The sequence below is a fragment of the Clostridium sp. CTA-5 genome, assembly GCF_054768135.1.
Window position 1 is genome coordinate 1 of record NZ_BAAAAT010000013.1, and the last position, 57,671, is coordinate 57,671.

A 57,671-nucleotide genomic window follows, 5' to 3' on the forward strand; every position below is an offset into this window, starting at 1 on the left:
CAGGGGAATTTGCTTTAAGAACTCTAAAATAAAGCTTAGTCCAATTAATGCATGCTCCCAATCAAAGATTGCTGACAAGCAATTAATTGTACAAATCTTCATTAAGAGTTCTAAAAAGTAAATTCCAATGCCAGTTCGCCCTTATACTATAATATCAACACTGTTTTAAAACATAGCGTAGTTTTAAAATAGAATATATAAATAAAATTGCTATTATATAATCAATTGTAATATTATTGAAATCTTTAATTATATTATAAACTTATCATTTAAAAGCACAAAGGAGATAACTAAAGATGAAAATACAAAATAAATTTCCTAAATTTAATGAAGATAAACATAATGAATTATTAAATCAAGGTTGGATCTTAATAAAAGAACCAAAAAATATCCTAACATCAATTATATTTTCAATTCCACTTATGATTATTTTAGGTTTAATATCATGGTCTATAATAAATATATTTTCCCCAATCAATTTGAATATTTTACAAATTAATGAGGGTAGATTTTCTATAACAATTAATCCTATATACATATTGATTATTCTTATATTTATATATATACATGAATTTATACACTTAATTTGTATCCCTAACTTTCTAACATCTGATAAAACTTTTTTGGGACTTACGTGGTTTGGTGGTTATGCTTATACTGAAGAAATTATAAGCAAAAACTTATATATAATGATATGTTTTATGCCATTTTTATCAATTTCAATATTTTGTGTATTAGCTTTAGGTTCAATTGGATGTTTGACTCCTATAATAAAGTTTCTATGCATAATGAATGCAATTGCAAGCTCTGTTGATTTCTTAAATATTATATTAATTTCTACACAAGTTCCTAACAAAAGTAAAATTATTATGAATGGTAATTCATCATATTATAAAAAAATTATGTAACTAAAGTCTTATTTCGATATTATATCGTCATCAGGCTTTTTTACTTTTCTTTAATTATTCTAATCGTCATTTTAAAATTTTACTATATTTTAAATGAATGTTGATATTATAATATAAAGCTCATATACAGAGGGTTTTACTCTAACATCAATACTATTTTAAAACATAGCATAAAATTTAAAAATGTATGATTTACAAATTATGTTATAATTGATTATAATACAAAAAAATTATAGAGGTATAAATAATGAAAAGTGTAGTAATATACAAATCAAAAACAGGCTTTACAAAAAAATATGCTGAGTGGATTTCAGAACAATTATCAGCAGATATTTTTAATATTTCAAAAGTTAGAATAGATATTATAAAAAACTATGATATTGTAATTTATGGTGGAAGTTTATATGCTTCAGGTATTACTGGACTAAAATTTATTAAACAAAATATTGATAAACTTAAAGATAAAAATATTATTGTTTTTGCAACCGGTGCATCTCCATCAAAAAAAGAATCAATAAATCAAGTCAAAGATAAGAATTTTACTAATGATGAACAAAAATTTATAAGATTCTTTTATTTAAGAGGCGGGTTTGATTATAGTAAATTAAACTCATTTGATAAAATTTTAATGACATTACTTAAATGGAAATTAAAAAAGAAAAAAGATTTAACACCAGATGAAAAAGGTATGCTTGCTGCTTATAATAATCCTGTAGATTTTACAAGAAGGAAAAACCTAGACGAATTAATAACCTATGTGAAATCATTAGAATCTACCTCAAAATAAATACTAAAAGGACTTTTAAACATGAAAACTTATTACATAAAACAAAGATTAAATCTAGGAAATGATAAATATTTTATATATGATCAAAAACAACAACCCATACTAAAAGTTGTTAAAAAAGGTTTAACTGGATTGTTAGATAATTTTTTAGGAAACATTATATCTTTAGGAACTAAAATATATATTTATAATTTAGATGAAGCTGAAACTATTATGATTAAAAAAAAGAAAAAATTTATTTGGAATCAATATGATATATTTATTGATAGCTCAAAATATGCATCTCTGTGTGAAGAAAAAACTTGGTTTAAACCCAATCTTTCTATTAATACTATTGATGGAGCTTATAAAATTAAAGGAAATATTTTTGCAAGAGATTTTTTTATTGTTAAAGATAAAGAAGTTATGGCAACAATAAAAAAACGTAGATTAACTATTAGTGATTGTTATGAAATTTCTGTATTTCAAGAGGAATGTTATAAATTATTCATTGCAATTACTATAGCTATTGATAACTTATACCATAATTAAATATGATATAATAGTATATAATTATGTTTTTAAATATTATTAAATTATATACTTAAAACATAATTTAATATAAATATATTATTTATATGCCCTTTAAAAATTAATCTTATTGGGCAAAAATTAAATATACAAAGATAAAAACACAGTTCGGTTGGTAGTCCGGACGTAGCATTTGCTATCAGTAACCTGCCTCCTTGGTTGTCCGTTCTTTGTTTTTGTTATTTAAGGAGGATTTAACATGAACAAAATAACGTCAAAACTAACTGTATTTTTTGAGGATCCATTTTGGATTGGAATTTTTGAATATATTTCAGATGATACACTAAAAGTTTCTAAAGTAACTTTTGGTCAAGAACCTAAAGATTATGAAATATATGATTTTATTCTTAAAAATTTATATAAGTTACGTTATAGTTCACCTATTATCAATGAACCAAATCATGCTGAAAAAAAGCTAAATCCTAAGCGTATGCAAAGATTAATTAATAAACAATTGAAAGATACTGATGTAGGAACAAAAGCGCAACAAGCATTAAAGTTACAGCATGAACAAAACAAATTACAAAGAAAATCTTTTAATAAACAAAAAAAAGAAGATGAAAAAAACAGACAATTTGAGTTAAGACAACAAAAAAAGAAAGCAAAACATAGAGGAAAATAAGAATCAAGACAGTAGCTAATTTTGTGTAAAAAACAAAATTAGCTACTGTTTTTTTACAGAAGTACTATAAAAATACCCTATTCTTTAAACATACAAATAAATTTACGGTATTTTATTAATTAAAGTGACTGTTTCAAAAAATATTTATATATGTTCATTTACTGTACTTAATATAAATATCTTTACTCCAATGTCATATTAATGCCATTATTCTTTAAATAATTATGATAAATTTTATAATTAGGCATAACTTGTTCTACTCTTGTCCAAAAGTCTTTCGAATGATTTCTAAAATCCATATGACACATTTCATGTACAACGATATAATCAATCACTTCTATAGGCACCATACTTATTCTCCAATTAAAAAATGTCTCATTCTTAATATTAATGCTTGCATATCTTCTTTTTTGTTCTTTAACAGTCACCTTAGTTATTTTATCTTTAAAATTAAATGCATAATAAGTTATTCTTTCTTTAACAATATTTAAAGTTTTTTCTCTATACCATTTTTCTAAAGCTTTTCTTAACTTTTCATCATCTTGTGTATTAGTTACTATAACAAATCCCTCGTAATTTTTGGGATTAATATCTGTATTTTTATCAATAAAATTAATAAGTATATTTTTAGCTTCTTTATCAAAAATCAAATGAAGAGGATATTCTTTTCCTAAATACATAAATGTACTTCCATCTTTAAACTCTCTTTTGATTTTTTTATTAGAAATTAATTCCATTTCTTTCTTTTTTGCAATAATCCACTCTGCTTTTTGATAAATAAAATTTAATATATATTGATTAGATAATTTCATAGGAGCTAACACTTGTACATCACCATTTAAATCAATCTTTATACAAAGATATTTTCTTTTTCTTCTTATAAGTTTAAAATCAATACTTTCACCTTTGTATTCAAAATTCATTTTAAAATCCTCCAAAGCATTATAATAAAACAATTCTTTTGTTCAACATTAACAATTATTTAGAAAACAAGATTACTTAAAACTTTCAAATAATAATTTACCATAATTCTCTTACCCTTATCAATATTAATATATATCATCTACTATAACACCAAAAGAACTTGCTTTAATAATTGGATTTCCTATAAGCTTTCTAAGTTCATCTTTAGTTCCATAAACAACTGCACCTAAAATTTTAGCATCATCTACCTTTGTTTTTCCTCTTGCCATTATCTCTTTATATAAATCTTTATGTTTTATATAACAGCTTTTATTTAATGTATCTATTAAGTTATCATAACTATAGTTGTATTCATTATTATCAAAGCCTGAAAGTTCATCACATTCTATCCCTATAATATCACTCTCTTCTATTCCAGCACTTGTAGAGTCATATTCATCTATTTTTTGTTTAAATTCTTCCATATTTTGATTTGTAAATTCATCAAGCCATAACCAGGTTGTTGCAGCTGACTTTATAGCATTTTGCACTAAATACATCTCGTATATCTTATATCCTCTATCAAACGATATTCCCATTTCTATAATTTTACCATCTGGAATGTTATCTAGCTTTTCTAAATCATTTTGATACTTTTTATATTGAAGATCTGGATGAAAAAATCTCATTTTTTTATATCCATTTTCCCAAAGTGATATAGACCACTCTTTTCCTCTAGAAGAGGAATGACCATGTATTCTAGAACAGTTTAGAGGTGGTATAACACCAAATAATGATATTCTATCCTCTAAAATAACAGCTCTATTTCCAAGATTTTTGGATATCTTATAAGTTCCACTTCCACCTAAAAAACCAATAATATCATTTGACTTACTTATATAACCATTTGGTACTGATAATTCTATATATGCTTCATTCTTTTCATAAGCCTTTTGACTATACTTTATGCCTATAATAAAATTTAAAATGATTACAATTATAAAAACAAACATTGCTATTACTATTATTTTTAAAGTTGATTTTAGCTTTGCTTTTTTAAAAGATTTTTGTAACTTTTTATCATCAAATATATTATCTATCTCTTCATCTTTCATTTTTATTCATCCACCTCTCTTTAAATTTATTTCTTGCTCTATATAAATAAGTTTTCACCTTGTTTTCATTCATTCCTAATAAAAAACCTATTTCTTTATAACTTAGTTCCATCTCATATTTAAATATAAGTAATGATCTATATTCTTCACTCAAACTCTTAAGTACTTTTGTTACCTCTTCTCTTTTTTCCATACTTAATATTTTATCTTCAATAGTTACATCACCAGTTAATTGTTCATAAAATTTATCCTCATCAACTGAAATAAAATTTATTATCTTTCCTCTTTTAACACTGTTTTTATATTTATTAATAGCAACCCTAAATAACCAAGAAGATAAATTTTTAATATCAATTCCATCCATATATTCTATCACTTTAATGAAACTATCATGAACAATATCTTCTGCTTCGCTTATTGAACATCCGGATTTCACTAAATATAAACATATAATTTTAAATTGTTGTTTATACAAATTTACTATCAAATTTTTGTCCATGATTACTCCTTTTTAAGATTTTAGCTTCCTATATATAAGACAATTTATTAATTAAAATGTATACAATATTTTTCCAATATTCATCAATTATATCTTACCATGTATTTAAAATTACTTATTTCACTTGCTTACTACTTAATATCAATGATATTAAGTAGTAGCTATTGATAAAATTTATTTAACCAAATTATATATTTAACAGATATTATTAATATCTTTGGTTTTATCAGTACTATAATAGTAAGTTAATTCTTCAATAGTACTACTATAAATAATTATAAAATTAAATAGTATAATAATAGATAATCAAACTTATTAGGAGACTACTTATGATAAATTTAAAAGCTAAAGAATTAACAGAAGAACATGCAAAACAAATAGCTAAATGGAAATATTACAATGAATATGCAATTTATAATTTACCTAATTGGAAAAATATGATTAAAGAGAAATATTTATTATGTGATAAATTAAAAAGAAAACAATTTACTAGTTATACTAATAATCAAAATGAAATAATAGGATTTATAAATTTACATCCTGAAGAAAATTTTGTTTTTTTCGGAATAGGTATAAATCCCAAATATTGCAATAAAGGCTTTGGAAAAGAACTTACTAAATTGGCTTTAAATAAATGTAAAATTAAATTTCCTAATAAACCAGTTATCCTAAAAGTTAGAACTTGGAATAAAAGAGCTATTAATTGTTATAAATCACAAGGTTTTGAGTTCATTAAAAGTAAAAATCAAGAAATTTATATAGGAAATGGAGATTTTTATATTATGAAACATTTAAATAAAATAACCTAGAATCTTAAACCTCTAAATTTAATGAATAAAATGTTAAAACAATTAATTTATAATAAAAAATACAGATGAGACTTTTTTTATCTCATCTGTATTTTTTAATTAATTACTGTTTTTATATTTTATTTAATAATTAGCATATAAAACTATAATTTTATACTTAATCTTATTTTAAAGAATCTACATATTCTTTAGCTTCAAGTAATCCTAATCCAGTAATCTCCCTACACTTTTTAATTGCTTCAACTTTTTTGTCTTCTAAAATAAGACTTTTTAACTCTTCTATTATATAATTCGTTATAAAACTAGTTTTTATCAGTATCTAAAATTCTTCCAACATATTTCATATTAGATGTACTTAATTTGCTTATTTTAACAAAATCTCCTGTATGTGGTGCATGAATAAACATATCATTTCCTATATACATTCCTACGTGTGTTGAATTGGAAGCTTTGTTAAACACTAAATCCCCTGGTTTAATTTCTGCCATACTTATAGGTTTTGCAAAACTTTGTTGTTCCTCAGATACTCTTGGTATATCTATATTTTGTGATTTAAAAACATATTGCATAAGACCAGAACAATCAAATCCGTCAGGAGTTGTTCCACCCCATAAATAAGGAATTCCTAGGTATTTTTGTGTTTCTTCTATTAATGTTCTAGCTTGACCTGTAATATCAGACGGAAGTGTTATTGGAACTATAGTACTTGTACCATCTATTAATAAAGCACTATTTTCTTCAACATATTTTAATAATTGACTTTTTTGATCTTCTAAATCTTTAATTTCTTTTTCTATTGATTCTTTATCTTTTTTTAACTGCTCATTTTCTTTTTCTATTTTATTTTTTATATCATTAAGTTCTTTTTCTGACTCCTTTGCATCTGAAACAAGTTTCCTATCACTTTTACATACCTGAGAAATCACCTGAACTTTCTCTACTGCTTCCACAAGATTCCCTGAAGAAAGTAACGCATCTAAATATTGCATAGGTGTTAGTTCAAAACCACCATCCATGTGTACTTTCTTTAATCTTTCTTCTAATAAACTATCTTTTTCTTCTAAATTTTTTTGAGCTTTTTCTAATTCATCTTCATTTTCTTTTATATCATTTTCTTTTTGAAGAATTTGCTCTTTATATTCGTTTAGCTTGTCCATATTTTTTTCAATTTTATTATCATATTCTTGTACGTTTTGTATAACCTCATTAAGCGATAAATCATTAGGTGCTGCAAACACTGTTAACGTATTGCTTGTAAGTATAAAAAATAACAAAGCTGTTAACTTGGCAGTTATAAATTTCTTTTTCATTAAATATTCTCCTTTTATTATCTACTATCTCAATACTATTTTAAAATATATCCCATTTTGAAAGATACTTTTTATCTATATCTACTTTTCATATTAATTATAAATTTCTATCTTCATTAATATAATTATAATATAAATCTATACATTATTTTTTACGATTTTATTAATAATTTATTACTTAGTTAAATATAATTAAGTTTTGTTTAAATATAGATACATTTAAATCTAATATTTACTATATATGTAAGATAATTATTATAAAATTAAGGCTACATTATTAAATTCTTAATTAATAATGTAGCCTTTACAAAAATAATATGTAGTTATTATATTAAACCTTCTACTGAAAAACTATCTAAAGTTATGTTCTTTATATTATCAGTATCATTGCCTTTATGTTTTTTTATTATTATTTCACCATTTTTACAGTCCTTACAATACATAAGAGTTGCTTTAAAATAAACATTATTGTGTATCTTTTTATTATTATTAGATAACTCTTTTAACTCTAATAAGCAACCATTTACGTCATTAAGCTTGTTCATAATAATCTCATAATCACTTGGTAAAAATTCAAATAATTTCTTTGCAGTGTAATATCTCTTACAGTTATCACAATATTTAAAATCTGATAAATTAATTACAAAATAAAATGTTGTAAAAATAATCATAGCTATAAGTTGTAAAAAGTATACTATATAATTTATTTTACCACTTGTTTTAACGTCTACTGTATCTCCACTTTTAAATCTGATTGTCGAATCTGAATTATCTAATAAATACTTTTGATAATTTATAAAAGTCATTTGTTTTTCTATACCATCATCATCAGTATAAACAAATTCACTAATAGGTGCTCCTTCAAATGTTCTACTAATTGTATAATCATCTAATAAGTATGTTGTACGATATTCCATATAGTTTATTCCTATAAATGTTAGAATAGATACTAATGCTGCCATTAAACAATGCCATTTACTAAATTTTTTATTACTTTTTCTAAATGCATTTGAAAATGTCCATCCTAAAAACATACCTATTAATGCTCCACCAGCTGGAATCACAACCCAAAAACTAAGATTCAAAATTGAAAATCCTATAAAAGCAGTTGCTATATATTCTGCTACTATAACAGATACTATAGACAAAATTATTAAAAATATATACATTTACTATCTTCCCCCTTTTTAGCAAGTAATATTATACCATATATGTATCATTACTCACTGAAAAGAGAATATTATGAAATTTACGACTATTCTTGTAAATTATAACTATCTTATAATTGCTATTGCTCTAACAGGAGCACCATCAGAGTTTTCATACTTTAATGGTAATGCAAAGAATTCAAATAATTCATTTTCAAGCTTATCTAAGTTTGTGAGGTTTTCTATAATAATTATATTATTTTTTAATATTTCATTGTGAATTGGTAAGTCTTCAGATGATATTGTATCAATTGACATCAAATCAATCCCTATACCTTTTTTATTGTGATTAATTATATATTTAATCACATCATCATGTAACACAGGGTAGTCTTTAAAGTAATCTTTATTTCCCCACTTATGAAAATATCCTGTATTAAAAATTAAAAATTCTGCTTTCTCTATATTTGTTTTATTTTTTTCTATATAACTAATATCTATTACTTTTTCTTTGGCATTAACTAAATCTGCACAATCTATAACAATTCCTAAACCTGTAAAATTAGATACATCCATCTTATCTAAAGTTAAAGAATTTTCTATAACATGTAAAGGCGCATCCATATGTGTACCATTATGAGAATAAACATTTATTAAAGTTTGACTAAATCCATCCTCTTGTACATTGTTAACCTGTTTTAAATTGGGCATTTCATCTTTTGAAAATACTGGCATATCATTAGAAATATTATGAGTTAAATCTATTATTTTCATTAATTTACTCTCCATTAAAAATCTTCAAGATGACTTTTCAGCCATCTATTTTTCAGTAATTCAGATTTTTAAACATACAAATATTTTTTATTATCTATTAAAATAATCCCTTAAAATTTGTTCATCAAATTCTTCAAACTCAAACGTATCTAAATTATTTTTGCTTATCCATTTTGCTTCATCATAAGTTTTATCTAATACATATCTTTCCTTTAGTGTTCCTGTGTATACCTTGATAGCTTCATCAGAATTTATAGTATACTCTTTAAACTCTTCAAGCCCAAAAAGAACTGTTTTTAAAACTTTATTTACACCTTTATTTAGAGATTTTTCACAGTTACCTTTTGCAGTCAAAGTTTGAGTAAACAATGACCATTTTCCTGTTTGTCCCCTTTTAGCTTTCTTCTTTAAAGCTAAAATATTGTTAAAATCATCTTTTAGTATTAATGTACATGCAATAATTTTCATATTATAATTCTCCTACGTTAATAATATATTTATAATTTAGTTAATAATAGCTATAACTAAATTATAACCTGACTACATAATTTTTCAAATACATTTAACATAATATAGCATATAAAATTGTACTTTTATTTAAAATTAAGTTAAAATTTAATTTATACATTTAATTTAGGGGGAAAATATTATGTCTTTTAAAATACTCAAATTCATTAAATACGGAACATATATGTTGTGGTTACAAATTAAAGGATTAAAATATACATATCTAAAAAAAGTAAAAGGTGATGACGCTGCTCAAGATTATGTGGTTAAAACAGGATATCTTTGGAGTAAATTTACTATAAATACTATTGGTATAGAAATAGATTTAAAAGGAGAAGAAAATATACCCAGTGAGCCTTGTGTTTTTATCGGAAATCATTCAAGCATATTAGATATACCATTAATAGTATACACTTCAAAAAAGAAACTTGGATTTATTGCAAAAAAAGAGATGCTTGATGTTCCTATTATTGGTGCTTGGATAAAAAGAACAGGTAGTATAGCACTTGATAGAGAAAATACTAGAAGTGCTCTTAAATCAATAAGTGATGGAGTTGAAAATATAAAAAAAGGATACTCATTAGGAATATTTCCTGAAGGTACTAGAAATAAAGAGGGGCAAGTTGGTGAATTTAAAAAGGGAAGTTTAAAACTTGCTACAAAATCAAAGGCTCCTATTGTTCCTGTTAGTATAGATAGAGCCTCTAGAGCTTTTGAAGACCATAGAGATTTTTTGCCTACAAAAATAAAAGTAGTTTATGGAAAACCAATTAGAACTGACAATTTATCAAGAGAAGACGAAAAAAATTTAACTGAATATGTAAGAAATATAATAATATCTAATTTAAAATAAATATTAGATTTTAAATTAATATATATGTTGCAAGTTTAAATCTTAAACAAAATAATTTACAGTTATTTGATTTATTGCAACATATATATTATCCAATCAGAATTATATATTTAATAAATTTTCTATATAACTTCCTTACTATACTAGTAATCTCTATTTTCATTTAAACATCTCTATTATACTTTTATATTAAATAATATGAAAAAATAAGATTTATCTCCACTCTTGAAATTAAATCCTTGTTTACACTTTGTCATCCTAATTACTATATTTCCTTTGATTCTATAAACATTTCTTAAGTATAAATTTTAAAATTCTAATAAATATGTTCCTTTATATTCCTAAAAAAATTTAACCTTTTCTATTATTTTTATTAATTATAAAGTTTTTTTAATAGTTTAATATTATAAGGATAATATTAGAAAAAATTATATATATTTATATAAAATTACCTGCTAATTTTTATCAATCTGTAAATTTATGTGATGTGTAAATTCTAGAAAAAGAGATTATATTATTAGTATAGTAATGATTTAAAAAAAATTAATCATTTCAACACATATATCGTTTACAAAACGGAGGGATTGTTATGAATTATAGAACTACTAAAAAATCTAAATTTCACTTATTAGTTTCTAATATTATTAAAGACAGTACTCATGATAAAGTCTCAGAAAATTCATTAAATTTCTCAAAGTATTTTAATAAAATATGGCGATTTATTTCTAAAGCACTATGCAATAATTCAGAATATATATATGATAAAAATACTTTTTACTCTAAATCTTGTAATACTTGTTATACTGTTGAAAATCCTATCGATATACAATTAATGTCGTCAATAAGAACATTTTTATAATCTTAAATTACGTAACTAATGTATTAGAATAAATCAAAAGTTCATTCAAATTTTTTTGGATGGACTTTTTTATTCATTATTTAATCTATTTTGTTTTTCTCTATTAACATTTTAGCTAATCCTAAACCATATAACATTATACCTATAAATACATAAACATTTATGTATCCTTCTAATAAAATATCAAATACTCCTGTCAAATCTTTCTTATAATAGATTATTTGAAATGTTGAATAACCTAGAGGTACGCTAAAAAATATTAATGCAAATGATGAAATAAAATATTTTCTTTGATTATGCCTAATTATCACCTTCTATTATATTATTTGTAAATAATATATGACTACTATACAAATCATATCACAGCTTATAGTGTAATCGTATAATATATGCTATAATTTAACTATCTTATTTAAAAATGGAAGGATGAATACAATGAATGAACCTAAAATTGGACAAATAGCTAGACGTGAACTTACAGTTACTAAAGATATGTTAGCTGTTAATGTTGGAAGTGGAAGTGTAGAAGTTTTTGCTACTCCAATGGTTGCAGCAATTATGGAAGGTGCTGCAGCTGATCTAGCTCAAAATTTCTTAGAAGATATTTATACTACTGTAGGAACAAAGATTACTGTAGAACATTTATGTGCAACTGCTGAAGGTGTTAATGTATATGCTGAAGCTGAACTTACTAAAGTAGAAGGACGTAAATATAGCTTTTCATTAAAAGCATTTGATAATAAAGGACTAATAGCTGCTGGAGAACATGAACGTGTGTGCGTAAAAAAAGAAAGTTTTTTAAATAAAGCTAATGAACGTAAAAATTCATAATTTGCAATTATAATTAAAAAGTATGTTTTAAAACATAAGGCATATAAATTAAAATAGAGATTAACCTACTAAACAGCTGGTTAATCTCTATTTTAATTTATATTTTAAAAATAATATCTATATTATTTATTTAATAAGCTATGTATTATTCTTGTTGCATCCATGTATTTAGCAATAGATTTTCCGTGATTTAATCTATTAATAATTCTAGCTACAAACTCTGACATATCAACACCATTGAACCACTTAGAATTGTTTAAATCTTTTGGTATATATGTTAAATTAGTAGAATAAATTTTTGTTATAATTCCGTCTTCATAATATTTATTAAACTTTTCTAGACCTTCTGTAAAGAAAGCGAAAGTTGCAGCAACATATACGTTTCTTGCATTTCTAGATTTTAATTCTTTTGCTATATCAAGAACAGATTCTCCTGATGCTATCATATCATCAACTATTAAAACATCTTTACCGTCTACATCTCTTCCCATATATTCATGTTGAACAATAGGGTTTTTTCCATTAACTATTGTAGAATGATCTCTTCTTTTATAGAATAAACCGACGTCAACGCCTAGAACACTTGAATAGTAAATCGCTCTATCCATAGCTCCTGTATCAGGGCTAATTACTAATAGTTTTTCTTTATCACGTTCCAATGTTTTTTCATTAGAAATAAGACATTTTACTATATCATAAGTTGGATAAATATTCTCAAAAGATAATAAAGGAATAGCATTTTGAACGTTAGGATCATGTACATCAAATGTAAGAATTTCATCAACACCTAATCTTTCAAGCTCTTGAAGTGCTAATGCACAGTCTAAAGACTCTCTTCCCTTACGTCTGTGTTGTCTTGATTCATATAAAAGCGGCATAATTACTGTTATTCTTGCTGCTTTACCTCTTATAGCTGAAACTGTTCTTTTAATATCTTGGAAATGTTCATCTGGACCTTTATGGTTTTTAATTCCAAACATTTTATATGTACAACTATAATTTCCAACATCACATAAAATATAAATATCTTTTCCTCTAACAGTTTCAGAAATCTTAACTTTTCCTTCACCATTAGAAAATCTCACTTCATTATGTGGTATTAAGAATGATTCAGTACAGTTTCTACTACTTTGGATGTACTTATCTATAGCATTTCCCAATTCCTTACAGCTTTCTAACGCTATTATTCCGAGTTCATGATTTAATTGATTCATCAGTTTCTCTCCCTTTTTTAATTATTTTAATAAAATACACTTTATTTTAGTATATACTCAATCATTAACAGTATATACTAAAAATGCATATCGATAAATATGTTATTGCAATTTTTATAAAATATCACAATAATATTACTGTTATGTACATTAAAATTTAAATTAGTTAAAAATATGATTGATTTCTTACTAATGTAACATTTATTTACCAATTAATATACATTCATTTTTATTAAGTAAGTTTCTATCCATAAATATATTATCATAAATTTAATACTTTGTTAATAAAAGTGTCTTTTAATAGTTTTTTCATAATTTTCTGATTATTTACTTGGCTTTTTAATAACATTTTCTCTTTTTATTGCTATTACATCATTTTCCATATTTGACTTTGATATGTATATTTATTATGCTGAAGCTACTAAATAAAAGGAGGCTTGATGCATATGTGGAGCTTAAAATTAAGCTCTTGGTGTAATTAGTTATGCGTTCAAATTCATTTTTGTATGGATTTATTCACCTTAACTTATACTTCATAAGCTTAATAAAACCATATTTAAAATTTAAAAAATTAGAAAAGAGGTATTTATTATGTCAAATGTAGCATTTAAGGTATACGAAAGAAGTACAAAAGAAAATAAAAATAAACTTAGAAAATCCGGATTAATTCCTGCAGTAATTTTTGGTGAATTCTTAGAAGAATCAATTCCTGTTAAAATATGTAATGCAGAACTCCATAGACTACTAAGAAAAAATAATAGTGGCTCTATTATTCCTATTGATTTAGATAATAAAAGATTTAATTGTGTAGTTAAAGAAGTACAAAAAATTAGTGCTGATGAAATTTTACATGTTAATTTTCAATCTGTACAACCAAATGAAATAATTAAGATGAGAATTCCAATTAAATATGTTGGGCAAGAAAATTTAGAAAGCAAACGATTAATTCTTGAAACCTTTGATCCGTTTATAGATTTCCAAGGAGATGTTGAAAAAATCCCTGAAACACTTGAAATAGATGTATCAAATATGAAATGTGAAGATAAATTATTTGTTGAAGACGTTAAAATTCCAAAAGGTATTACTGTCTTAACTGATCCTAAATCATTATTAGCTGTTGTAAATCCAACTCTTTAATTTCAAAATTAAATAATATAATAAATATTTAATGGTCAATACATATTTCACTAGAGGTATGTATATATTTGTTTTATATTATAAAATAATAATATTGTACTATAAGCATTAATTAGTATTATTTTTACAATATTTAATTTTAAGTATTTAATAATAATTTTCAATCATCAGGTGGAGAGAAACTCCACTTGATGATAAAAGCTTAATGTATACTACAATATTAACTTTATTTAAAATATGTTTTAAATTCTTATTAATATCTCATTTATTGCTTCACTTATCTTTATTCTTTCTTCATAAACCCAATTCATATCAAATTTTAAACCAAATATTTTAGAGAATGAATAATACATATTAACTCTTTGATAATAGATTTCTAAATCATCTAAATTTCCCTTAAAACATTGAGGTATAAATAATTCATCCTGTTTATTTATAAATAACTGATCTACATATTCTAAAAATGTATCCATAAGCTCATCTCTTGAAACATCAAATGGAACTTTTAATAAATCCCACTGAATTTCTTCACTAAGCTTATACATTTTTATTCTATCTAAGATTAACATATATTCACTTACATCCATTTTAGTATAATAATCTAATTTTTCTTCTCTGGTACTCCAAAGAGCAAGTTTTTCATTTAATGGTAGACTCTTAATTTGTAATATGGCTTCTGATGGTCCTATTACTGCCTCCATTATTGTTTTATCTTCTACTTCTAGTTTAGATTTAAGAAAATCTGCTGTGCCTCCAATTCCTGCAATATATCCAACATCATATATACCAATTCTGCCTGCACGACCTCCAACTTGTTTTACCTCTTGAGAAGTTAATTCCCTAACTTCTTCTCCATCAAATTTTTTTGTACTCATAAATATAATTCTTCTAATAGGTAAATTAACACCCATACCTATAGCATCTGTAGTTACCAGTATTTTTGTTTCCTTATTTAAAAACTGTTGATATTGCATTTTCCTAACTTCTGGTGGTAAATCTCCATATATAATGCTTGCTTTTATACCTTTTTTAGAGTAATCTTGTGCTATTTCCAATACCCTCTTTTTAGAAAATACTACAATAGCATCCCCTTCTTTAGCATCATTATAACTAAAGTTTTTATATTCTACTTCAAGAGGTATAGCTCTTTTATATTTTTTCACTTCATATTCATCATTACAATCTTTTATAATTGTTTCTAATATATATCTAGCATTAGCTGCTCCACATATATGTATTTCATCACATTGCAATCCAAGTACAGCCTTACTCCATGCCATTCCTCTGTGAGTATCACTTATCATTTGAATCTCATCAATTACAGCTACATCATACTGCTCTTTTAAATTAACCTTTTCTATTGTAGATGAAACATGCGTTGAACCTACATTTATTATTTCTTCTTCTCCAGTTAATAAATCACAAATGATTCCTTCTTTATTTAATTTTTCAAAATTCTCCAAAGCAAGAATTCTAAGTGGTGCTAAGTAAGCTCCTTTTTTTGCTGTTTTTAAACGTTCTATTGCATTATATGTCTTACCAGTATTCGTATCACCTAAATGTATGTAAAATTTTCTCTTCATACTTCTAGCTCTAATATATTCATCTTTAGGATTAGTTGGAAACTTTTCCTCAAATTCCTTTGCAACTAGCTTAGGTATATGCATTTTTGTAAGTACTGTCATTAATCCCTGATTTAAAAAATTATTATAATTTCCACGTACAACTTGATAAAAATCGAAATCTGTATGATTCTTTTCATTATAATAATCAAGCATTTTTTTTGAAGTGTATTCAAGTAATTCTTCATATCTTTCACACACCTGATTGTACTCTTTAAGCCCTTGATTATCTAATTCCTTAAGATGTCTTAATTTTTTTCTTATGGCAGTTTCATGTTCTATAAGAGCTCCTGGTTTTGAATGTTCTACTATTTCTTCTATTTGATTTATTTGACTTTTATACTTCTTAAACTCTCTTTGTGCTGCATTCTTTTTCATTTATACCCTCCAAATCAACAATACTTATCGTAATATTTCCTATTCTATACGTGAAAATAAACGACTACATACTTATAGATAATAGATTCTTAATTTAAGATAAGACACATAAAAACGATTATTTGAATTTTTAGTCATACTACCTTATTAATTTTTTAATGTGTTCAAAAACACCATTCTTTTTAAACTAAGAATGGTGTTTGTATATTTCAACAACATTAAATCCATTATCTCTTATTTCTTGTTCTGATATATGTTTATCAAGATGCATACAATAAATATTATCTCTAAATTCTTGTGAAATTATATCACAAAGTTTTTTTAATGATAAATGGTTGTTATTTTCATAATCTAATCCACATGTATCTTGGTATATCCTATAAAGGTCTCCCTTTTTCATTTTTTCAATTACTTTATCACTTATAATATTAGCATCTCCACTATAATAAAACGCTTTTCCGTTTATTTTCATTATAAATCCATATGATGGCATTGTAGAAGAATGAGAAACTGGTATAAATTCTATAGTAAACTCTCCAAGCTTTCTATCTCTAATATAAAGGATATTAAAACTATTAAGATTATACATTTCAGGTTTTACACCTATAATAGTCAAAAAAGTCGACATTAATTCTTTTTTAGGAAAAATTATATTTACTTTACGCTTTAAAACATAATGTGAATAAAATATCACTTCACCTAAACTACCTATATGGTCTGGATGCATATGAGTAATTATAATATATATACTTTCCAATCCATCTAATATATTAAGTTCTTGTAATCTATTAAAAACAGTTCCTCCACAATCAATAAGAAGTAAACTATTATCATTTTTTATAAAAGCACTTGTATTTCCTAGTTCAGTATTAAAAGCACTTCCTTTTCCAATAAAATTAAGCATTTTTTCCTCCTCTATTAAAGTCTCTTATTTATTTTTAGACTTCATTTTAAAAATATGTTTATATTTTAATAAAATCTAAAGTCAATTTAAAACTTATTTTATTATAACATACTACAAATTTTCACCTACTTTTAACAATTATTTTTTAATTAACTTATTTTAAAACTATTTGAAATTATTTTGTAAACTATTCGTAACAAAGTTTACCTTATTTGGCATTAATATAATATTAAGAACTAACAAAAAGGAGATAATTAACTATGAAAAGAACTTATATAAGTAAAATAATAGCTTTAACTTTAGGAATTATATTAACTGCTGGTTTGTTTTTAGGAGAAATTCAAAACGCTAGTGCTGATTCCATTTTGAGCGATAATTCAAAGATACAATTAGTGGAAAATACTTCAGTTAAAAATTCCGCATATTTAAAAGAAGATATAAACTTAATAAACTTAAAAAATGATACTAATGACCAAAAAATAAACATTTTAAATGAACAAATAAATTCTAATATCAATTCCAATATATCTAAAATAGAAAATCAAAGTAAAGAAACTTTTGATATCTATGGTCATGAGAATATAGGGTTCCCATATGAAATAAACGTAAAATATACAGTAACTAATGAATCTGATTCTTTAATAAGCTTATACAATGATTTTTATAGTTATTCAGGTGGAGCTCATGGAAATACATTAAGAAATTCGTATACAATTGATAAAGATAAAAAAGAAATGCTTTCCCTGAATAATTTATTTACTAATGGCTATGATTATAAAAAAATAATAAATGATGAGATAATAAAACAAATTAATTCCCATCCCGAAAACTATTATGAATCTGGCAAACAATTTCAAGGGATTAATGATGAACAAAATTTCTATATTGATCAAAATAATCTTGTAATCTATTATCAGCAATATGAAATAGCACCATATTGTTATGGAATACCTGAATTTAAAATCCCATTAAGTTTATTTGGTGAAAATTATTTATATAAAACTTCTATAAAATAGTTGAAATTCATAAAAGGGCCCTCTCAAAATATAATTATTTATTTGAGAGGGTCCTTTTGTAAATTGCTAAATTTTATCTGAGCCCTTAATAACATAAATTTAATAAACAAAAATATATATAACTAATATATAAGTATTTGTAATTTTAAAATTTATTAAAACATAACGAAACAATTAAAGATTTCTTTATTTTTCATATATCTACTTTTTAAAATGCATTTCAAAGAACTTTATAAATGAATATATATAAGGTGGTAATTCTATTGAAGAAAATATTAGCAATTACAGGAATACGATCAGATTATGATTTGATGAGTAATTTATTTAAAAAAATAAATTCAGATGATTACTTTGAATTAAAATTATTAGTATGTGGGGCACATTTATCAAAAACTTATGGTAATACTGTAAAACTTATAGAACAAGATAGATTTGAAATACTACTAAAGATAGAAAGCTTAATTGATTCTGACAGTAAAAGTTCTAGATTAAAAACAACTTCAATAATATTGCAGAATTCAATAGATATAGTAAAACAATATAATCCTGATTTAATAATCTATGCAGGTGACAGAGAAGAAGTGTTAATAGGTTCAATGCTTGGAGCATTTTTGGAAATTCCAACAGCACATTTCTTTGGAGGCGACTATACATCAAGTGGATTAGTTGATAATCAACTTAGAAACGCAGCTTCAAAAATGTCTTCAATTCATTTTGTGTCAACATATGAACATAAAAGAAGATTAATTAATATAGGTGAAGCTGAATTTAGAATCTTTCAAATAGGAAGTCCTGCATTAGATAAGTTCAAAACTGAACCTAATATAAATATGGATACAATCTATAAAAAGCTAAATATAAAACCATTTAATCACTATGCTTTGCTCATTTACCATCCATTAGGTAAAAATGATGGGATTATTTTTAATAATATATTAAAATCACTTAAAGAAAATAGTTTAAATGCCTTTGTTAGTTATCCAAATATAGACGCAGGTAATAAAGAAATTATTAATATTATAAATAAATATGAAAATGATACAAATTTCTACTTTTATAAAAATTTAGATAGAAATACTTTTATAAATATCTATAGAAACGCATCTTTTCAGATTGGTAATTCAAGTGCTGGAATAGTAGAAGCTGCTTCAGTTGGAATACCTGTAATTAATATAGGGACAAGGCAACAAGGCAGAAGTTCCAATGAAAATGTAATCTTTGTAAATGATAGCTACATTGACATAAAAAATGGTATAGTTAAAGCTTTAGATAAGAATTTCATAAATAAGTGTAAAAGCATAAAAAATATTTATGGAGATGCAAATAGCTCAGAAAATGCATATAAAATTCTAAAAAAACTAAAATATAAAGATTTTTTATTAAAACTGGAGGATCCAAATGAACTGTAAAAATATATTGATTATATCAGTACATCCAGATGATGAGACAATAGGTTGCGGTGGAACAATTCTTAAGCATAAAGATTATGGAGATACAATCAATTGGTTAATCTTAACTAGTGCTGAGACTAAATTTGGTTATTCAGATAAGCAAGTTAAAGAAGAGAAAGAACAAATAGAAAATGTAGCAAAAGCATATAGTATTGATAATGTATTTAACTTAAAGTTTGAACCTGCAAAAATAAATTATGATATATTCATACAATTAATAAGTAAAATAAGTAATATTATATATAAGGTTAAACCTGAAATTATTTATATGATTAATAGAAGTGATATTCATACAGATCACCAAATATCAGCTAAAGCCATTTTAAGTTGCACTAAAAGTTTTAGATATCCGTTTATAAAAAGAATATTAATGTATGAGTGCCTTTCAGAAACAGAAATTGCCCCACAGTTTCAAGAAAATATATTTATACCTAATGTATTTTGTGATATTACAAGATACATTGATAAAAAACTGAAAATACTAGAGTTTTATAAATCTGAGCTACAAGGTATACCACTACCACGAAATAGTGAAAGTGTTAAATCACTTGCAAGGTATAGAGGGTGTTCTGCTTGTGTCGATTATGCTGAAGCCTTTATGCTTGTTAGAGATATTTTTTAAGGAGGTATAAATTATTGTTACAGATAAAAGACTATCAAAAAAATGATGAAAAAATGATACTAAATCTATTTAAAAAATCATTTAATCAAGATCTGAATTATGAAGAATGGAAATGGAATTATAATGATAATATATATTCTGATAAATATATAAAACTTATGTGGGATTTAGATACTTTAGCAGGTCATTATTCAATATTACCAACTCAAATGAAAATTTATAATAAATTTTATAAAACTGGTTTATCTCTAGCGACTATGACATCTCCAGAATATAAAAATCAAGGTATATTTGTTAAATTAGCTAAAGCACTTTATGAAGAAAATTATAACAAACTTACCATTATTTATGGCTTTCCTAATAATAATTCTTTACATGGATTTATAAAATATTTAGGATGGCATCACATTTCAGATATACCTATCTATTCATGCTATACTTATCAATTAAATTCATCATATATTGATAAAAATATAAAACAAGTCTCTAATTTAGATGAACGAGTTGATATTTTATTCAAAGATTTTTCACAAAACTATCCCGTTATTATTCATAGAAATAAACAATATATTGATTGGAGATATAAATCAAATCCAAAAAATAAATATTATTATATTGTTTATGAGGATGGAAATAATTATTTAGGATATTGTATCTATAAACTTTTTAAATCTGAAAATAATTATTTTTGTGATTTAGTAGATATAATGGCCAAAACTAATCATATATATACGAAATTATTATTATACTTGATTAATTTAATGAATAGTAAATCTATTAAATATATAAACTCATGGTTTACAAATAAAGATCAATTAGATATTGCTAAAAATTTAGGATTTAAGTCTACAAATATAATTACACATTTTGGTTTTAAAATAAATTGTGATTTTATAAATTTAAAAGATATAAATTTTGAAAAATGGTATCTAACTATGGGAGATTCAGATGTGTTTTAATATTTTTTAACTGGAGGTGATTTAATGTCAGTTTTTATAATAGCAGAAGCTGGTGTAAATCATAATGGAGATATTAATTTAGCAAAAAAGTTAGTAGACATGGCAAAAGATTGTGGTGCAGATGCAATAAAATTTCAAACTTTTAAAGCAGAAGAAAGTACAGGAATTTTTGCAGAAAAAGCGCAATATCAAAAAAATAATGACAAAACTCAAGAATCTCAACTAGAAATGATTAAAAAACTTGAATTGCCTTTCGAAAACTTTAAAGCCTTAAAAAATTATTGTGAAGATAAAGGAATAATATTTATATCTACACCAGATGGATTAGATAGCTTAAACTATTTATTAAAGCTAAATGTTCCTTTTATTAAAGTTGGTTCAAGTGAGATAACAAATATTGATTTTTTAATAGAGATAGGTAATACAAAAAAACCTATAATTTTATCTACAGGTATGAGCACATTAGGAGAAATTGAACAAGCCTTACAAACTATATATTCAACTGGTAATACAAATGTAAGATTAATGCATTGTACATCTGATTATCCCACACTAATAGATGATGTTAATTTAAAAGCTATGATTACTATAAGAGAAGCTTTTAAGATTCCTGTTGGCCTATCAGATCATACATTAGGATTTGAAGCAGCAATAGCTGCTACTACATTACAGGCAGAATTTATTGAAAAACATATTACATTAGACAGAAATATGAAAGGACCAGACCATAAAGCCTCTATGCCTCCACTAGAGTTTAAAGAATATGTTAATCATATTAGAAATACCGAAAAGTTATTAGGAGATGGAATTAAACGTCCTACAAATAATGAAAAAATTATTATGAATGATGCTAGAAGAAGTGTCTTGGCTTCAAGAAACTTAAAAAAAGGAACAATAATAGAAAAAAATATGCTTACTTATAAAAGACCAGGATATGGAATAAAGCCTGAACTTGCTTATATCTTAATAGGAAGAAAGCTTAAAAGAGATTTATTAAAAGATGAAATTATATGTTGGAATGATGTATAAAATTTATATGGGGAGAAATTAAATTTCTCCCTAATATATATATATTAATAATTAAGAGGAAAATATAATATTTTATATAAAAATATTTATTTTATCTATTAGCACTACTTACTTGCTCAATCCAAGATTGACCTGATGTTGCTGGATTAGCTATATCAGGCAAATGTTCTCTCGCTACTCTTAATATTGTTAAGAAATCATATCTATATGATATTGTATTATCTCCCCAATGTTGTGACAATACATCAAATGCTCTATGAACATCATCAATCATATCATTCCATTGTTTATCTGTAGGAACTCCATTTTTATAAAATTTTCTTAATTGATTTAAGTAATTGTCTATTTCACTCTTAGTAATCTTTTCATCATAAATATTATCTTTTTCTTTATCCATCTCAGTTAATATAGCTTTAATAGTATCTATATGACTTGCATATCCACCTAACTCATAATCTTTACTTAAATTAGTTGAATTTATAGCATTTTCCCTATTTGTTGTAAATATATTTTTTTGCAACAGTCCAAAGACTCCTCTATTATAAGCATTATCTACCAAAACAAATTCAGCCCAAGGGTCTTTACATTGTTCTAAAAATCCCTCAAAGTCATTTTTAGGAATTGCATATAAGAATTCTCTAGTCATTGTTATTGAAATTCCAGAACTTATAGCTGCTGATACATAGCTTGGATCATCCCTCTCACCAGTTTTTAATGTTACATAATCTTGATGTTCTGCCTTAGGTGATAGATAATCTCTATATTGTTTTTTTACTTCATTAAAATTTCCTTTTTCTTGTTGAAATGGTCCGTCTGGATGCTTCTTTTCTATTGGCCAACTCCACTCTTTACCATCGACTGTTACAATATTCCTAGTATCTCCAGCCTCTAATGGTATTAATCCACAAGTAAAGTTTTCTTTTATTGATAATCCTACCATAAAGTTAGGATTTAATTTAAATATTTCTTGATCTGTAGCTATTCCCATAGCAAGATATTTAGAAGGCATCCATACTTTTAATCCATTAACACCATTTATAGCTCCTGGCATTTTATTAGGTAATCCAAGTGTTATTTGAGTATCACTATTTGGATTATATGCTATTAATTTATTTCCTGTATTAGTATTTACCTTATTATTATAATAATCTTTTTCATTATTAATTAAATCTGAAGACTTTAAATCTTTTTTTCCTTTTGTCCAAGATGAAGGTAATTTTGAATAGTTAGGATACGGTACATTTCCTCTAATTTGATTAGCAATTAAATTATTTAGTTCTGTACCAGTTTCTTGTTTTTCAGCCTTAACAATAAATACTTTTGTTGTATTAGGTGATAATAATCTTTCATCTTGTTTTAAATTTATTGTAACTTTATTTCCATCTTGTTTAAAATTTGCGGCATTATCTACTGAGATAATTTTAGCTGAAGTATTAAAACTCACTCCCCATGCTGAAAAATCATTTCCTGCCCAAACATAATCTTTATTTGGATTTGATATAGCTACTGCCCATTGTATATTTTTTTCATCTTCTGATAATATCTTATATCCTACAGCTGGAGTACCTTCTGCTTTATCTGGTAATTCTATCTCTATAGGTGTATCATTTTTAGTTACGTTATGTGTCACTGAACTTGAAAGCACTGTAGTTCCAAATGAATTTACTAACTCTGCTGTATAAACATATTCTCCATTAGGTTTATTAGTAAAATCCTTTTTAGCTACTTGAGGATTTGGAGAATTATTTACTAATTTTTCTTCATAAATTAATTTTCCATTTTCAAATAACTTCCAAGAATCCGCATTATTTCCATACCATAAATTCATAGTTATAGTATAATCACATTCCCCACCCCATTTATCCTTTGTTAAAACTCCTTGTGATGGTGCTCCTGTAGTATTAGAATCAATTTCCGAAGTTAAATTATTTTCATTAAGTTTATTATCAACAGAAACATTATTAGGTTCAGCATCTAATGTTTTTGTTAACTCCTGTTCTGATATTTCTATATTATCTGAAGCAATTTCTTTATCAGTTCTATCCTCATTAAGGTTATTAATTTCATCAATATAAACATTATTATTAAGTTGAACATTTGGATCTTTTGATGTTTCTTTTTGTGATTTTTCTACAGTATCACCTACATTTTGATCAACATGTCCATTCTTATTGTTTACTGTGCTATCTTTAATAATATCACTAGATTTGGTATCTAAATTTATTGACATTGTTTCTTTATTGTCAACCATATTTTCTATATTTGAATCATTACTTTGAATAGAATCAGCTCTAACTTGAATAGGACTACTAATACACTGAACCCCTAAAATTGTAACAATAGTAAAGACAACCATCATTTTAGCTTTTTTACTCATTTTTATACCCCCTAAATGTAATTTATAGTTTAATGCTAACACTCTTAATATTTTCTTTCAATATTTACCAATTATTTTTATGAGTTTCTTAAAAAGCTAAATTATTTGATAATATTTTTGTAAATAAATGTTATATATAATGATAAAAAACTGAATTCAAATTTTATTATTTAATATAAAATGGCCAATATTCCATTATTTCAGAAATATCAGCCATTCTTTTAATGTTATTTTATTAATTAAAATTATTATTTAATTACATTTTTCTACATTATTTAGATTATAAAACAATCTATTTGTTATTATGTAATAATTGAAGGATAGAATATAAATCTTCAACTTTTATTTGTCCTGGTGCGGATACCTTTTTAGTTGCTCCAAAAGTTAAACAAGAACCAAAAATTTCTCCAGCTAATCTGCTTATAACTCCAATTCCATTCATAGACATAGTTATTATTGGATTATTAGGATACTTCTCTTTCATCTCATTTGTAGCACAAAGTAAGGTTAAAACATCACCTGTATTTTGTGGCATAACTGCTATTTTAGGTAAATCAGCATTTAGTTCAATCATTTTAGTTAACCTAAAAATTATTTCTTCTTTAGATGGAGTTTTAGAAAAATCATGATTTGAAATAATAACTTTAACTCCACATTGATGAGAAAATTCTACTATTTTATTTATATATTCATCTCCTATAAATAACTCAACATCAATTAAATCTACTAATTTTGTTTTTGCTATTTCACAATTCAATTTAGTATAGTATTCTGATAAGATTTCTCTTTCTCCCCCCTCCTTTTTACTTCTAAATGTGAAAATAAGAGGAATGTCTCTAAGAATTTCTCTTATCTTTGTAAGCATATCTTTTACTTTTTCTATATCATTAACACATTCATAAAAATCTACACGCCATTCTACTATATCTAATTTAACTTTCTTTAATTTTCTAACTTCTTCTAATATTTTTTCGTCTGTTATGCCTATTATAGATACACATATTTTAGGTATTCCTTCTCCAATTTTTACATCTTTCACTTGTACTACTTTAGTCATTTTATATTGCCCCCAATAAATATATTATTTTTGCTTATTATACCATAAGAGACTACCTCAAAAACATCTTTGATGTATTTAAGATAGTCTCTATCAAGCTAATATTTTTTTAATAAATTTTGATGTTAGGCACAATCAAAAAAATAACAAAAGTTCATTTGACAGCCTATTTCCATGTGCCTTATAAAATATAATTTACTTAATTTGCATATCTTTTTAAGATTTCAATAATTATATCTGTACATATATCCATTCCTTCAACTGTAATATGTTCATATTCTCCATGGAATGCGTGTCCTCCAGTTCCAAGATTAGGACAAGGTAAGCCCATATAACTTAATCTTGCACCATCTGTACCTCCTCTAATAGGTTCAATAACTGGTGTAACACCTAAACTTTTCATAGCTTCTGTCGCATTATCTATTAAGTGCATACAAGGCTTTACAAGTTCTACCATGTTTCTATATTGTTCTTTTATTGTTGCCTTTATTGTACCTTCACCATATTTTTCATTTATAAGTTTTTCTGCAAGTTTTATTACTGACTTTTTAGATTCAAACTTTTCTGCATCATGATCACGTAATATATATTCCATGTTTGCATGGTCTGTATTTCCACTAAGTTTTTCTAAATAATAAAATCCTTCATATCCTTCAGTATATTCGGGTTTTTCACAAGCTGGTAACATTGAATTAAATTCAATTGCTACATTTAAAGCATTTATCATAGTATTTTTTGCTGAGCCTGGATGAACTGACATACCACTAATTTCTACTTTAACACCTGCTGCATTAAAGTTTTCATATGAAATTTCACCTTCTACTCCACCATCAATTGTATATGCAAAATCTGCTCCAAAATTTTTAACATCAAATAAATCTGCTCCTTGACCTACTTCCTCATCTGGAGTAAATGCTACACATATTTTACCATGAGGAATATTATTATTTATAATATTTTCACATGCTGTTAATATTTCAGCAATACCTGCCTTATCATCTGCTCCAAGTAATGTAGTTCCATCAGTTGTAATAAGTGTTCTTCCTTTTAACTCTTTTAAATGTGGAAATTTCTTTGGTGATAAAATAGTATTGGTTGCTTTTAATAAAACATCTCCACCATCATAATTTTCAATAATTTGAGGATTTACATTTTCCCCTGTTGCTGATGGAGCAGTATCCATGTGAGCTATAAGACCGATACTTAGTTTATCTTCATAGCCTTCTGTTGCTGGAATATATCCATATACATAACAATTTTTATCACATCTAACATCCTTAAGTCCAAGTTCCTTTATCTCTTCCACAAGTAAATGTGCTAAGTCAAATTGTCTCTCAGTTGTTGGATTTGTTTTTGAATTTTCCTCTGATGTAGTATATACCTTTACATATTTTAATAAACGTTCATAAGCCTTCATTTTGCTTCTCTCCTTCTGCTACATTTCTATATTAATTATTATTTAAGCTATGTTTTTAACATAACTATTATTTATTGTTCATTAATATTTTAAATTTAAAAAACCTTTCCTGAAATTCTACTAATGCTTTAATCTGGTCTTCACTATATTTATTTATATCTTTACACACAACTAATTTATCTTCAACATCATTTTCTCTTTTTATTATAGCTACAACATATCCTTCATATCTTTTAAGTGGTTCAAATTCACCAATAATGTATGCATCAATTTCTTCACCATCTCCAGAAACTGTATTTGGAATATATCCATAATTTAATAAATATATAAATTTATATTTTGGATGTTTAGAGCTTAGTTGTCTATCTATAATAACATTAACTCTTTTTCCTAAATAATTTTTCATTTATACTCTCCTGATAATAAATCAAAAATACTTTATAGTTCTTTAAAAATATTACTCTTTTATTATAAACATATATTATAATTTTGTATGATATATATTATTTTTACTCAAATATTGTAGATTTGCAATAATGATTTATTATATTTTAGAGATATTTAATATCCTTTGGATATTCATTTTGTAAGTCTAATTTTGTATTTTTAATAATTTCATCTAAAAAAGTTTGCTTGTAGCATAACATTATTTTACATTAAAATTATACCATATTATCCTAAAATAAGCTGTTATATATAAATTTAAACCTAAGTATAAACTTTAAACATTTATACTTTGCTCAATAAATCTTTTTAGTTAATTATTTTTCATTAAAAAAGAACCCTACTTCTAGGATTCTAGTTTATTTCTCTATTGTTTAACTTCATTAAATATAGACACTACAGAATCTATTTCTGTTTGTGGTGCTGGCGATAAAGCGTAAAACCCTTTATTGACCATCCATTGCCAAACTTCATATGCATGATTACAACTCATTGTAAATGTATCTTTTAAGAAATCTATTAATTCTGGATTACTTGCTTCCATAGAACTCCATGCATATTCTCTTCCTGACCTTATTTATGTTTGAGCTACCATTTCCATATGGCAAATTCATTCTTAATAATACAATTTTTATTAATTATATAATTTCAAACAATAATTTTTAAAGACTTTATAAATGCACTAAGAATTAACTTAGTGCATCTATAATCATTTATTTTTTAAATTCCTTTTTCGTAACTTTCTACCATACGTTTTACCATTTCTCCACCAACACTACCATTTTGTTTTGAAGAAAGATCACCTTTATATCCATTTTCATAATTTTGTAATCCAAATTCTGAAGCAACTTCAGTTTTTAATCTATTTAAACCTGCTTTTGCTTCTGGTACTAAATTTCTATTACTTCTATTATTTGAAGACATATTTACCTACCTCCTTAAAATTCATATTATGTATTTGCCGGCATTAATATATTAACCAAGCTATCAAATATTAATCTATAAAAATAGTAGTATAAATAGTATTAAGAACCTTTATATACAAATTTATACTTCCATCATTTATAACTATATCTTTTATTTTATAAAATTAATAAAAATTATTATTCTTAAAATACATTAATTAAAACATTAAATTTGAAACAATCCCAGCAATTACTGATCCTATTATATCTGAAATCAAATCAAAGTTTGTGTCTTTGAGACCATGTTGATTTTTTAAATTACTAGTAGAAATAGAATCTGAAATAAATTCATATATTTCAAAGATACACCCTAATGAAATACCTATCATTGCTATAAGAATAGAATTATAAAATTTAGGTGAAATCGTATGTATTGTAATCTTTTCTAAAATTAAATAAAAGAAAATTGAAAAAGAAAATGAACCAAAAGCATGTAAAAATCTATCATAATATTTTGAACTATTATAAACATTTAAATATTGACCAACAAGATTATTTCCAACAAATGTTATCAAAACTATCATTATAATAAAAGGATTGATTTGAAATCTTAATTTATATTGTAATATTAAAAATATTATATAAAATGTATAACTCACTATATTTTCAATAAAAAATCTATACTTTTTTTTAATTAACAATCCAATGCTTGTAAACAGAGTTACAAAAGAAAATATAACAGTCATAATTACTAATAATTGATGATATTCCATAAATACACCTCGTAATAAATTATTTACTTTTATCATTTACTTATTAAATATTATTTATTCTAATGTTTAATAAGTAAACTAATTTAAAATTAAGTAAAGTATCACTATACTATAATATACACTCAACGAGTACTTAATACATGCTTACTCATTGAATGTATATTAATAATTAGTCATTATTAATAAGCTTATTAAATTCATTTTGCCCTTTGTAAAGAAGTATTGGAATAAATAAATAACTAAAAAATCCTGCTATATTAAATATAAGTAACATCAATAAAATAGACGAAACTATAGATACAATAATTGATATTTTATTTGATTTCTTTACTAAAAAAATCATGCCTCCCATCATAAGCGCAAATAGAGTTATCATAAGTGAGAATACTATAAAAATTCCAATTGAAATATACTCTTGAGGAATAATTGGCAAATTTCCATATAAAAGTACAAATATGAGTGTCATAACTCCAAAAACAATAGATGTCTTTCCCGTTTTCTTTTTATTTAGCATAAGAATAAATGTGAAAGCTAAATATGCAATACTTAAAATTTTCATTAATCCCATATTACTTCTCCTCTTATAATTACTAAAACGTTTAGATATGTTCTTAAATAAATATTAGTTTCTAGTATAAATAAAATGCTTATTCTTAGCTGAAACTTTTCTTTAACTGTATATATTCTTGTATATTAATAAAGTGATACTCAAAAAGTTCGAAAAGCCAAATCTATTATTTAGTTTCTCGGTCTTTTTCTATGAGCATCACTTTATTTTTTAGATTATACCTTAAACTAATATTAAATTCCTTCTTAATTAATAAAATATAGTCTATTTATATATAAGTTCCTCACTATAGTAGTCAGTAATATTATTTATAAATATTTTTAAATTTATATTAATGAACAAACTTTATTGAAACTTATATATTTACATTAATACTACTTTAATATTTTATAGTATTAATATTGCAATAGATAAAATTACTGAACATACTATAAAAATTCCAAGTAATATCTTCCAAACATATTTTAACCAAGTTGAATATTCTAATTTTGCTATACTTAATCCACCCATAACAACAGCGGAAGTAGGAGTCACTAAATTTACTACTCCACATCCTGCTGAAAATGCTGCTATCATAAGTTCTGGAGCTAATCCTAAATTTGAAGCAAGCGGTGCAAATATAGGCATTGATACTGTAGCAAGTCCACTTGTAGATGGTATCAAGAATGATAGTCCAATATAGATTACATAAGCAAGATTAACAAATATAATACCTGATACTCCATTTAGTAAATTACATGCACCATTTAATATATAAAGGTCTAATCCACTATTAGTCATTATACATGATATACCTCTTGAAATTCCTATTACAAGTGCTACTCCAACCATATCAGAAGCTCCTGCTACAAATGAGCTTACAATTTCTCTTTCGCTCATTTTAGCAATTATGCCAATTACAACTGCCATTAATAAAAACCAAGCTGCGAATTCATAGAACCACCAAGTACCAAAAGGTGCACCCATTAAAATTCCAGTATGCTCACTAAACCATGTTACTCCAAAATCTTCCCAAGGGATTATTCCTAATATCATCACTACAAATGTTATTCCAAATGCAATTAAAGCAAATTTTCTTCTCTTAGTTAATTCAACTATTTCTTCATTATCATTAGAATAAGCTTGTAATGCATTATCTAGTTCAAATTTTGAAACTAATGATTTAGTTGGATCTTCTTTTATTTTTTTAGCATATTTCATTGTAAAATATATAGAAATTGCTAAACTGCCTACCCATAAAAGTCCACCTAATGCTAAAACTATTCCTTGATTAACAGGTACTCCTGCTGATGCTGATGCTATACCTGTTGCAAATGGGTTTATTGTAGATCCAAGTACTCCACAACCAGCACCAAGTAGAACTGTGCTAACTGCTACTAAAGGATCAAATCCTGCACAAATCATTGTTGTTGTTAAAAGCGCATAAAATGCTAAACTTTCTTCTGCCATACCATATGTGCTTCCGCCAATTGAAAATATTATCATTAATATTGGTATTAATAAAAGTTCTCTACCTTTTAATTTCTTAACTATTGAAGCAATACCTGCATTTAAAGCTCCACTCTTAGTTACTACTCCTAAAAATCCTCCAATTATTAATACAAAGAATGCTACATCAATTGCACCAAATACTTTACCTTGATTCCATACACTTATATACTGCCCTTCTGTTTGGGTAAGTGTTTTAAGTGCTTCTGCTATTCCACCATTTGTCATTGCATCATTCATTGTATTTGTTATAGTTGCATCTTTAACTCCAATCATACCAGTTACTGGTGCCATTATAACATCATTAATTTTTGCTGGAATCATGCCAGGAGCAAAGTTTGTTATTATAGCAATAATTATAGTTAATCCTATTAATATAGTATATGCTGATGGGAAATTAAATTTCTTCTTTGAAGCTTTATTGTTTTCCATATTTTTATCCTCCCTTAAATTTAATTTCTCCCATCTTTTAACACCTTTATCCATTAATTTTAAGTTGCTTTGATTAGATCTATCTAAAATAAATTTAGCTTAATTTTTTAACATACATATAATAAGATTTTTAAAATATTTATTTATTGAACTAATATAATTTTAATTTACTATTTAATCGTGTATCTAACTTAAAATTAATACTTAATTAGTTATTATAGTTCCTGTTAAACCTTTTAAAGCATCTTTAGCTTTATTAAGTGATGTTATTAAAGCTAAAGAGTCTTTGTTTAAATTAACAAACTCTAAACAGGCTTCAACTTTTGGTAGCATTGATCCAGGTGCAAATTGTCCTTCTTCTATATACTTTTTAGCTTCCAAACAATTCATTTTAGAAATTTCTTTTTGATTTGGTTTATTAAAATTAATACAAACTCTATCAACTGCAGTTAAAATTACAAGCATCTCAGCCTTTAAGTCATTTGCAAGTTTAGCTGCTGACTTATCTTTATCTATAACTGCTGCTATACCTTCATAGCCATTCTCTTTTTCTATAACTGGTATCCCACCACCACCTACTGCAATTACTACATTATCATTTTCTAATAGTTCTTTAATTACATCAATTTCAACTATTTTTTTAGGATTTGGTGAAGGTACTACTCTTCTATATCCTCTACCAGCATCTTCTTTAAAAGTAAATCCACTTTCTTTTGCTAATTTATCTGCCTCTTCTTTCTTATAAAAGCTTCCAATAGGCTTTGTTGGATTTTTAAACGCATTATCATTTTCATCTACAACAACTTGGGTTATTAAACTAACAACATTTTTATTTAAATTTCTATTTTTTAATTCTTGTTTTATCGCTTGTTGAAGATGGTATCCTATATACCCTTGGCTCATAGCTCCACATTCAGGAAATGGCATATTAAATTCCTCCATAGCTAAATTAATCATTCCAACTTGAGGACCATTACCATGAGTCACTATAACCTTGTATCCTTCTAAAATTAAATCAACTATTGTTTTTGCTGTATCTTTAACTAAAGTTAACTGTTCTTTATGAGAATTTCCAAGTGCATTTCCACCAAGTGCTATGACTAATCTTTTTTCCATAGCTTATTCCCCCTTAAACTCCAAGTGTTGCAAGCATTACTGCCTTTATTGTGTGCATACGATTTTCTGCTTCATCAAATACCACTGATTGCTTACTTTCAAAAACTTCATCTGTAACTTCCATTTCTGTTATTCCAAACTTTTCTCCAACGGCTTTCCCAATCTTAGTATTTAAATCATGGAAAGATGGTAAGCAATGCATAAATATTGCATCGTGATTAGCATTATTCATAAGTTCTTTATTAACTTGATATGGTCTTAATAATTTTAATCTGCTTTCCCATACTTCATCAGGTTCACCCATAGATACCCAAACATCTGTGTAAACTACATCTGCATTTTTAGTACCTTTTTCAGCATCCTCAGTTAAGGTTATTGTACATTCATTTTCTTTAGCAATTTCTCTACACTTATCTACTAATTCTTTTGCTGGAAACAAATCTTTAGGAGCACATGCTGTAAAATTAATTCCCATCTTAGCACATCCAACCATCAATGAATTTCCCATATTGTTTCTTGCATCACCTAAATAAACAAAATTTAATCCTTTTAAAATTCCAATCTTCTCTTCTATTGTCAAAAGATCTGCTAAAACTTGTGTAGGATGAAATTCATTAGTTAATCCATTCCATACAGGAACTTTTGAATATTTTGCTAAATCCTCGACTATTTCTTGACTAAAGCCTCTATATTCTATACCATCATACATTCTTCCAAGTACTCTTGCAGTATCTTTAATACTTTCTTTTTTACCCATTTGAGACCCTGATGGTCCTAAATAAGTTGTTCCCATTCCTAAATCCATAGCACCAACTTCAAAAGCACATCTGGTTCTTGTAGAATCCTTTTCAAATAACAAAACTACATTTTTCCCTTTTAATACATCGTGTGCTTGTCCTATTCTTTTAGCCTTCTTTAAATCTTTAGCTAAATCTAATAAATACCTAATTTCCTCAGGTGTATAATCTAATAATTTCAAAAAACTTCTTCCTCTTAAATTTATAGCCATTTAAAATTCCCTCCATTAATTTAAATATACTTATTCGCATTTTCTAATCTTCTGTAAATATAGATATTAATCTTCACTTAACTTTTTATTCTTAATTGATCTTTGCAAAATAGTATTCTAAATTTACTCCTCTCTTATTAGAGGCATTGACATACAACGAGGGCCACCTCTGCCTCTACTTAATTCACTTGATGGTACAACATAAATTTTAATTCCATTTTCCTCAAGTATTCTGTTTGTAACATAATTTCTTGAATAAACAACAACTTCTCCAGGTCTAATACAAAGTGTATTAGAACCATCATTCCATTGTTCTCTTTGAGAAGTTATATAATCTCCACCGCCGCATGGAATTAAAACTATAGCATCTCTATGAAGATGTTTTGCAAGTACTTTTTCTAATTCCATATTTACTTCATTAATTACTAACTTCTCATTTTCTCCTTTTGTAATTTCAAAAACTTTTAAAGGCCCTTGAATTTGAGGATGAATTGTAAATTTATTATAATCAACTTGAGTAAATACTGTATCTAAGTGCATATAAGCTCTTGATTTAGGAATATCAAATCCTAAAATAGTCTTTATTTTATTTCCTTTTGTGTTAAAGAAAATTTCTTTGGCAAGCCTTTGTAAGCCTTGAGGTGAAGTTCTTTGAGAAATACCAATAGCTAATACTTCATCTGAAATATTTAAAACGTCTCCCCCTTCAAGTGAATAAGGGAAATATCTATCATAAACTTTCTTTGTATCTTTAAATCTTGGATGATAATTAAAGATATATTCAGCATAAATAGTTTCTCTTCCTCTGGTTACTGAATACATTTTATGAAGGCTAATCTTATCTCCAATAGATGCAAAAGGATCTCTTGTAAAATATAGATTAGGCATTGGATCTGTTATAAAAGGATACTCATCATCTACTAAGTCAGCTAATTCTACTTCTTTAAAATTAACCTTAGGTAATTCATCTTTTTTAATGCCTGACATAGTTTTTCTAACTAATTCTTTTGTATCTTTTATATTATTAAGAAATGTTGTTACTTTTTCTATCATGTGTGGATTTAAAACATCTGCTTCTTTTATAAATTGGGCTATAAACTTATCCCGGATTTCCTTCTTATCTATTACTTCTGCCATTAATTCATGAAGATATAATACTTCAACACCATTATCACGCAATACATTAGCAAAAGCATCATGTTCTGCTTGTGCTTTTTCAAGCCAAGGAATATCATCAAATAATAATCTATCTAGATATTCTGGAGTCAAATTTTCTATTTCTTCACCAGGCCTATGCAATAATACTGTCTTTAATTCTTTAATTTCACTTCTTACTAAAATACTCATACTATGATTACCTCCATTTAATACTTTACCCAACAGCTAGTATCAATATAAAAACATTTTGATAACGTATACATTGCTTTAAGGTAATAATTTCTTAGTTTTAGATGTAAAATTTCATATAAAACTAAGAAATTTTTATAGTACATATATATGAGATAATCTTCTTTATACGTGCATATATTGTCGAAATATATAATTATGATATATATTTCCTTCTTTTAATCTTTAATTGTGAATATAATATCTTATTTTTTGATAAAAACATTAAATTTTTCCAATTCTTTATATATTCAATAAAACTTCTTGTAAATTTATGTATTTAAACTGATTTATCTTAAGTTTAATTTTTATCTACATAACTTTAAAATTGTTGTAATGTTTATAAAATTCGAATCATATATTTAAATATATCAGTAAGAAGTTATACTTTTTATTACCTTTTGGTAATAATATTAAGGTGGTTATATTATGGAATTTATGTATATAAAATATCAAAATGGAATAAGAGAATCTATTATAAAAAAAGGAGAAAATATTTTAATGCAAGATAAGAAAATAATATCTTTTGAAAATAGAAAAAAAAGTAAAATGGTTAAATCCACTTCTAAATCAGAAATGCATACATCTACTAAGAATATATGCTTACAAAATAAACTTGATCAGGAAATAACAGATTTTTTCTTTAATGCAGTACACAAAAATTACTTGTCTAATAGAAAATAATAAATTTACTTAACTTTACTAAAAAACACTTATGATAAATTTTATCATAAGTGTTTCTATTATGTATATTATGTAAAATACACTTTAATACTTTTTCGGATAAGTAAGTTTATTTTAACTATAAATATTACTCTTTCTAATTAATTTAAAAAGATAATAACTAATTAAATACTTTAAACAAAATTTATAACACATTAATGCACTAAGTTTATAAATAAAATTATAATTGCTGAATTTATAAAATCTATAAAAAGACATCCTACAATTGGTACCACAAAATATGGAGTTGGTGCAAAACCATATTTACTTGCTAATGCATCCATGTTCGCAACAGCATTTGGTGTAGCACCCATTCCAAAGCCACAAATGGCAGAGGCAAATACAGCTGAATCATAATTTTTTCCCATAATACGAAAAGTTAAGAAATAAGCAAATAACCCCATAAGGATCGTTTGTGCAATAAGCATAACAACCATAGGAAACGCTAAATCAAAAAGTTCCCATAGTTTTAATCCCATTAAAGCCATAGCTAAAAAGAATGAAAGACTAATTCCTCCTATTGTTTCTATTTCTTTTTCTTGAAGCTCTACTTTTCTTATATCGCATATATTTCTAATAATAGCTGCTGCAATCATGGCTCCAATATACGAAGGGAATGTAAGTCCTAAATCTTGAATAAAACCAGATATTATAGATCCAACTCCCATTGCTATGAAAAGCCAAGATGTCGCATTCATAAGCCTTTTATGACATAAAATAGCTTCATCATCCTCATGAAAATCACTTAAAGGTATTTTCTTATCATGAACTTGTTTAGGAGTTTTTAATTCATGTCTTTCAATTAAGGTTTTAGCCACAAACCCTCCTATAAAACTTCCCATAACTAATCCAAATGTAGCTGAAGCAAATGCTACTGTCGTTGCCCCTTTAACTCCCATTCCTTCTAAAAGGGGGCCAAAAGATCCAGATGTTCCATGTCCTCCAACCATAGGTATTGATCCTGTGCAAAGTCCTAATAATGGATTAAGATTAAATAGTTTTGCTAGAGAAACGCCTAAAACATCTTGAAATACTACCAATAAAATTGCTATTCCTAAATATATAACAACTTTAATTCCCCCTTGTTTTAATATCTTAAGACTAGCAGTATAACCAATACTAGTAAAAAATGCTGTCATAAAAAGATTTTGTAAGGTAGTGTCTAAATTAATTATTGCTACATTTGTCATTTTTAATATAAGAATAAATATAGAAAAGACAAGTCCTCCTATAACTGCTGATGGTATACAATACTTAGATAATACATTTATTTTTTTTCTTAAATAAACACCTAAATAAAATATAAGTGTTACTAATGCCATTGTTTCAAATATGTTAAGTTTTAACTCCATATATCCCCATTCCTTTCTTTAGTATATGAACTTATTTATACTCAATTATCATTTGTTTTCTATTTCTAGATAAATTTTTACATGCTTAAAGTAATTATCCTACCAAGCTTATCTATTCTTCTTAATACTGCCCTTATATTTATATTATTTTTGCTTAAAACATATAAAAGAAAATAAATAATAAGTCCAAAATTGCAATGGATATTTTTCATCAGGCAAGGATATGAATTGCCTTCATAGTGGGGCTATTAGGTCAATTTCAAGACACAGCATGATAGGAAATAAGCTGGCAAATGAACTTGTTATTTTTTTGATTATGCCTTATAAAAAGTACATTAATACTTATAATTCTAAAATATATAAGTTCCATTAAAGTTAGTTTATTAATATAAATCTTAGAATATTTATAAATTATATTAGTCACCAGTATAGTTAGGAACTTATATAGAAAATTTATGATATATATGTTTCTAACTAGATATTGTTAAGCCATTTATAATTTTCTATAAAAGATTATAAATGGCTTAACTTAATTAGAACATATATATTAATAATTAGGCTCATCTATATATATATATCCATATAAATACTCTGTATTATATATTTCTCTGTATTTAAACAATACACCATGCCATGCTGATTCTGATATGTAAACCCTACTATTTTCTATTTTTTCAACTACTGCAACATGTCCAAATCCACCTGATTTAGGTAGTGATGATTGCCATACTGCAAGTGCACCTATTCTAGGTGTAGTGCCATATTTATATTTTCCACTATTCTTATTTGCTTCCCACCATTCATAACCATTTCCTGTGAAGCTAGCATCAATAGGTGGTTTTCCTGTAATTTCCCATATACGTCCCCATGCGTACCATGTACAGTTCCCTACAATAACATTCCCATTATTAAAAAATGGAGGTGACAACCTTGCCTTATAAAAAATATTATCATCCGAATAATAATCCCTATCATCAAGTTCTGGAGCAATAGTTCTAATTTTAAACTCACTTATATTAGAATTTTCATCAGGATTCTCTGTTGGTGGGATGATTTCATTTGGTGGAGTAAAACTAATCCATTCACTACTTGCCCATCCTTCTATCCCATTTCCAGATACTTTATAAAATCCATTAACTTCTTTTCCTATAACAGTAATTTTTGTTCCTTTTGATAACTTTCCTACTATTTTAGCTGATATTAAAGCATCTTCTCTAATATTTAAAGGACTACTTTCAGTAGCAACATAGCCTGTACAGTTTTCTGATTCATTATTATCATTTTTTTCTTCTATATTATCATTTTTTTCTTCTATCAAAGCACCATTATCTGAAAAATTATAAATTATTCCATCTATACTAATGTTTCCTGTTACCATGCATCCATTAAAACCCAAATAATAATAAACTCCGTTTTCATTTAACCACCCAATATTCATTGAACCATTTTCTGATAAATGATACCAGTTCCCATCATTATCCTTTAACCAACCTGTTTTCATAACACCATTTGATGATAAATAGTACCAATTCTCATTAGTATCTTTAAACCAGCCTATTCTCATAGTTCCATCATTTGATAAATAATACCATCTTCCATCATTATCTTTTAACCAGCCAGTTTTCATTTCACCATTTTCTGATAAATAGTACCATTTATTATTAGTATCTTTAAACCAACCTATTCTCATTATTCCTTCTTTATTGAAATAATACCATTTATCATTTATTTTTTTCCACCCTATAGACTTCACTTCATCTTCTATCCATATCCAATTATTTTGTGAATCTTTATTCCATATAGCATTTGCTGTTACTGGTGGTATTGCTACTATTGTTGAAAATACAACAGTGGTTATTATTAAATTTCTTAGATATGCCTTCTTCACTTTACACTTACTCCCCTTATGTCACTTTTACTATCTATTTATTTTAATATACATTTATCCAAGTGCTACTTTACTATATTATAACCCATTTGGTAAATATAAAAGAAATACTAGTTATCAACTTGGATAAAATTTCATAATCTTCATCCAAAGCAAAAAACCTATAATGTTAAGAATAGTTTTATTTGGATATATTATATCACATAAAGGTCGAACTTTGTCTGATTTATCTTATATTATTAATTTATAACATTTATTAACTTTTTAGTTTTTACATTAAATAATAGTCTTGTATATTTATGTATAGTTAGTTTTATGATATACTATAAATTACATATAAATACATTTTATAACAGTAAAATTCAAACAAAGAAGTAATTTATAGTCAAAGTTTTATTTATTTTGTGAAGATTATAATTAATAAATATAATGCCTTTATACAAGCTCTATACGTAATTTACATCCATATGAAAGAGAGGTTATATTATGAATAAAATTGCAAAGCAAGTTACTTCATTTGCTAAAGAAATGGTGCATAATTATTTTATTAAAAAAGATTTTAAAAAAATTATTGAAAATATTGATGAAAATATTACTTGGATTAGTAGTTGGAAAGAGGAAATTTGCATAGGTATTAATGATATTTTATCTCTTTGTAATTTTAAAACACAAAACATTTATAATTTTGAAATTCAAAATGAGCAATATTACCCTGTTGCTTTTTCTGATAAAACTTATCTTGTATTTGGGGAAGTTACGTATAAAATACTTTTAAAAGATGAATCTTTTATAAAAGACCCTATACGTTTTACATTATTATGCAAAATATATGACACTAAATTAAAACTATGTCATATTCATACTTCTACTTATTTAAAAGATAAAAATTATAAACCATTTTTGATTAATTCTAATCAAAAAATCACTTTATACAATGATATTGAAAATGATTATTCAACAATAAATAACGATTACAGTGTTATAGTTGCAAAAAATCAAAATTTATATAGTTATATGTTAAAACCAGATTCATATGAACTTATATATATTAGTCCTAATATTAAAATGCTATACCCTAATGCCAAAGTCGGTGATTGTTGCTATAGAGTACTCGCTAATAAAAATTTTCCATGTGTTCACTGTCCTCTTGTAACATTTAATTGTAATTCTAGTAATACCATTGAATTTTATAATAAAAAATTAAGTGCCTGGATTAGTTCTACTGTTACACAAGTAGACTTATCCCCAAATAAGAAGGCAAATTTAATTTGTTTTTCTAATATAACAAATTTTATTGACAGAATAACATCAAAAGACTCGTTAACAGGTCTATTAACATTAACTAAATTTGAAATTATTGCAAAAGATTTATTAACCAAAAGAAATGAAAAGCAGTTTGCTCTTATTTACTGCGATATTGATAAATTTAAATATATTAATGAAACTTTAGGATATGCTATTGGAAACAAAATCTTAATTGATTTTGCAAAACTCTCATCTGCTTATCTTTATAAAAGCGAATTGATTTGTCGTTGTTCAGCTGATAAATTTATTATACTTTTAGAATATAAAAATATGGAAATATTAAAAAACAGATTAGATAATTTTAATAACAAATTTATAGAAATTAAGAAATTATATTTTAATAATATAAAAATTTCATTAATAGCTGGAATATATTTAATCAAGTCCAATGATAAATCTTTAATTTCTATTATCGATAAAGCTAACGTTGCAAGAAAAACTATTAAAGGATCTCATAAAAGTCATTATGCCTTTTATGATGATAAACTTCATATGCAAATTACAAAAGAAAAAGAAATTGAAAATCTTATGCTTTCATCACTTGAAAACAAAGAATTTTTAGTCTATTTACAGCCTAAAATCGAGCTTCCATCAAAAAAAATAGTAGGTGCTGAAGCTCTTGTGAGATGGTTAAACCCACTCAAAAAAATAATTCCTCCAATAGAGTTTATTCCTTTATTTGAAAAAAATGGATTTATTGTAGATTTAGATTTTTATGTATACGAAGAAGTATTTAAAAAAATGCGTTCATGGATAAATGATGGAAGAAATCTTATTCCCATTTCTTTAAATGTATCTAGGGTACATTTAAACGATACTGACTTTATCCCTAGATTAAAGAACTTAACACAAAAATATAATATACCAACTTCTTTAATTGAACTTGAACTAACTGAAAGTATGTTTTTTGAAAATGTAGATTATTTATTAAAAACTATGAAAGAATTGAAATTATTAGGTTTTACTTGTTCTATTGATGATTTTGGTTCTGGATACTCTTCTTTAAATTTATTAAAAGATTTGCCTATAGATGTTTTAAAGTTAGATAAAGACTTTTTTCCTAACCATTATATTAATAAAAAGGAAAAAGTAATTATATCTAATATTGTTAAAATGGCAAAAGAACTTGATATAACAGTTCTATCTGAAGGAATCGAAACAGAAGAACAAGCTGATTTTCTAACTGAAATTGGATGTAATATGGCTCAAGGTTACCTATTTGACAAACCCATGCCAATAAATGTATTTGAAAAAAAAATGTGGAATTAATGTAAATGAAATAAAAAACCAAAGAGACATTGTATATTTAATAAATATTCACTCTATTTTAAAGGACCTTCTTAGACTATTTTTTGAGAGGGCCCTTATTTATTTACTCTATTTTAAGTAACCTTTCTGTACATAAACTTTATACTATCTCCAAAATCTGTAATTTTATAACACCTATACATTTATCAATACTTTTAACTTTGTTTCAAAATAAGGTTCTATTTCAACTAATAAATTCGTTTATCTACAATACTAATACTATTTTAAAACATATATTCTCTATAAATTGCACCATACTATTATCTACTTAATATAATAACTTAAAGGATTATTTTTTCTTATAAACTAAAGATTGTTAACTAAAAAACTTTAAAGAAAACTGAATTCATTTTATATCTATGTATAAAGGGGATGGTGTATTATGGATAATATTAAAGAAAAACAAGAACGACTTTTTAAACAAAATTGTTTAAAACTTCAAAGTATAATAAATAATATTAATGCAGGAATTACTATAATTTCATATAATAAATTTTTAACTATTTCTTATGCAAATTATGGTTTTTATAAACTTTTAGGATTTTCTAATCAAGAATTTTCATCTAAATTTAAAAATCAATTTGATAATCTAGTGTTTAAAGATGATTTACCTTTATTAATTAATAAATTATCACAAATTAACTCTAGAGAAGAAGTTAAAATTGAATTTAGAGTATATAAGAAAGATAAATCTATTACTTGGTTATTAATTAATGGTTATTGTATTAAGTTAACAGAAAAAGAAAAACAATTTTTATTTGTACTTGTTGATATTAATGAGAGCAAAAAGCTTCAACAAGAATTAAAGCTAGCTAAAACCCACTATAAAATTATTGCAGAACAATCTGATAATATATTGTTTGAATATATTATTCCAAGTGACACAATTGTATACTCTCCTAAGTATACAAAGCTTACGGGAAATAAACCTATAATACGTAATTTTATAAAGACTATTATTAAATCTAATTATATCTATAAAGAGGATATTGAACTATTCTTGTCTCTAACAAAAGAAATTTTATCAGGTAAAAAATTTGTTAGTAATGACTTAAGAATAAAATCTAAAGATGACACTTATATATGGGTTAGAATACAAGCAACTACTATATTTGACTTTAATAATAAACCTATAAGATCTATAGGAAAAGTTTTAAATATCGATAAAGAAAAAAAAGAATATTATACTTTAAAATTAGAAACCCAGTTAGATCCTCTCACTAAACTCTATAATAAAACAGTAAGTAAATCTTTAATTGATGATTATCTTAAAACTCAAGATAAAAAAACTACTCATGCCTTTATGATTATTGATATTGATAATTTTAAATTAGTCAATGACAATCTTGGACATATATTTGGAGATTCTGTACTCTCCAAAATTGCACTTGATATAAAAAAACCTTTTAATGATTCTGATATTATTGGTCGTATAGGTGGAGATGAATTTATTATTTTTTTAAAAAATGTGCCTTGTATTGATTATATATATGAAAAAGCTAATTCTATTTGTCATATATTTAAAAACACATATACTGGAGAAAATAAAAATTACAAAATTTCATGTAGTATTGGAGTTTCACTTTATCCTAATCATGGTAATAACTATGATGAACTTTTAAAAAAATCTGATCATGCACTCTATAAAGCTAAACAACACGGAAAAGATTGTTTTGAAATATATACTGAAGGTATTATATACAATAACTCTTTAAAAAAAGATACTTTATTTAATTCTGATGCTAAAACTAACAATTATTCTTTAGATAACAAATTCAAAAATACTTTAGTAGATTCTAACTTTAATGTATCATTTAAATCAAAAGATGAATCACTTTCTTCTCCAGATATAAACAATGCTTTTGAAATAGCAACATCAATTGATCCATTAACTAGATTGATGAATCTATCTAAATTTGAAGTAGTTGCAAATGATTTATTAAATAATAACTTACAGAATAGTAAATATGCACTTATATATTCAGATTTTAATAAATTTAAATATATAAATGATACTTTAGGTTATTCTATTGGTAATAAATTATTAATTAAATTTTCTAACCTTATATCTGATTCGCTTGAAAAAGATGAATTATTATGTAGATCTTCTTCAGATAACTTTATTACACTAATAAAATATACTACCGTTCAAAATTTAAAAAATAGACTAAAATCATTTAACGAAAAACTTATAAAAATTCAAAAACAAGATTTTAGTAATATTAAAATTTCAGTTATTAGTGGTATTTTTTTAATTAATTTTTATAAAAATAATTTATATTCAATAATAGATAAAGCCAATATAGCAAGAAAAACTATCAAGGAATCTCATAAAAGTCAATATGCATTTTATAATAAAAAACTTCATATTCAAGTAACAAAAGAAAAAAAAATTGAAAGTCTTATGGAGACTGCACTTGAAAATAAAGAGTTTTTAGTTTATCTACAACCTAAAATTGAACTTTCAAGCAAAAAAATTGTTGGAGCTGAGGCTCTTGTTCGTTGGTTACGTCCTAATAAAACTTTAATTTCTCCTGGAGAATTTATACCTTTATTTGAAAAAAATGGATTTATAATCGAACTAGATTTTTACGTTTATGAAGAAATTTTTAAGACTCTTAGACGTTGGATAGATGAAGATAAAAATATTTATCCTATCTCTATCAATGTTTCACGTGCTCATATAAATGATACTTCATTTATTTATAGATTAAATAAATTAATAAAAAAATATAACGTTCCAATTAATTTAATTGAATTAGAATTAACTGAAAATATGTGCTTCAATAACATGGACAATCTTGTACAACAAATAATCAAATTAAAATTACTTGGTTTTAGTTTCTCGCTTGATGACTTTGGTTCTGGATATTCATCCCTAAATCTCCTAAAAGATCTTCCTATTGATGTTTTAAAACTAGATAAAAGTTTTTTTCCTAACAATACTATTAGTAAAAAAGAAAAGATTATAGTATCTAATATCGTTAACATGGCAAAAGATCTTGATATTTCAGTTTTATCAGAGGGTATTGAAACTCAAGAACAGGTGGACTTCTTAACAAATATCGGTTGTGATCTTGTTCAAGGTTATTACTTTGCTAAACCAATGCCAATAGAAGACTTTGAAAAAAATTATAGCAATAAATCAAGTGATTCTTAGTATTAACCTGAATTTAGTTATAAATATGATGTTTATCTAAAGATAAAAAGATTTTAAATATTTCTTAAAAAACAAATTATTTTTTAATAGTAAATTATAGAGTTGATTATCTCAAAAACTATGCATTTGAGATACTCCTCTTATTTACTATTAAAAATAAGTTTTTTATTTATATAAATCTGAAGCAAGTTCTTTTAATTTTTCTACATTTATTACTTCAAAATAATTTTCATTTTTAATTAAAATTTCTTTCATTAAAAATAACTTTAATGTTCTAAGCAAATGTCTATAACTAGTTCCTAAAAGTTCTGATATTTGAGTTAAATTTTCATTAAATTTTATCACTTCTCCATTTTCTGTTTTTACCCTTTCCCCTGTAACATATATATAACTTGCTAACCTGTTTTCAAGTGGATAAAGTAAATTTATAGAACTGTTTTTAGAAAAATCATTTAACTTTTCTCCTAATGAATTACATAGATATCTTAAAAATTTAATATCATTAATTAATTTTTCTCTTGCATTATCTAAACTAATACCTATACAATAAGTATCTTCTATAGCTTGTACATTTGTAGCTGGATTTTTTAAATCTATTAATTCTATATCCCCAACAATAGCAAAGTCACTATAAAAACAATTAAGAAGAGATTTTCCATTACTTAAAGTTATATATACTTTTGCCTTACCTTTTAAAATAAAAAATATATATTTATTTTTTTCACCATCTTTACATATATACTCATTTCTTTTAAAAAGAAATAATTCCATAAACGGTTTCATATCGCTAACAAAAAGTTTATCAATGTTAAACTTTTTAATATATTCATCCATTAATTTAATATTATTTACTTTGATCATTATCCAAACCCACTTTCTATACTTAATATATTCTATTAAGCAAAGTTTATTTAACACTAATAATAACTTAATATTATTATATTAACTCAATTATAAATAGTTATGACATATGTCATAACTATTTTCAAGTATTTTGTGTTAAATTAAATTTAATATATATGTTCTAATTAAATTAATATCTTTATTTAACAATATATACTTAGAAGCATATATCATAAATTTTTCTATATAAGTTTCTTACTGAAGTGGTGAATCACATCATTTATTAACCTTTTAAGATTTATATTAATGAACAACTTTTATTGGAACTTATATATTTTGCAAAGGAGTAATTCGTTTATATGAATAATTTACTTTCTGCCTTTATAGGTGCTTTAATAACTATAATGGTAATGTTTAATGGAACATTATCTAAACTATCTGGTAATTACACTTCAACAGTAATAATTCATATTGTCGGCCTTTTAGGCATTTTATTTGTTCTTTTAATAACTAAATCAAAAATCAAACTAGAAACAGGACTCCCTTTGTATTTATATAGTGCTGGAGCTATAGGAGTTTTTACTGTTATTTTTAATAATTTCAGTTATGAAATACTTGGTGCTTCAATTCCTATTGCATTAGCATTACTTGGACAATCTATAGCATCAATTGTAATAGATAATTTTGGATTATTAGGAATGAAAATATCTAAATTTAATAAGAAAAAATCTATTGGATTAATATTTATCGTCTTAGGAATATTTATAATGACTATTTTTTAAGGAGGAAGATGCATGTTTTTTATAGCTTTAGTATCAGCGTTTTTAGCTGGAGTTTCTATAGTAATTGCTAGAATTATAAATTCAAACCTAGCAGATAAACTTGGAACATTACAGGGTACAGTTTTCAATTTTGTTGTTGGATTGTTATTCTCATTCATTTTTCTAATTTTAAGTAATGAAAGAACTAATATTTTAACAATAAATTTTAAATCAATTCCTTGGTGGGCTTACTTAGGTGGATTATTAGGTATAGTAATAATTATACTATCAAATTATATTACCCCAAAGATATCTGCTTTCTACTTAACATTGCTTATTTTTATAGGACAACTGTTTTTAGCTATAATTATTGATTATTTTACTTTAAATATCTTATCTATAGGTAAAGTTATTGGAGGATTTTTAGTATTAGCTGGGCTCTCTTATAATTTATTTATAGATAAAAAACCAGATGATATCGAAATTATAACTAATGAAATAGATAATGGAATACATATATAAATAAATTAATATGCTAGTTAATAAATAATATATAAAAAAAATAAGCTAATATAGATTAATTATTATCTAAATTAGCTTATTTTTGTTTTCTATAATGAGTGTTCGTCTACTTGTACTTCTGATTTTGTTAATTTACCATCTTTATCAAAACCAAATCTTGAAGTATATTTTTTACTTTCTGATCTATAAACTATTTCATCATCATATTCATCATCTGGAGTTCCTAATTTTTCCTTAACTTGTTCTAAAGTTAATCCTTTTGGTACTATTCCTTTAACACTTGCATCTTGATAGTAACTATCATGTGTATAATAATATGTAATAGATGTGATTAAACAGTCTTCTATGTTCTTTTCTACAGCACTTGTATTAGCAACTGAAAAACTTCCATATTCTTTTCCATCTTTCTCAAAAGAAGCTATACTTAAAGTGTATTTATTTCCTGGAATGCTTTTTACAGGTTCATATATTTCTGAATCTTTTATTGTAAAACCGTTATCTAATACTTCTTTAACTGTTGTTTTACCAACTTCTATTTTTATTCCTTCCATTTCAGCTAATGGTATATCCTTGTCCCCTTTTAAAGCTGGAAAACCAATTAAACATACTACCCCTATTATGCATATTGGTATTATCTTTTTAATTATATTTTTCATGTATACCCCTCCTAATTATGTAAATCATTATTATAATGACATAATTTTAGCAAACTTGTCAACAGTATTTTACATTATATTTCATTTTCTTTCATTTTATGATTATTTTCACATTTATATTTCCATTTTATATAATTTTAATAGTACTTACTTTATATAAATTTACTATTGATTAAAATCATATAAACTTATTTCCCTAATAATTCCATAGTTCTAGTAAAATAGTTTATTTTTAAAATATATAATTAAATAAAATTCTTTAATTATATATTCGCTCATGTTGACATCTTACAGATTTTTATGTCAATATAAATGTTATGATATTAATAAATTAATGATATTCGGAGGATAGATATACTAAATGCAAAAACTTCTTAGTAAAATGCGTCAAGCAATAAATGATTTTCATTTAATTCAAGATGGAGATAAAATTGCTGTTGGTCTTTCAGGTGGTAAAGATAGCTTAACTCTACTCCATCTTTTAAATTCATATAAGAATTTCTCGCCTCAAAAATTTGAACTTATAGCAATAACATTGAATCCAGGTGGCGTTGATAATTCGCCTTTGCATACTTTATGTGAAGAATTAAATGTACCATTTTATGAGATACAAACTGAAATAAAAAAAATTGTTTTTGATATAAGAAAAGAAAAGAATCCTTGTTCTCTTTGTGCAAATCTTAGAAGAGGTGCATTAAATGATAATGCTGAAAAATTAGGCTGTAATAAAGTTGCTCTTGGACATCATAAAGATGATGCTTTAGAAACTCTTATGCTTTCAATGTTTTATGAAGGAAGAATAAATTGTTTTTCTCCTAAAACTGTTATGGATAAAAATAATTTGACTCTTATTAGGCCTATGGTTTATATAACAGAAGATTCTATTAAAAATATTACTAAAAAGTATAATTATCCTGTTATAAAAAATCCTTGTCCTGCTGATGGAAAAACTAAAAGAGAAGATATTAAAATTTTAATTAAAGATCTTAATAATAAAATTCCTAATTTAAAGAAAAATCTTTTTGGATGTTTAAATAACTCTGATCAACTGTTCATATGGGATAAAAATTTAATAAAATAGATATATTTTAAGTGAATGTTTTAAAACATAGCAAATAAAATAATTCTCAATAACATACATAAAAAAGATAGAAATATAATTTAAAATATTTCTATCTTTTTATATTAATGTGCCTTATTTAGTTTTTTCAAGTGGTTTCTTTAATATAGAAAGTATTATCATACCTACTATTGCACCTGCTAAAATTGCTGCAATATATCCAAGTTTATTATCTATAATCCCTATTACAAATAATCCACCATGTGGTGCTCTTAGAGCACAATTAAAGAACATTGAAAGTCCACCTGTTACTGCTGATCCAACTATACATGCTGGTAATACTCTTAATGGATCTGCTGCTGCAAATGGAATTGCACCTTCTGTAATAAATGATAATCCCATTATATAATTTGTAATTCCTGATTGTCTTTCTCTTTGTGTATATCTGTTTTTAAAGAAAGTTGTACTTAATGCAATTGCAAGTGGTGGAACCATACCAGCTGCCATAACTGCTGCCATTATTTCATAATTTCCACTTGTAAGTGATGCTGTACCAAATACATATGCTGCTTTATTAACAGGCCCCCCCATATCAACTGACATCATAGCACCTAAGATTATTCCTAATAAAATTTTACTAGTACCACCCATTGAATTAAGACCGTTAGTAATAGCTTCATTTATTATTCCCATAGCTGGATTTATATATGCTATTATAAGTCCTATTAAGAATATTCCTATTAACGGATATAGTAATACTGGTTTTAATCCTTCTAAACTATCTGGTAACTTATCGAATAACTTTTTAAGTCCAACAACTAAATACCCTGCAATAAACCCTGCAAGTAATGCTCCTAAAAATCCTGAACTAACTACTGGAATCTCTTTATCAAATGCATTTGCAAATGTAAGTCCTGCATTTGCAATCGCTCCACCAACAAATCCTACTGCTAAAGCTGGTCTATCCCCTATGCTCATTGCAATAAATCCCGCAAGCACTGGTAACATAAAACCAAATGCACTCTTACCAATATTCATTAGAAATGCTGCAATAGGTGTTCCAGAACCAAAATTACTAGGATTTGCTGCATCATATGTGTCAAAAAGGAATGCTAATGCTATTAATATACCTCCACCTATTACGAATGGTAACATATGGGATACACCATTCATAAGATGCTTATAAATTTGACAACCAATACTTTCATTTTCTATATTTTCATCTGATGTATTACTGCTTACATCATGATTATACACAGGTGCTTTTCCACTTATGGCTTCTGTAATTAATTCTTCTGCTTTATGTATTCCATTTGCAACTTTTGTTTTAATTACTCTTTTACCATTAAATCTACCCATTTCAACATTTTTGTCAGCTGCAATAATTATACACTCAGCATTTTGAATTTCTTCTTTAGTTAAAACATTTTTAGCCCCTCCAGAACCATTTGTTTCAACTTTTATTGTAACACCCATTTCCTTACCTTTGTTTTCAAGACTTTCTGCTGCCATGTATGTATGAGCTATTCCTGTAGGACATGCAGTCACTGCTAAAACCCTATATCCTTCATTGTTTGAAGATGGTTTAACATGATTAACTTCAGCTGGGAATTTTTCATCTTCTTTTTTATCAATCAAACTCAAGAATGTATCCTTATCTGTACAGTTTATTAAACTTTCCTTGAATTCTTCATCCATTAATATAGTTGATAATCGCGCTAAAACTTCTAAATGTAAATTGTCACTATTATCTGGTACTGCAATCATAAAAAATAATTTTGCTACTTGTCCATCTAAAGAATCATAGTCAACTCCATTTTTACATACAGCCGCTGCAAGAGATGCTCTTTTTACAGCTTTAGTTTTTCCATGTGGTATAGCAATACCATCTCCAATACCTGTTGTACTTTGTTCTTCTCTAGCTATTATAGCTTTTTTATATTCTTCCTTATTATTTAAATTTCCTGTTTTGTCCATTAAATCTACTAATTGATTTATACAGTCTTCTTTTGAATTAGGATTAAAGTCTAAATTGATACCTTGTTTTTTTAATAAGTCAACAATTTTCATTCTTCTTCCCTCCATATCCTTATATTTGAGTTAATAAATTTTCAACTTCTTCTTTTGTTGCTAGTTCTTCTGAGAATGCACTTGCACTACCAGTTGCAATTCCAATCTTGAAAGCTTCTTGTATATCATTATTTTTTATATAACCTGCTAAGAATCCTGCTACCATTGAATCACCTGCACCAACTGAGTTTTTAAGCATGCCTTTTGGTACTTCTCTTTTTACTGGTTCTCCATCTTCAGGTAATAATATAGCTCCATCACCAGCCATTGAAATAAGTACATTTTTAGCTCCCATTTCTTGAAGTTTCTTTCCATATGTAATTATGTCTTTATCATTTTTTAATTCTACATTAAACATTTCTGCCAATTCATGATGATTTGGTTTTATTAAAAATGGTTTATATTTTAATACTTTTAAAAGTAAATCTTTCGTTGCATCTACTATAAATTCAACTTTTTTATTTAAAAGTCTCTTCATTATATTTTCATAAATATCATCTGGTACACCATTTGGAATACTTCCTGATAATATTAAGTAATCACCCTCTTTTAAATTTGAAAGTTTTTCATATAATTTTTCTAAGTCTTTACTTGTAATTTTAGGACCAGAACCATTTATTTCTGTTTCTCCTGAACTTTTAAGCTTTACATTTATTCTAGATAATCCTTCTTCTAATTTTATAAAATCACAATTTACTCCATGTTCTTTTACTTGTTTTGCTATTTCATCACCAGTAAAACCTGCAACATATCCTAATGCTGTATTCTCTACTCCTAAGTTATTTAGTACTATAGAAACATTAATCCCTTTTCCTCCAGCATATATTTGTTCTCTTTCACTTCTATTTAATGAATTTATATTAAAATTATCAACTTTTAATATGTAATCCAAAGATGGATTAAGAGTTATTGTATTAATCATTTTTAATCACCTCTACTACATTAGTATCATATTTAATATTCCTATTTATTTTATTAGTTATTATTACTGCATCTTTTATTTCTCCAAAAGTTATAAAACTTACTTGCTCTAATTTTGATTCATCTGCTAAAATAAAAGCTTCATTACATCTTTTTATCGCTTCTGCTTTTACCATTGCCTCATTTACATCTGGAGTTGTATATCCTTTTTCATTACTTATACCATTTGTTCCAAAAAATCCTTTTGAAAAATTATATTTTTTAAGATCTTCAACTGTTATTGGACCTACAACTGCTTCTGTTGTCGCTTTTAATTCCCCCCCTAATATAAGAGTTTTTATATTCTTTTCTAAAAGCTTCTTTGCATGAACTATCGCATTAGTGACAACTGTTATTTCCCTCTCTTTTATAAATTCTATTAATTCTCCTGTTGTAGTTCCTGCATCTAAATAAATCATATCTCCATTTTTAATTAATGATGCAGCATATTTAGCAATTTCAAATTTTTCATTTATATTAAGTGATTTTCTAATATTAACCATATAATCGTGTTTTGAAGCTCTCTCGCCATTTAAAATTGCTCCACCATGGATTTTCTTTAAAAAGCCTTTATTATGAAGAGTATTTAAATCTCTTCTTATTGTTGATTCAGATGCATTTAATATTTTAACTAAATCTGCAACTGCAATTATCCCCTTTGAATTTAATTCCTGAAGGATTATATTATATCTTTCTTCTGTAAACATTATCACCACTCCGCATCTTTATAATAAACTATTTTTTAATAAAAATCAATCATTTTCAGTCAAAATATTTCAAAAATAATCATTTTTAAATAGTTTTAATCATATTTTATTATTTTTTTACTATTATTTACCTTTTTAGATTAACTTTTTCATTCATAATCATTCAAAATAAATCATAAACATTATATTATTATCTTATTTATTAAATATAAATACAAATAAATAAAGCACCACATTAACTAGTTTGGTGCTTGAAATATATAAAATATTTTAATTATTTTAAGTCATTTAAATATTTTAATGATGATTCAAGAAGCACACCTTCTTTAGTATCATAATCATGCTTGCTGCTTTCTCTAATACATCTCTCTACAAATTTACATGAATCTTTAACACTATCCAATAATGAAATCCCTTTTAAATATTTTCCTATCAATACCGATGTAAATATATCTCCTGTTCCTGGATATGATTTTTTTAACTTATCAGAAATAATTATATCAATTGAATCGGTTCTTCCTAAATATATTGATGTTGCAATTTTACTTTTATCTTTAACAGGAACACTTGTAATTATAATATTTTTACATCCAAAATCAAATAATTTTCTGGAAATATTTAAAAGCTGTTCCTCTGATACATATTCTGTTATTTTTTCATTAGCTAAAATACATGCTTCAGTAAAATTAGGTGTTATTATATCTGAATACTTTAGTAGTTTTTTTAACTTTTCAGAATAATTCTCATCAAAATTAGAATAATAATTCCCATGATCCCCAAAGATAGGATCAAAACACACTAACGTAGTATCCTTATTTACTTCTTTTATAAATTCATAAGTTTCTTTTATATTATCAATAGTTCCTAAATATCCAATAAAAATTCCTTCAAAATCAATATTAAATTCTTTATAATGTTCAAACGCATCTTCCACATACCTTTTAAGTTTAACTATCTTAGGGTTTCCAAATCCCCCTGTATGAGTGCTTAAAACCATTGTTGGTATTGGACATGCTTCTACTCCTAATGTTGAGAGTACAGGTATAACATTTGTTAATGCTGCCTTTCCAACTCCACATATATCATGTATCACAGCTACTTTTTTTATAGGTTTTTTCATACTTCCTATTACCTTTCAACGTATTATTTCTAACTATATTTTGCTCAATCAACTAAATTGTAACATATTTTGCTTCAATAATTAAAAATAAACTTATATTTTAAATCAATATTTACACTTTAATATAAATATTGACTAAAAACAAAATAAAATATGAATAAAAATATAAAAGAATTTCCAAAATCTTATTACAAATGGAAACTCTTTTTTATTTATATATTAAATTTATAATTATCTAATTAATAGCTCCTATAATATGTGTTGTTGCTTTCTTTATTGCAATTGATAAAGGAATTGCTATTGCAAGACCTAACGCTGTTGTTCCTATAGATGCCAACAATTTTATTGTTGCTGAAGCTAGTCCCACAAAAACCAACCAATTAAATATAAAATATCCAATTAGTGAAACTATTCCGCCAGCTACAAATCCTATTATATTTTGAATTGAATTTTCACCATTCTTATTATTCATAAAACATATCTTTCCTGCAACATAACCTGTTAATCCTTTAACTATTAATGTTGGAATTATCCAAGCTGCAAATGTAGGATCTAATGCATCATATAGTGCACATCCTATTCCTGCTGACAATCCTGCATCTGGCCCAATCAAAACAGCCGCAATAAAAATTGCAGTAGTTCCTAAATGTATCATAGTTGTAGATCCTCCTAATGCTAATGGAACATGAAGATAAGTCCCTACAAAACATATTGCAGCCATTACTCCTATTAACACCATTCTTCTTGTTGAAAACTTCATTTTATCTGCCCCCTAAACATTCTATAAAATTAATTTAGTATACGCTTTAAAACATATACTAAAAACACTATTGTATTATTTACTCTATAATAGTAATTAAAGTAAATATAGTCAAATGTATGGGTACAATTCTCCTTTTGTTAAAAAATCATAAATTTCTTTTTCTGTTAGATAGACATCACCAATTATTCCATGAGTCCTGTAAAATCTATTACAATCATGAAAATCCGATCCTGCAGTATAAATAAGATTTTTCTCTCTTGCCACATTTAAAAAATATTCTGTATCTTCTTCAGTATTACTAACATATTTTGCTTCTAATCCATCAAAATTTAGTTTTATAATTTTTTTAAAATCTTTCCTATTAAGCAAAACTGGATGCGCTAATATAACTGTAGCCCCAAAAAATTTTAACAATTCTATTCCACTTTCAACACATATTCTTTCTTTACTATCATAAAAATTTATAAGGCTTCCTAATAATTTTTTTACCATAGTTATTTTTTTATTTTTTATACATTTTAATACTTCAATAAGAAGATCATCTTTATAACTATCATCCTTAAAATATCCTAAGACATGTACTCTACTATTATTATATCTTGTAGAAAGTTCAACACCAGGTATAACCTTAACACCAAGTTCTTCTCCAGCAGTAATAGCTTCATCTATACCTGAAGTAATATTATGGTCAGTTAAAGATATTATATCTACCTCTCTTTTTTTAGCTAAATCAACGACTTGCCTTGGGGTATAACTTCCATCTGAACATGTAGAATGAACATGAAAATCTCCTTTTTTATACATAATGACTCCTTTAAAATGTTATACCACATTTTATTATATGAAACACTAGGTTAGTCGTTACTCTATCACTTTAATATATTTATCATGCAAACACACTCTTATTTCTCCATGTTCCTCTTCTCCATCTTATATAAAAGATACATCCTCTTAAACATTCATCACACATCATTGCAATCCATACTCCCTGAAGTCCCCATCCGAGTTTTATTCCAAAAACATATGCAAGCCCAGTTGCAACACTCCACATTGATAAAACTCCTATAAATATAGGGTATTTAATATCCCCTGCCGCCTGCATTCCTTTTATTATAACCATATTAAAAGCTCTTCCAAGTTCTAATAAAATATCTATAAATAATAATTTTTTACCTAAATTTAAAATTTCAATATTTGAAGTAAATATACCTAAAAGCTGATTACTAAGTATAAATAAAATTATTGATGCACTCACTGAAATCATAGCAGCTGGTCTCAAAGTTTGAAGCACTTTGTTATAAGCTTCATCTTCATTTTTAGCACCAATAAGATATCCAACCCTAATTTGATTGGCTTGTGACACTGCTGCACCATATATAAATGAAAACCAAACCAATATATTTACATAAGCCTTTGTTGCAACTGAACTTGTCCCCATCATGTTAACAAAAGTCAATATAACCATTTGAGAAAAATTATAAGAAACTGATTCTCCTCCAGCTGGAAGGCCAATCATCATTAGTCTTTTAAATGTTTGTTTTGGAAATGGCTTTAAATAACTCAAAGATACTTTTCCTTTAACATTTTTTTTAAATATAAAAATTATTACCATAACACCAATTAATCTACTTAGCACACTTGATATAGCAACCCCTTCAACACCAAGCTTTGGTACACCAAATGAGCCTGTTATAAAAATAGAATTTCCAATTATATTGATAACATTTACTATTGCTGAAACATACATTCCCTGTTTCATAAGTCCATTACTTCTAAGTATAGCTGAATATGTCATTAATATTGCTTGAAGAAATATACCTCCACCTATTATACTTATATACATTTTAGCGTCACTTAATAATTCGTTAGGCATTCTTAAACATTTAAAAAACACCTCATTAAAACATAATAATATTAAACTTATAAAAACACTAAAAGCTAGATTAGAAAATACAGATACTGAATATACTTCTGATACTTTTTCGTAATTTTTTGCTCCGAGATATTGTGATACCAATATTGTAGTTGCCATTGTAATTACACTAAAAGTTATAAGTAAAAAATTCATAATCTGATTTACATTTCCAACAGCTGCCACTGAATTTTCTGAAACCCTACTCAACATTAGCTGATCCACATTGCTTACAAGCATTTGTAAAATAAGTTCAATAAAAATAGGCCATGTAAGCCTAAATAAAGATGTTCTTTTATCTATTATGTTTGCACTACTCATTTTTCTTTCCCCCTCTTTTGTAATGTGATTGTTTTAAGTTAATATCGATATTACAATATCAACACTGCTTTAAAACATAGTATTTATAATAATATATTCCCTATTCTTTGTAATTTAAAATTCCTTAAAATTTAGAAATAATTATCCTAAAACATTCAACTACTATTTATTACTTGTAGAATCATATGTACTATTAATGCTAATTATTTAATAAATTCTAACAAAAAAACAAAACATGTAAACTTTAACAAAGTTTACATGTTTTATATTACATTGCTTATATATATTAATCAAGGAAAAACTTATGTATTAAAATTTCTTATATAAGTATAATATTCCGTTTTTAGGCATATAAACTGTTTTCCCTTTAAATCCTCTTTTTTTAAGTTCTTTTTGAAGAGTATACATGAAAAAGCCATGAGTAACTATTAAAATATTTTC

Annotated in this window: 54 protein-coding genes and 1 pseudogene (1 of these 55 running past the window's edge); 20 read left to right on the plus strand and 35 right to left on the minus strand. The window is 25.5% G+C overall.

Going from position 1 to position 57,671, the window contains the following annotated elements; genetic code table 11:
* The first annotated feature begins 296 nt into the window (after positions 1 to 296).
* The 4 genes from ACYUET_RS16965 to ACYUET_RS16980 all read left to right on the plus strand — a co-directional run bounded on the left by ACYUET_RS16965 (position 297) and on the right by ACYUET_RS16980 (position 2,887).
* Positions 297 to 908, plus strand: a complete 612-nt coding sequence (locus tag ACYUET_RS16965) for a DUF3267 domain-containing protein (protein ID WP_460281603.1) — start codon at positions 297 to 299, stop codon at positions 906 to 908.
* A gap of 247 nt (positions 909 to 1,155) precedes the next feature.
* Entirely contained in the window at positions 1,156 to 1,695 is a 540-nt protein-coding gene (locus ACYUET_RS16970) for a flavodoxin domain-containing protein (RefSeq protein ID WP_460281604.1), read from the plus strand.
* 21 nt (positions 1,696 to 1,716) lie between these two features.
* A complete protein-coding gene (locus ACYUET_RS16975) occupies positions 1,717 to 2,226 on the plus strand; it encodes an LURP-one-related/scramblase family protein (protein ID WP_460281605.1) in 510 nt (169 codons plus the stop codon).
* Positions 2,227 to 2,464: 238 nt separating this feature from the next.
* Positions 2,465 to 2,887: a YjdF family protein gene (locus tag ACYUET_RS16980; RefSeq protein WP_460281606.1), complete on the plus strand. Its 423-nt coding sequence runs from the start codon at positions 2,465 to 2,467 to the stop codon at positions 2,885 to 2,887.
* A gap of 182 nt (positions 2,888 to 3,069) precedes the next feature.
* Here the strand turns inward: ACYUET_RS16980 and ACYUET_RS16985 are convergent, their stop codons facing one another.
* The 3 genes from ACYUET_RS16985 to ACYUET_RS16995 form a co-directional block, all read right to left on the minus strand.
* Positions 3,070 to 3,810: a M48 family metallopeptidase gene (locus tag ACYUET_RS16985; RefSeq protein ID WP_460281607.1), complete on the minus strand. Its 741-nt coding sequence runs from the start codon at positions 3,808 to 3,810 to the stop codon at positions 3,070 to 3,072.
* A 126-nt stretch (positions 3,811 to 3,936) separates the two neighbouring features.
* On the minus strand, positions 3,937 to 4,905 hold the full coding sequence (locus ACYUET_RS16990; RefSeq protein ID WP_460281609.1) for an anti sigma factor C-terminal domain-containing protein: 969 nt from the start codon (positions 4,903 to 4,905) through the stop codon (positions 3,937 to 3,939).
* Entirely contained in the window at positions 4,895 to 5,404 is a 510-nt protein-coding gene (locus ACYUET_RS16995; protein WP_460281611.1) for an RNA polymerase sigma factor, read from the minus strand. The genes ACYUET_RS16990 and ACYUET_RS16995 overlap by 11 nt, the downstream gene beginning before the upstream one ends.
* Positions 5,405 to 5,733: 329 nt before the next feature.
* On the opposite strand from ACYUET_RS16995, the gene ACYUET_RS17000 reads away from it, so the two are divergent.
* Positions 5,734 to 6,213, plus strand: a complete 480-nt coding sequence (locus ACYUET_RS17000; RefSeq protein ID WP_460281613.1) for a GNAT family N-acetyltransferase — start codon at positions 5,734 to 5,736, stop codon at positions 6,211 to 6,213.
* 163 nt (positions 6,214 to 6,376) lie between these two features.
* Here the strand turns inward: ACYUET_RS17000 and ACYUET_RS17005 are convergent.
* The 5 genes and pseudogenes from ACYUET_RS17005 to ACYUET_RS17025 all read right to left on the minus strand — a co-directional run.
* Positions 6,377 to 6,499 (minus strand): annotated as a pseudogene (locus ACYUET_RS17005) (ribosomal protein L7/L12); the annotation flags it as partial.
* Positions 6,500 to 6,515: 16 nt separating this feature from the next.
* Complete coding sequence (locus ACYUET_RS17010; RefSeq protein WP_460281615.1) at positions 6,516 to 7,523, minus strand: C40 family peptidase; 1,008 nt, start codon at positions 7,521 to 7,523, stop codon at positions 6,516 to 6,518.
* A gap of 326 nt (positions 7,524 to 7,849) precedes the next feature.
* The gene (locus tag ACYUET_RS17015; protein ID WP_460281617.1) at positions 7,850 to 8,692 is read right to left on the minus strand and encodes a hypothetical protein; all 843 of its coding nucleotides are present in this window, start codon (positions 8,690 to 8,692) and stop codon (positions 7,850 to 7,852) included.
* Between the two features lie 105 nt (positions 8,693 to 8,797).
* Complete coding sequence (locus ACYUET_RS17020) at positions 8,798 to 9,445, minus strand: cyclase family protein (protein ID WP_460281618.1); 648 nt, start codon at positions 9,443 to 9,445, stop codon at positions 8,798 to 8,800.
* A gap of 90 nt (positions 9,446 to 9,535) precedes the next feature.
* Positions 9,536 to 9,913 (minus strand): hypothetical protein, encoded by a 378-nt coding sequence (locus ACYUET_RS17025; protein WP_460281620.1) that lies wholly within the window; start codon positions 9,911 to 9,913, stop codon positions 9,536 to 9,538.
* A 181-nt stretch (positions 9,914 to 10,094) separates the two neighbouring features.
* On the opposite strand from ACYUET_RS17025, the gene ACYUET_RS17030 reads away from it, so the two are divergent.
* From ACYUET_RS17030 to ACYUET_RS17040, 3 genes are all read left to right on the plus strand, one after another.
* Positions 10,095 to 10,805, plus strand: a complete 711-nt coding sequence (locus tag ACYUET_RS17030; protein ID WP_460281621.1) for a lysophospholipid acyltransferase family protein — start codon at positions 10,095 to 10,097, stop codon at positions 10,803 to 10,805.
* 589 nt (positions 10,806 to 11,394) lie between these two features.
* Complete coding sequence (locus tag ACYUET_RS17035) at positions 11,395 to 11,664, plus strand: hypothetical protein (RefSeq protein ID WP_460281622.1); 270 nt, start codon at positions 11,395 to 11,397, stop codon at positions 11,662 to 11,664.
* 435 nt (positions 11,665 to 12,099) lie between these two features.
* Positions 12,100 to 12,495 carry a thioesterase family protein gene (locus ACYUET_RS17040; RefSeq protein ID WP_460281624.1) on the plus strand — a complete coding sequence of 132 codons (396 nt, stop codon included), beginning with the start codon at positions 12,100 to 12,102 and terminating at the stop codon, positions 12,493 to 12,495.
* A gap of 122 nt (positions 12,496 to 12,617) precedes the next feature.
* On the opposite strand, the gene ACYUET_RS17045 is transcribed toward ACYUET_RS17040, so the two are convergent.
* The gene (locus ACYUET_RS17045; RefSeq protein ID WP_460281625.1) at positions 12,618 to 13,709 is read right to left on the minus strand and encodes a ribose-phosphate pyrophosphokinase; all 1,092 of its coding nucleotides are present in this window, start codon (positions 13,707 to 13,709) and stop codon (positions 12,618 to 12,620) included.
* Positions 13,710 to 14,300: 591 nt separating this feature from the next.
* On the opposite strand from ACYUET_RS17045, the gene ACYUET_RS17050 reads away from it, so the two are divergent.
* A complete protein-coding gene (locus ACYUET_RS17050; RefSeq protein ID WP_460281627.1) occupies positions 14,301 to 14,846 on the plus strand; it encodes a 50S ribosomal protein L25 in 546 nt (181 codons plus the stop codon).
* Positions 14,847 to 15,088: 242 nt separating this feature from the next.
* Here ACYUET_RS17050 and ACYUET_RS17055 read toward each other — a convergent pair whose 3' ends face one another.
* Entirely contained in the window at positions 15,089 to 16,846 is a 1,758-nt protein-coding gene (locus ACYUET_RS17055; protein ID WP_460281628.1) for a helicase-related protein, read from the minus strand.
* Positions 16,847 to 17,033: 187 nt separating this feature from the next.
* Positions 17,034 to 17,750, minus strand: coding sequence for an MBL fold metallo-hydrolase (locus tag ACYUET_RS17060; RefSeq protein ID WP_460281629.1), 717 nt, complete (start codon positions 17,748 to 17,750; stop codon positions 17,034 to 17,036).
* 260 nt (positions 17,751 to 18,010) lie between these two features.
* Here ACYUET_RS17060 and ACYUET_RS17065 point away from each other — a divergent pair, with 260 nt between their 5' ends.
* From ACYUET_RS17065 to neuB, 5 genes are all read left to right on the plus strand, one after another.
* A complete protein-coding gene (locus tag ACYUET_RS17065; protein WP_460281631.1) occupies positions 18,011 to 18,766 on the plus strand; it encodes a DUF3298 and DUF4163 domain-containing protein in 756 nt (251 codons plus the stop codon).
* Positions 18,767 to 19,029: 263 nt separating this feature from the next.
* Positions 19,030 to 20,175 carry a UDP-N-acetylglucosamine 2-epimerase gene (gene neuC / locus ACYUET_RS17070; RefSeq protein WP_460281633.1) on the plus strand — a complete coding sequence of 382 codons (1,146 nt, stop codon included), beginning with the start codon at positions 19,030 to 19,032 and terminating at the stop codon, positions 20,173 to 20,175.
* The gene (locus ACYUET_RS17075; protein ID WP_460281634.1) at positions 20,165 to 20,839 is read left to right on the plus strand and encodes a PIG-L deacetylase family protein; all 675 of its coding nucleotides are present in this window, start codon (positions 20,165 to 20,167) and stop codon (positions 20,837 to 20,839) included. The genes neuC and ACYUET_RS17075 overlap by 11 nt, the downstream gene beginning before the upstream one ends.
* Before the next feature lie 14 nt (positions 20,840 to 20,853).
* Positions 20,854 to 21,798 carry a GNAT family N-acetyltransferase gene (locus tag ACYUET_RS17080; protein WP_460281635.1) on the plus strand — a complete coding sequence of 315 codons (945 nt, stop codon included), beginning with the start codon at positions 20,854 to 20,856 and terminating at the stop codon, positions 21,796 to 21,798.
* Between the two features lie 24 nt (positions 21,799 to 21,822).
* The gene (gene neuB / locus ACYUET_RS17085; RefSeq protein WP_460281637.1) at positions 21,823 to 22,827 is read left to right on the plus strand and encodes an N-acetylneuraminate synthase; all 1,005 of its coding nucleotides are present in this window, start codon (positions 21,823 to 21,825) and stop codon (positions 22,825 to 22,827) included.
* A 91-nt stretch (positions 22,828 to 22,918) separates the two neighbouring features.
* On the opposite strand, the gene ACYUET_RS17090 is transcribed toward neuB, so the two are convergent.
* From ACYUET_RS17090 to arcA, 12 genes are all read right to left on the minus strand, one after another.
* Complete coding sequence (locus tag ACYUET_RS17090; RefSeq protein ID WP_460281638.1) at positions 22,919 to 25,204, minus strand: early set domain-containing protein; 2,286 nt, start codon at positions 25,202 to 25,204, stop codon at positions 22,919 to 22,921.
* Positions 25,205 to 25,496: 292 nt separating this feature from the next.
* The gene (gene aroD, locus ACYUET_RS17095; protein ID WP_460281640.1) at positions 25,497 to 26,261 is read right to left on the minus strand and encodes a type I 3-dehydroquinate dehydratase; all 765 of its coding nucleotides are present in this window, start codon (positions 26,259 to 26,261) and stop codon (positions 25,497 to 25,499) included.
* Positions 26,262 to 26,460: 199 nt separating this feature from the next.
* A complete protein-coding gene (gene pepT / locus ACYUET_RS17100; RefSeq protein ID WP_460281642.1) occupies positions 26,461 to 27,678 on the minus strand; it encodes a peptidase T in 1,218 nt (405 codons plus the stop codon).
* Between the two features lie 67 nt (positions 27,679 to 27,745).
* Positions 27,746 to 28,084, minus strand: a complete 339-nt coding sequence (locus tag ACYUET_RS17105; RefSeq protein WP_460281644.1) for an inorganic diphosphatase — start codon at positions 28,082 to 28,084, stop codon at positions 27,746 to 27,748.
* A 405-nt stretch (positions 28,085 to 28,489) separates the two neighbouring features.
* Complete coding sequence (locus ACYUET_RS17110) at positions 28,490 to 28,699, minus strand: spore coat protein (protein ID WP_460281723.1); 210 nt, start codon at positions 28,697 to 28,699, stop codon at positions 28,490 to 28,492.
* Between the two features lie 143 nt (positions 28,700 to 28,842).
* Positions 28,843 to 29,046 carry a small, acid-soluble spore protein, alpha/beta type gene (locus ACYUET_RS17115; protein ID WP_460281645.1) on the minus strand — a complete coding sequence of 68 codons (204 nt, stop codon included), beginning with the start codon at positions 29,044 to 29,046 and terminating at the stop codon, positions 28,843 to 28,845.
* Positions 29,047 to 29,245: 199 nt separating this feature from the next.
* On the minus strand, positions 29,246 to 29,800 hold the full coding sequence (locus ACYUET_RS17120; RefSeq protein WP_460281647.1) for a hypothetical protein: 555 nt from the start codon (positions 29,798 to 29,800) through the stop codon (positions 29,246 to 29,248).
* A 169-nt stretch (positions 29,801 to 29,969) separates the two neighbouring features.
* On the minus strand, positions 29,970 to 30,368 hold the full coding sequence (locus ACYUET_RS17125) for a hypothetical protein (RefSeq protein WP_460281648.1): 399 nt from the start codon (positions 30,366 to 30,368) through the stop codon (positions 29,970 to 29,972).
* A 387-nt stretch (positions 30,369 to 30,755) separates the two neighbouring features.
* Entirely contained in the window at positions 30,756 to 32,288 is a 1,533-nt protein-coding gene (locus ACYUET_RS17130; protein WP_460281649.1) for a YfcC family protein, read from the minus strand.
* A gap of 204 nt (positions 32,289 to 32,492) precedes the next feature.
* Entirely contained in the window at positions 32,493 to 33,404 is a 912-nt protein-coding gene (gene arcC / locus ACYUET_RS17135) for a carbamate kinase (RefSeq protein WP_460281651.1), read from the minus strand.
* 13 nt (positions 33,405 to 33,417) lie between these two features.
* Positions 33,418 to 34,413 (minus strand): ornithine carbamoyltransferase, encoded by a 996-nt coding sequence (gene argF, locus ACYUET_RS17140; protein WP_460281652.1) that lies wholly within the window; start codon positions 34,411 to 34,413, stop codon positions 33,418 to 33,420.
* Positions 34,414 to 34,536: 123 nt separating this feature from the next.
* Positions 34,537 to 35,760 (minus strand): arginine deiminase, encoded by a 1,224-nt coding sequence (gene arcA / locus ACYUET_RS17145; protein WP_460281654.1) that lies wholly within the window; start codon positions 35,758 to 35,760, stop codon positions 34,537 to 34,539.
* 468 nt (positions 35,761 to 36,228) lie between these two features.
* Between arcA and ACYUET_RS17150 the strand changes: the two genes are divergently transcribed.
* Positions 36,229 to 36,483 carry a hypothetical protein gene (locus tag ACYUET_RS17150; RefSeq protein ID WP_460281655.1) on the plus strand — a complete coding sequence of 85 codons (255 nt, stop codon included), beginning with the start codon at positions 36,229 to 36,231 and terminating at the stop codon, positions 36,481 to 36,483.
* A gap of 194 nt (positions 36,484 to 36,677) precedes the next feature.
* Here ACYUET_RS17150 and gltS read toward each other — a convergent pair whose 3' ends face one another.
* Positions 36,678 to 37,874, minus strand: coding sequence for a sodium/glutamate symporter (gltS, locus tag ACYUET_RS17155; protein ID WP_460281656.1), 1,197 nt, complete (start codon positions 37,872 to 37,874; stop codon positions 36,678 to 36,680).
* Between the two features lie 547 nt (positions 37,875 to 38,421).
* A complete protein-coding gene (locus ACYUET_RS17160) occupies positions 38,422 to 39,762 on the minus strand; it encodes a CHAP domain-containing protein (protein ID WP_460281658.1) in 1,341 nt (446 codons plus the stop codon).
* A gap of 486 nt (positions 39,763 to 40,248) precedes the next feature.
* On the opposite strand from ACYUET_RS17160, the gene ACYUET_RS17165 reads away from it, so the two are divergent.
* Positions 40,249 to 42,336: a putative bifunctional diguanylate cyclase/phosphodiesterase gene (locus tag ACYUET_RS17165; RefSeq protein ID WP_460281660.1), complete on the plus strand. Its 2,088-nt coding sequence runs from the start codon at positions 40,249 to 40,251 to the stop codon at positions 42,334 to 42,336.
* Between the two features lie 421 nt (positions 42,337 to 42,757).
* Positions 42,758 to 45,535 carry an EAL domain-containing protein gene (locus ACYUET_RS17170; RefSeq protein ID WP_460281662.1) on the plus strand — a complete coding sequence of 926 codons (2,778 nt, stop codon included), beginning with the start codon at positions 42,758 to 42,760 and terminating at the stop codon, positions 45,533 to 45,535.
* Positions 45,536 to 45,700: 165 nt separating this feature from the next.
* Here the strand turns inward: ACYUET_RS17170 and ACYUET_RS17175 are convergent, their stop codons facing one another.
* Positions 45,701 to 46,396, minus strand: a complete 696-nt coding sequence (locus ACYUET_RS17175; RefSeq protein WP_460281663.1) for a cyclic nucleotide-binding domain-containing protein — start codon at positions 46,394 to 46,396, stop codon at positions 45,701 to 45,703.
* Positions 46,397 to 46,737: 341 nt separating this feature from the next.
* Here ACYUET_RS17175 and ACYUET_RS17180 point away from each other — a divergent pair, with 341 nt between their 5' ends.
* Positions 46,738 to 47,160 carry a DMT family transporter gene (locus tag ACYUET_RS17180; RefSeq protein ID WP_460281664.1) on the plus strand — a complete coding sequence of 141 codons (423 nt, stop codon included), beginning with the start codon at positions 46,738 to 46,740 and terminating at the stop codon, positions 47,158 to 47,160.
* A gap of 12 nt (positions 47,161 to 47,172) precedes the next feature.
* The gene (locus tag ACYUET_RS17185; protein ID WP_460281666.1) at positions 47,173 to 47,661 is read left to right on the plus strand and encodes a DMT family transporter; all 489 of its coding nucleotides are present in this window, start codon (positions 47,173 to 47,175) and stop codon (positions 47,659 to 47,661) included.
* A gap of 89 nt (positions 47,662 to 47,750) precedes the next feature.
* On the opposite strand, the gene ACYUET_RS17190 is transcribed toward ACYUET_RS17185, so the two are convergent.
* Complete coding sequence (locus tag ACYUET_RS17190; RefSeq protein WP_460281667.1) at positions 47,751 to 48,317, minus strand: hypothetical protein; 567 nt, start codon at positions 48,315 to 48,317, stop codon at positions 47,751 to 47,753.
* 361 nt (positions 48,318 to 48,678) lie between these two features.
* On the opposite strand from ACYUET_RS17190, the gene ACYUET_RS17195 reads away from it, so the two are divergent.
* Positions 48,679 to 49,398: a tRNA 2-thiocytidine biosynthesis TtcA family protein gene (locus ACYUET_RS17195; protein WP_460281669.1), complete on the plus strand. Its 720-nt coding sequence runs from the start codon at positions 48,679 to 48,681 to the stop codon at positions 49,396 to 49,398.
* 114 nt (positions 49,399 to 49,512) lie between these two features.
* Here the strand turns inward: ACYUET_RS17195 and ACYUET_RS17200 are convergent, their stop codons facing one another.
* From ACYUET_RS17200 to ACYUET_RS17235, 8 genes are all read right to left on the minus strand, one after another.
* Positions 49,513 to 51,447, minus strand: a complete 1,935-nt coding sequence (locus tag ACYUET_RS17200) for a PTS fructose transporter subunit IIABC (protein ID WP_460281670.1) — start codon at positions 51,445 to 51,447, stop codon at positions 49,513 to 49,515.
* A 19-nt stretch (positions 51,448 to 51,466) separates the two neighbouring features.
* Positions 51,467 to 52,369 carry a 1-phosphofructokinase gene (pfkB, locus tag ACYUET_RS17205; protein ID WP_460281672.1) on the minus strand — a complete coding sequence of 301 codons (903 nt, stop codon included), beginning with the start codon at positions 52,367 to 52,369 and terminating at the stop codon, positions 51,467 to 51,469.
* On the minus strand, positions 52,362 to 53,114 hold the full coding sequence (locus ACYUET_RS17210) for a DeoR/GlpR family DNA-binding transcription regulator (protein ID WP_460281673.1): 753 nt from the start codon (positions 53,112 to 53,114) through the stop codon (positions 52,362 to 52,364). The genes pfkB and ACYUET_RS17210 overlap by 8 nt, the downstream gene beginning before the upstream one ends.
* A 274-nt stretch (positions 53,115 to 53,388) precedes the next feature.
* Positions 53,389 to 54,234 carry a pyridoxamine kinase gene (locus ACYUET_RS17215; RefSeq protein WP_460281674.1) on the minus strand — a complete coding sequence of 282 codons (846 nt, stop codon included), beginning with the start codon at positions 54,232 to 54,234 and terminating at the stop codon, positions 53,389 to 53,391.
* Between the two features lie 235 nt (positions 54,235 to 54,469).
* Positions 54,470 to 54,994 (minus strand): ECF transporter S component, encoded by a 525-nt coding sequence (locus tag ACYUET_RS17220; protein ID WP_460281676.1) that lies wholly within the window; start codon positions 54,992 to 54,994, stop codon positions 54,470 to 54,472.
* Positions 54,995 to 55,105: 111 nt separating this feature from the next.
* On the minus strand, positions 55,106 to 55,801 hold the full coding sequence (locus tag ACYUET_RS17225) for a PHP domain-containing protein (RefSeq protein WP_460281678.1): 696 nt from the start codon (positions 55,799 to 55,801) through the stop codon (positions 55,106 to 55,108).
* Between the two features lie 82 nt (positions 55,802 to 55,883).
* Positions 55,884 to 57,230, minus strand: coding sequence for an MATE family efflux transporter (locus tag ACYUET_RS17230; RefSeq protein WP_460281680.1), 1,347 nt, complete (start codon positions 57,228 to 57,230; stop codon positions 55,884 to 55,886).
* A 309-nt stretch (positions 57,231 to 57,539) separates the two neighbouring features.
* Positions 57,540 to 57,671 carry the 3' end of a phosphoglycerate mutase family protein gene (locus tag ACYUET_RS17235; RefSeq protein ID WP_460281681.1) on the minus strand. Its footprint extends 417 nt past the window's final position, so 132 of the gene's 549 nt are visible here — the last part of the coding sequence; its start codon lies beyond the right edge, outside the window — the gene reads right to left on this strand; its stop codon occupies positions 57,540 to 57,542.

Coding starts and splice junctions, on each gene's coding strand:
- ACYUET_RS16965 (WP_460281603.1), top strand. CDS start 297: ATGAAAATACAAAATAAATTTCCTAAATTTAATGAAGATAAACATAAT.
- ACYUET_RS16970 (WP_460281604.1), top strand. CDS start 1,156: ATGAAAAGTGTAGTAATATACAAATCAAAAACAGGCTTTACAAAAAAA.
- ACYUET_RS16975 (WP_460281605.1), top strand. CDS start 1,717: ATGAAAACTTATTACATAAAACAAAGATTAAATCTAGGAAATGATAAA.
- ACYUET_RS16980 (WP_460281606.1), top strand. CDS start 2,465: ATGAACAAAATAACGTCAAAACTAACTGTATTTTTTGAGGATCCATTT.
- ACYUET_RS16985 (WP_460281607.1), bottom strand. CDS start 3,810: ATGAATTTTGAATACAAAGGTGAAAGTATTGATTTTAAACTTATAAGA.
- ACYUET_RS16990 (WP_460281609.1), bottom strand. CDS start 4,905: ATGAAAGATGAAGAGATAGATAATATATTTGATGATAAAAAGTTACAA.
- ACYUET_RS16995 (WP_460281611.1), bottom strand. CDS start 5,404: ATGGACAAAAATTTGATAGTAAATTTGTATAAACAACAATTTAAAATT.
- ACYUET_RS17000 (WP_460281613.1), top strand. CDS start 5,734: ATGATAAATTTAAAAGCTAAAGAATTAACAGAAGAACATGCAAAACAA.
- ACYUET_RS17010 (WP_460281615.1), bottom strand. CDS start 7,523: ATGAAAAAGAAATTTATAACTGCCAAGTTAACAGCTTTGTTATTTTTT.
- ACYUET_RS17015 (WP_460281617.1), bottom strand. CDS start 8,692: ATGTATATATTTTTAATAATTTTGTCTATAGTATCTGTTATAGTAGCA.
- ACYUET_RS17020 (WP_460281618.1), bottom strand. CDS start 9,445: ATGAAAATAATAGATTTAACTCATAATATTTCTAATGATATGCCAGTA.
- ACYUET_RS17025 (WP_460281620.1), bottom strand. CDS start 9,913: ATGAAAATTATTGCATGTACATTAATACTAAAAGATGATTTTAACAAT.
- ACYUET_RS17030 (WP_460281621.1), top strand. CDS start 10,095: ATGTCTTTTAAAATACTCAAATTCATTAAATACGGAACATATATGTTG.
- ACYUET_RS17035 (WP_460281622.1), top strand. CDS start 11,395: ATGAATTATAGAACTACTAAAAAATCTAAATTTCACTTATTAGTTTCT.
- ACYUET_RS17040 (WP_460281624.1), top strand. CDS start 12,100: ATGAATGAACCTAAAATTGGACAAATAGCTAGACGTGAACTTACAGTT.
- ACYUET_RS17045 (WP_460281625.1), bottom strand. CDS start 13,709: ATGAATCAATTAAATCATGAACTCGGAATAATAGCGTTAGAAAGCTGT.
- ACYUET_RS17050 (WP_460281627.1), top strand. CDS start 14,301: ATGTCAAATGTAGCATTTAAGGTATACGAAAGAAGTACAAAAGAAAAT.
- ACYUET_RS17055 (WP_460281628.1), bottom strand. CDS start 16,846: ATGAAAAAGAATGCAGCACAAAGAGAGTTTAAGAAGTATAAAAGTCAA.
- ACYUET_RS17060 (WP_460281629.1), bottom strand. CDS start 17,750: ATGCTTAATTTTATTGGAAAAGGAAGTGCTTTTAATACTGAACTAGGA.
- ACYUET_RS17065 (WP_460281631.1), top strand. CDS start 18,011: ATGAAAAGAACTTATATAAGTAAAATAATAGCTTTAACTTTAGGAATT.
- ACYUET_RS17075 (WP_460281634.1), top strand. CDS start 20,165: ATGAACTGTAAAAATATATTGATTATATCAGTACATCCAGATGATGAG.
- neuB (WP_460281637.1), top strand. CDS start 21,823: ATGTCAGTTTTTATAATAGCAGAAGCTGGTGTAAATCATAATGGAGAT.
- ACYUET_RS17090 (WP_460281638.1), bottom strand. CDS start 25,204: ATGAGTAAAAAAGCTAAAATGATGGTTGTCTTTACTATTGTTACAATT.
- aroD (WP_460281640.1), bottom strand. CDS start 26,261: ATGACTAAAGTAGTACAAGTGAAAGATGTAAAAATTGGAGAAGGAATA.
- pepT (WP_460281642.1), bottom strand. CDS start 27,678: ATGAAGGCTTATGAACGTTTATTAAAATATGTAAAGGTATATACTACA.
- ACYUET_RS17105 (WP_460281644.1), bottom strand. CDS start 28,084: ATGAAAAATTATTTAGGAAAAAGAGTTAATGTTATTATAGATAGACAA.
- ACYUET_RS17115 (WP_460281645.1), bottom strand. CDS start 29,046: ATGTCTTCAAATAATAGAAGTAATAGAAATTTAGTACCAGAAGCAAAA.
- ACYUET_RS17120 (WP_460281647.1), bottom strand. CDS start 29,800: ATGGAATATCATCAATTATTAGTAATTATGACTGTTATATTTTCTTTT.
- ACYUET_RS17125 (WP_460281648.1), bottom strand. CDS start 30,368: ATGGGATTAATGAAAATTTTAAGTATTGCATATTTAGCTTTCACATTT.
- ACYUET_RS17130 (WP_460281649.1), bottom strand. CDS start 32,288: ATGGAAAACAATAAAGCTTCAAAGAAGAAATTTAATTTCCCATCAGCA.
- arcC (WP_460281651.1), bottom strand. CDS start 33,404: ATGGAAAAAAGATTAGTCATAGCACTTGGTGGAAATGCACTTGGAAAT.
- argF (WP_460281652.1), bottom strand. CDS start 34,413: ATGGCTATAAATTTAAGAGGAAGAAGTTTTTTGAAATTATTAGATTAT.
- arcA (WP_460281654.1), bottom strand. CDS start 35,760: ATGAGTATTTTAGTAAGAAGTGAAATTAAAGAATTAAAGACAGTATTA.
- ACYUET_RS17150 (WP_460281655.1), top strand. CDS start 36,229: ATGGAATTTATGTATATAAAATATCAAAATGGAATAAGAGAATCTATT.
- gltS (WP_460281656.1), bottom strand. CDS start 37,874: ATGGAGTTAAAACTTAACATATTTGAAACAATGGCATTAGTAACACTT.
- ACYUET_RS17165 (WP_460281660.1), top strand. CDS start 40,249: ATGAATAAAATTGCAAAGCAAGTTACTTCATTTGCTAAAGAAATGGTG.
- ACYUET_RS17170 (WP_460281662.1), top strand. CDS start 42,758: ATGGATAATATTAAAGAAAAACAAGAACGACTTTTTAAACAAAATTGT.
- ACYUET_RS17175 (WP_460281663.1), bottom strand. CDS start 46,396: ATGATCAAAGTAAATAATATTAAATTAATGGATGAATATATTAAAAAG.
- ACYUET_RS17180 (WP_460281664.1), top strand. CDS start 46,738: ATGAATAATTTACTTTCTGCCTTTATAGGTGCTTTAATAACTATAATG.
- ACYUET_RS17185 (WP_460281666.1), top strand. CDS start 47,173: ATGTTTTTTATAGCTTTAGTATCAGCGTTTTTAGCTGGAGTTTCTATA.
- ACYUET_RS17190 (WP_460281667.1), bottom strand. CDS start 48,317: ATGAAAAATATAATTAAAAAGATAATACCAATATGCATAATAGGGGTA.
- ACYUET_RS17195 (WP_460281669.1), top strand. CDS start 48,679: ATGCAAAAACTTCTTAGTAAAATGCGTCAAGCAATAAATGATTTTCAT.
- ACYUET_RS17200 (WP_460281670.1), bottom strand. CDS start 51,447: ATGAAAATTGTTGACTTATTAAAAAAACAAGGTATCAATTTAGACTTT.
- pfkB (WP_460281672.1), bottom strand. CDS start 52,369: ATGATTAATACAATAACTCTTAATCCATCTTTGGATTACATATTAAAA.
- ACYUET_RS17210 (WP_460281673.1), bottom strand. CDS start 53,114: ATGTTTACAGAAGAAAGATATAATATAATCCTTCAGGAATTAAATTCA.
- ACYUET_RS17215 (WP_460281674.1), bottom strand. CDS start 54,234: ATGAAAAAACCTATAAAAAAAGTAGCTGTGATACATGATATATGTGGA.
- ACYUET_RS17220 (WP_460281676.1), bottom strand. CDS start 54,994: ATGAAGTTTTCAACAAGAAGAATGGTGTTAATAGGAGTAATGGCTGCA.
- ACYUET_RS17225 (WP_460281678.1), bottom strand. CDS start 55,801: ATGTATAAAAAAGGAGATTTTCATGTTCATTCTACATGTTCAGATGGA.
- ACYUET_RS17230 (WP_460281680.1), bottom strand. CDS start 57,230: ATGAGTAGTGCAAACATAATAGATAAAAGAACATCTTTATTTAGGCTT.